This window comes from Stenotrophomonas sp. RG-453 (assembly GCF_033843685.1).
Classification (GTDB): Bacteria; Pseudomonadota; Gammaproteobacteria; order Xanthomonadales; family Xanthomonadaceae; genus Stenotrophomonas; species Stenotrophomonas bentonitica_A.
The window spans coordinates 228,347-286,017 of sequence record NZ_JAMYED010000002.1 but is presented as its reverse complement, the minus strand read 5'-3'; the positions used below and the strand labels follow the sequence as shown (position 1 = coordinate 286,017).

Genomic DNA, 57,671 nt, shown 5'->3' with positions numbered 1-57,671 from the left:
CTGCCGTCCACGCGCAGGGGCAGCGCCCCGGCGATGCCGTCCTGGACCAGCACGCCCTCGACCGGCGCGGCCACGCCCAGTTCCAGCACGGCATGGGCGGTGCCCACGCTGGGGTGGCCGGCGAACGGGACTTCCTTCTGCGGGCTGAACATGCGGATGCCGTAGCTGGCACCCGGGGCCTGCGGCGGGAACACGAAGGTGGTTTCCGGCAGCCGCGTCCAGCGGGCAATGGCCTGCATCGCCGCCGCGTCCAGCCCCTGTGCATCGAGCACGACGGCCAGCGGGTTGCCGGCGCCGGGGTAGGGCGAGAACACATCCAGCTGCAGGAAACGACGGGAGGTCATGGCAGATCGCTCAACGAAAAACGGGCGGGCAGCTTACCAATCGGGGCTGCGTTCCGGGCCGTGACCGGCGCCCCGCGCACCGGCGACCGGCCAAATCCGCCCGGCCTGGGCCGCCCGGGCCCTGCAACGGCCAGGCTTGGCATAGAATCGGGGGTTCGGCCCGGCGTGCCGGGCGATTCCCCTCACTACCCAAACCTCCACCTCCATGTCAGCTTCCCCCCTTGTCGATCGCTGGATCGTACTGAAGTTCGGCGGCACCTCCGTGTCGCGTCGTCACCGCTGGGACACCATCGGCAAACTGGCGAAAAAACGGGCGGAAGAAACGGGCTCGCGCGTGCTGGTGGTGGTGTCGGCGCTGTCCGGGGTGACCAATGAACTGACCGCCATTGCCGACGGCGCCGCCGACAGCCGCGACCGCGTCGCGGCGCTGGTCGCGCGCCACCGCGCGTTCCTGACCGAGCTGGAGCTGGATGCCACCGCGCTGGACGTCCGTCTGGACGCGCTGGCCGGGCTGCTCGATGATCCGCGCGCCGCCGGGCGGCCGCTGGAATGGCAGGCCGAGGTGCTGGGCCAGGGCGAACTGCTGTCCTCGACCGTCGGTGCGGCCTATCTGCGCGCCAGCGGTCTGGATTTCGGCTGGATGGACGCGCGCGAGTGGCTCGATGCGCTGCCGCCGCAGCCCAGCCAGAGCGAGTGGTCGCAGCGCCTGTCGGTGAACTGCCAGTGGCGTGCCGAGGCCGATTGGGCCGCGCGTTTCCGCGCCCAGCCGACCCGCATGCTGATCACCCAGGGCTTCATCTCCCGCCACGCCGATGGCGGCACCGCCATCCTCGGCCGTGGCGGTTCGGATACCTCGGCGGCGTACTTCGGTGCGCTGCTCGGCGCCAGCCGCGTGGAGATCTGGACCGACGTGCCGGGCATGTTCAGTGCCAACCCGAAGGACGTGCCGGACGCGCGCCTGCTGACCCGCTTGGACTATTACGAGGCGCAGGAAATCGCGACGACCGGCGCCAAGGTGCTGCACCCGCGCTCGATCAAGCCGTGCCGCGACGCCGGGGTGCCGATGGCGATCCTGGACACCGAACGCCCCGAGCTGCCGGGCACCAGCATCGATGGCAACGCCGCGGCGGTGCCGGGCGTGAAGGCGATCAGCCGCCGCAACGGGATCGTGCTGGTCTCGATGGAGGGCATCGGCATGTGGCAGCAGGTCGGCTTCCTGGCCGACGTGTTCGGGCTGTTCAAGAAGCATGGCCTGTCCGTTGACCTGATCGGTTCGGCCGAGACCAACGTGACCGTTTCGCTGGATCCCTCCGAGAACCTGGTCAGCACCGACGTGCTGGCCGCGCTGTCGGCCGACCTCTCGCAGATCTGCAAGGTCAAGATCATCGTGCCGTGCGCGGCGATCACCCTGGTCGGCCGCGGCATGCGCTCGCTGCTGCACAAGCTCTCGGACGTGTGGGCCACCTTCGGCCGCGAACGCGTGCACATGATTTCGCAGTCGTCCAACGACTTGAACCTGACCTTCGTGATCGACGAGGCGGATGCGGACGGGCTGCTGCCGATCCTGCACGCCGAGCTGATCGACAGCGGCGCGATGCCGGTGGAAGAGGGCGAAGTATTCGGCCCGCGCTGGCGCGAGATCGCCGGCACCATCCGCCCGCGCGAAACCGCCTGGTGGCGGGGCCAGCGCGAGCACCTGCTGACGCTCGCCCAGGCCGGTACGCCGCGTTACGTCTACAACCTGCCGACGGTGCGGGCGCGTGCGCGCGCGCTGAACGCGATCAAGGCGATCGACCAGCGTTACTACGCGATCAAGGCCAACTCGCACCCGGCCATCCTGGAAGTGCTGGAGCAGGAAGGCTTCGGCCTGGAGTGCGTCTCGCACGGCGAGCTCAAGCACGTGTTCAACACGCTGCCGACGCTGTCGCCCAAGCGCGTGCTGTTCACCCCGAGCTTTGCGCCGCACGCCGAATACGATGCCGCGTTCGCGCTGGGCGTCACCGTCACCCTGGATAACGTGGAAGCGCTGCAGCGCTGGCCGGAATTGTTCAGCAACCGCGAGCTGTGGCTGCGCGTGGACCTGGGCCGTGGCGAAGGTCACCATGCCAAGGTCCGCACCGGCGGCAAGGACTCCAAGTTCGGCCTGCCGATCGCGCGCGTGGATGAGTTCGTGCGCATCGCCGGCGAGCTGGGCACCCGCGTGGTCGGCCTGCATGCCCACCTGGGCAGCGGCGTGGAAACCGCGCAGCACTGGCGCCTGATGTGCGATGAGCTGGCCGGGTTCGCCCGCCGCATCGGCAGCGTCGAGACCATCGATATCGGCGGTGGCCTGCCGATCCCGTACAGCGCCGACGACGAGCCCTTCGATCTGGACGCGTGGGCCGCCGGCCTTGCCGAAGTGAAGGCCGTGCACCCGGCGTTCCGCCTGGCGATCGAGCCGGGCCGCTATCTGGTGGCCGAGTCCGGCGTGCTGCTGGCCCGGGCCACCCAGGTGGTGGAGAAGGACGGCATCCGCCGCGTCGGTCTGGATGCGGGCATGAATACGCTGATGCGTCCGGCCCTGTACGACGCCTGGCATGACATCGAGAACCTCAGCCGCCTGAGTGGCTATTCCGAAGCGATGTTCGATGTGGTCGGGCCGATCTGCGAATCCAGCGATGTGTTCGGCAAGCGTCGCCGCCTGCCGGCCTCGACCGCGCCGGACGATGTGATGCTGATCGCCGACGCCGGCGCGTATGGCTACGTCATGGCCAACACTTACAACCAGCGCGAGCTGCCGCGCGAGGACGTCATCGATGATGGCCCGTGACCGCTGCCTGCCGTCTTTCAAACCGGATACACCATGACTGCTTTTGATAAACACCAGGTTGCCGTTTTCCGCTTCGTCCGCTGCGCGTTCGCCGCGGACACCGGCGTGGCGCAGCTGGTCTACGCCTTCGATGACGGCCCGGAACTGATCGAGACGGTCACCATCCCCGGTGCGCCGTTCGTGCTCGAGGGCGACCGCGCCGAAGCGGTGCAGCGCGCCCTGCGCCTGCTGCACCTGATCGCCGGTGTGAGCTATTACAAGGCGGGCGTTCCCGAGCAGGTGCGCATCGACAGCTACACCATCGATGCGGCCACCGCCGCGCTGGTGGAGACGGTCTACCTCAACGGCCTGGGCGAGTTCGCCTACCGCAATGGGCTGAACCTGCGTGGCCGGTTCCGCCTGCCGGTGGAGGGCGAGGCCTTCGCCGCGCCGGCACTGGGCCTGCGCGAACACGCGCTGGTCGCCATCGGCGGCGGCAAGGATTCGCTGGTCAGCATCGAAGCGCTGCGCCACCTGGGCATCGCCGAGACCGTCACCTGGATCGGTGGCTCGCAGCTGATCCGCGCCTGCGCCGAGCGCGCCGGCCTGCCGATCCTCAACATCGGCCGAACGCTGGCGCCGGAGCTGTTCGAGCTCAATCGCCAGGGCGCCTGGAACGGGCATATCCCGGTCACCGCGGTGAACTCGGCGATCATGGTGCTGGCCGCGCTGCTGCAGGGCGTGGACCAGGTGGTGTTCTCCAACGAACGCTCGGCCAGCTATGGCAGCCAGATTCCCGGCACCGGCGAGGTCAACCACCAGTGGTCGAAGGGCTGGGCGTTCGAGCAGGCCTTCGGCGAGCACCTGGAGCGGCACGTTGCGGCGGACCTGCACTATTACTCGCTGCTGCGCCCGCTGTCGGAGCTGGCGGTGGCGCGTCAGTTCGCCAAGAGCGATTTCTACGACGCGCATTTCTCCAGCTGCAACCGCAATTTCCACATCCTGGGCGAGCGCCCGGTGAACCGCTGGTGCGGTGTCTGCCCGAAGTGCCACTTCGTGTTCCTGGCGCTGGCCCCGTTCATGCCGAAGATGCGCCTGGTCGGGATCTTCGGCCGCAATCTGCTCGACGATATCGAGCAGGCCCCCGGCTTCGATGCGCTGCTGGAATTCCAGGACCACAAGCCGTTCGAGTGCGTCGGCGAAGGCCGCGAATCGCGTGCGGCGATGGCGACCCTGGCCGCGCGCCCGGAGTGGAATGAAGACGCGCTGGTGAAGCGTTTCGTCCACGAGATCCGCCCGCAGCTGGAGGCCGCCGAACTGCAGATCGAACCGCTGCTGGTACTGGAAGGCGAGCACCGCATTCCGCCGGCGATCTGGGAGCGTCTGCGTGCGAATTTCGCAGCTTGATGGCAAACGCGTTGCATTGTGGGGATGGGGACGTGAGGGACGCGCCGCGTTTCGCGTCCTGCAGCAGCGGCTGCCGTCGCTGCCGCTGACCCTGTTCTGCCCGGAGGCCGAGGCCACCGGTGCGCGCGAGGAAACCCACGGCGCGCTGACGGTCCGTTCGGATGTCACCGGCGAGGCGCTGGCCGCGTTCGAGGTGGTGATCAAGTCGCCGGGCATCAGCCCGTATGGCGACGCTGCGTTGCACGCCACGGCGCAGGGCACGCAGTTCATCGGCGGTACCTCGCTGTGGTTCGCCGAACAGGCCGCCGCCGACGGCATCGTGCACGATACCGTGTGCGTGACCGGCACCAAGGGCAAGAGCACCACCACCGCGCTGCTGGCGCATCTGCTGCGCGCCTCGGGCGCGCGCACCGGGCTGATCGGCAACATCGGCCTGCCGCTGCTGGAAGTGCTCGACCCGCAGCCGGTGCCGCAGTACTGGGCGGTGGAGCTCTCCAGCTACCAGACCGGCGAGGTCGCGCGCAGTGGCGCGCACCCACAGGTCGCCATCGTGCTGAACCTGTTCCCCGAACACCTGGACTGGCACGGCAGCGAAGCGCGCTACATCGAAGACAAGCTGCAGCTGGTCACCGGGGCCGCGCCGCGGATCGCGGTGCTCAACGCAGCCGATCCGCACCTGGCCGGGCTGTCGCTGCCCCGCAGCGAGATCATCTGGTTCAACCAGCCGCTGGGTTGGCACATGCGCGGCGATGTCGTGCATCGCGGCGAGCAGCCGGTGTTCGATACCTCGCATACCCCGCTGCCCGGCCGGCACAACCGCGGCAACCTGTGCGCGGTGCTGGCGGCGATCGAAGCGCTGGGCCTGGACGCTGTGGCGCTCGCGCCGAGGGTGCAGGACTTCCGCCCGCTTCCCAACCGCCTGCAGACCATCGGGACGCGCGAGGGGATTATCTACGTCAACGATTCGATCAGCACCACGCCGCACGCGAGCCTGGCGGCGCTGGAATGTTTCGCCGGGCACCGCATCGCGCTGCTGGTGGGCGGGCATGATCGTGGACTGGACTGGCACGACTTCGTCGCGCACATGGCGCACGACGTACCGCCGGTGGAGATCGTCACGATGGGCGCCAACGGCCCGCGCATCCACGCACTGCTGCAGCCGCTGGCCGATGCCGGCCGTTTCAGTCTGCATGCGGCCGCCGATCTGCCCGAGGCCATGCAGCTGGCGCAGGCCGCGCTCGGCGGGCAGGGCGGGGTGGTGCTGTTGTCGCCGGGTGCGCCCAGCTATGGCGTGTACCGCGACTACGTCGCCCGTGGCCGCCACTTCGCCGAACTGGCCGGCTTCGATCCCGATGCGATCACGGCGATCCCGGGCATCGGGATCGCCTGATAGGTCGCTGTAGAGCCACGCCATGCGTGGCTGCCGTTGGTGTGGATCGCGCAGCCACGCATGGCGTGGCTCTACCGTGGTGTGGATGGCGCAGCCACGCATGGCGTGGCTCTACCGTGGTGTGGATGGCGCAGCCACGCATGGCGTGGCTCTGCCCCTGGGATGTGCGGCATCGTTCATCCGCGCGGGGCACGTCGGTGATCTACGCGTCAGACCTCTTCCTCATCGATGAAGGCGTAGTCGTTTTCGATGAGCTGCTGCAGGTATGCATCGAAACCCGGCGCGATCACCCGGTAGCTGTCCGGGTCGTGCAGGTAGCGCACCACCTGGCCGACGGTGCCGCCCGGCGCGGGATCGAAATCCAGGTACAGCACCGAAGTGCCACCGTTGTTCATGCAGTGCGAGAAGCACAGGCGCTTGCCCATCGGCAGGTCCGCATCGATGCCCTCGCCGAGAATCCCGGGGTCTTCTTCCAGCCATTCCTCGTAGATCGAGCGGATGCTGTCATCCCACTGCGCGCTGTCTTCGAACACCTGGTCCACCGAACGCAGGTAGTAGGGGTAGTGTCCCTCTTCGACATCCGAGCCCAGCATCAGCACCGTCACTTTGCCACCGGGGTAGGCACGGAGATGCGTGCCATCGACCCGCGCCAACAAGGCGAGCAGGCTCTCGGGCGCCTGTGGCCAGCGCTCGCGCAGGCGCTGCAGATCGGCCGTGCTGGCGCCCTCGACCCAGGCCCACATCCTCGCATCGTCGTCGGGCAGGCGCGGCACCAGGCCGGAGAGGAAGCGGTCGACAAGGCTCATGGGGTATTCCGTACACGGGGCCGGCCAGCCTGCCATAACAGGGACGGAGGGAGTTAATCCAATAACTGGGACGGCGGTGATCAATCCAGATGAGGTCGGGCGTGGCCGGCCTGCCGGATCACGGGGGGGAGGTGCCCAGGCGCTTCTACACGGTGCCGTCAACCGGCCGTCATACACTCGGGGCTCTTTCTGTCGGGAGCAGACGCATGAACAGGCAATGGCGGTGGGGTGCGGCGGTGCTGTTGGGCATGACGGCGTTGCCCGCGCTGGCGGCGATGCAGGCCAAGCCGGTGGAGTGGACCCAGGACGGCACCACGTTCAGTGGGGTGCTGGTCTACGACGACAGTGACAATGACAAGCGCCCCGGTCTGGTGATGGTGCCGAACTGGAAGGGCGTGAACGACTCGGCCATCGCCAAGGCCAAGCAGCTCGCCGGCGATGACTACGTGGTGCTGGTCGCCGATGTGTACGGCAAGGGCGTGCGACCGAAGACCGACGCCGAGGCCGGTCCGGTGGCGACCAAGCTGCGCAACGACCGCCCCGTGCTGCGCGCCCGTGCGCTCAAGGCGATCGAGGTGCTCAAGGCCCAGGCCGGGAAGGCGCCGCTGGATGCCAGCCGGATCGGCGCGGTAGGGTTCTGCTTCGGCGGGACTACGGTGCTGGAGATGGCGCGCGCCGGCGCACCGCTGGCTGGCGTGGTCAGCCTGCACGGTGGCCTGGGCTCACCGCTCCCGGCCAAGGCCGGCGGGACGCATCCCTCCGTGCTGGTGCTCAATGGCGCCGACGACAAGGGCGTGAGCAAAGCGGACATCGCCAGCTTCGAGCAGGAAATGAACGCGGCCAAGGTGGACTGGGAGTTCACCAACTACAGCGGCGCGGTGCACTGCTTCGCCGAGTCCGATGCCAACAGCCCGCCAGGCTGCCTGTACAACGAACGGGCGGCCAAGCGTGCCTGGAAGGCGCTGGATGAATTCTTCGAGGAGCGGTTCGAGACCAGAGCCCGGTAGAGCCGACCGTTGGTCGGCTGCAACGCGCATGGCGTGGTGCGTTCATCGGGGATCGCGGCGCCGGGAGGACGAGAAGCCGACCAACGGTCGGCTCTACCTCTGAGGGTTACAACCGTCGGGCGGAACGCCCTCCCTCAATGCGAACGCTGCACCGCGTAGCGGGCCAGCCCGCGCAGGGCGGCCACGGCATCGTTGTCGGCCAGGCCGTCGAGCGCACGCTCGGCGGCGTCGGCATACTCCTCGGCGCGCGCGCGGCTGTAGTCCAGGCCGCCGGTGGCGTGGATGGCCGCCAACACTTCCGGCATCGCCTCGGCGTCACCGTTCTGCACGATCTCGCGCAGGCGCTCGCGGGTGGTGGCATCCGAATGCGCCATCGCGTGGATCAGCGGCAGGGTGGCCTTGCCCTCGGCGAGGTCGTCGCCCAGGTTCTTGCCCAGCTCATCGGCGTTGGCCGAGTAGTCCAGCACATCGTCGGCAATCTGGAAGGCGTAGCCCAGGTGCATGCCGTAGTCGTACAGCGCCTGCTGGGTGGCCTCATCGACACCACTGGCCAGCGCGCCCAGACGGGTGCCGGCGGCGAACAGCACCGCGGTCTTGCGCTCGATCACACGCAGGTAGGCGGCCTCGTCGGTATCCGGGTTATGCACGTGCAGCAGCTGCAGCACTTCCCCCTCGGCGATGCGGTTGGTGGTGTCGGCCAGGATCCGCATGACCGGCATGCGGTCCAGTTCGACCATCAGCTGGAAGCTGCGCGAGTACAGGAAATCGCCGACCAGCACGCTCGGGGCGTTGCCCCACAGTGCATTGGCGGTGCTGCGGCCACGCCGCAGGCTGGATTCGTCCACCACGTCGTCGTGCAGCAGGGTCGAGGTATGGATGAACTCGATGATCGCGGCCAGCTGGTGGTGTTCCGGACCGGCCTGGCCGACCGCGCGGCCAGCCAGCATCACCAGCATCGGGCGCAGGCGCTTGCCGCCGGCCGAGATGATGTGGTCGGCGATCTGGTTGATCAGCACGACATCCGAGGACAGTCGGCGACGAATCAGCGCATCGACGGCGTCCATGTCGGGCGCAGCGAGCGACTGGATCTGGGGCAGGCCCAGCGCGGGGCGGGTGTCTTCGGTGATGGTCATGCGGTCTGACTTTCAGGCTTGGCCGGAATTATAGGCGGTGCCGTCGTATTCCGCCTGCGAAGACGCGCCTGTGGCCCGGCCAAGGTGCGCGGCAGACGCGGGGGGGAGGGGCGGGCCCTGCCGATCCTGGGCGCCGCCACCGATGCGCCGTGCCCGGTTGGCTGCCGCCCGGCCGGGCGCTGGGAATGCGCCCCGCGCCGCCATCTGGCGTGAATACGTATGCATGCGACCCCACCGCTGGAGGCGCCCCGCTAAGCTTGTCGGGTTCGTTTCTGGCCCCCTCGCGGGTGCCGTGGAAGCCCGAAGGGGGGCCTCAATGTCGCAGTCTCCATGGTGGCGCGGTGCCGTCATCTATCAGATCTACCCGCGCAGTTTCCTGGATGCCAATGGCGATGGCGTGGGCGACCTGCCCGGCATCATCGAACGCCTGGACTACGTGGCCGCGCTGGGCGTCGACGCGATCTGGGTCTCGCCGTTCTTCAAATCGCCGATGGCCGACTTCGGCTATGACATCGCCGACCACCGCGATGTCGATCCGATGTTCGGCACGCTGGCCGACTTCGACCAGCTGCTGGCCAAGGCGCATGCGCTGGGCCTGAAGGTGATGATCGACCAGGTGTTCAGCCATACTTCGATCGAGCATGCCTGGTTCCAGGAGAGCCGCCAGGACCGCACCAATCCCAAGGCGGACTGGTACGTATGGGCCGACCCGCGCGAGGACGGCACCCCGCCCAACAACTGGATGTCGATCTTCGGCGGCGTGGCCTGGCAGTGGGAGCCGCGCCGCGAGCAGTACTTCCTGCACAACTTCCTGGCCGACCAGCCCGACCTGAACTTCCACAACCCGGCGGTGCAGCAGGCCACGCTGGATTACGTGCGGTTCTGGCTGGATCGCGGCGTGGACGGCTTCCGCCTGGATTCGATCAACTTCTGCTTCCACGATGCACAGCTGCGCGACAACCCGGCCAAGCCGCTGGAGAAGCGTCTGGGCCGTGGCTTCAGCGCGGACAACCCGTACGCCTACCAGTACCACTACTACAACAACACCCAGCCGGAGAACATCGGGTTCATCGAGCGGCTGCGCGTGCTGCTGGACGAGTATCCCGGCTCGGTCAGCCTGGGCGAGATCTCCGCGGAAGATTCGCTGGCCACCACGGCCGAGTACACCGCGCCGGGCCGGCTGCACATGGGCTACAGCTTCGAGCTGCTGGTGAAGGATTTCAGCGCCGGTTACATCCGCGATACGGTGTCGCGGCTGGAAGCGACGATGACCGAAGGCTGGCCGTGCTGGGCGATCTCCAACCACGACGTGGAGCGCGCAGTGACGCGCTGGGGCGGCCATCCGGCCCAACCGCGGTTGGCGCGGATGCTGGTAGCGATGCTGTGTTCGCTGCGCGGTTCGATCTGCCTGTACCAGGGCGAGGAACTGGGGTTGGGCGAGGCGGACGTGCCGTTCGAGGCGCTGCAGGACCCGTACGGCATTACCTTCTGGCCGAACTTCAAGGGGCGCGACGGCTGCCGCACGCCGATGCCGTGGCTGGATGCCCCGAAGGCGGGCTTCACGACGGGCGAGCCGTGGCTGCCGATTCCGGCGGAGCATCAGGCCGCGTCGGTGGCGACGCAGGAACAGGATCCGCATTCGGTGTTGAACTCGTTCCGTCAGTTCCTGGCATGGCGGCGGACGATGCCGACGCTGTTGGTGGGGGATATTCGTTTCCTCGAGTGCGCCGAGCCGGTGTTGATGTTCGAGCGGGTGCACGGGGAGGAGACGTTGCTGTTGGCGTTCAATCTGTCGGCCGGGACGGCTCGGGTTGCGCTGCCGGTGGGTGATTGGCAGGCGATGCATGTGCCGGGTCCGGATGTCGGCGAGGTGGTCGGTGGTGAGCTGGTGTTGCCGGCGCAGTCGATGTATTGCGCGCGACGCAGCTGAGTGGGTTTCCGGTGGTGTTGAGAGGGCGGGGCCGGGTGCCTCGCCCTTTTTTTGTCTTGCGTTCGTGCGTTGGGCCACAGCAACGGCAACGGCGCGTTGGGCTGCGCTTGTGCCCGCCCTTTGACAATGGGCTGGTGCGCAAGGGAAAAGCGACGCGGGGCCAGCGCGTCCTGGCAACCGCAATGCTGATGTCGACCGTAAATCGACAGGCTTGAGCTGTCGCGCTGGTCTCAGGTGTTGAAACAGTTGAAGCAGCTGAAGCAGCTGAAGCATGCGCAATGGTCGGATCGGCCACACACCCCCCGACCAGACCAAGGACAGCCGGCGCTGACGCTCTTCAGGGGCAGAGAAAATCCAACAAAAAACCCGCTGCACAAGCAGCGGGTTCTTCGATGTTGCCATTACGTCGCTGACGCCACCTCAATCAGAACTTGTAGTTCACGCCCAGCATGTAGGTGCGGCCCCACTCCACGTACTCCAGCGGGCGATCCTTGGTGCCGGCATAGGTCCGATACGGCTCGTTGGTCAGGTTGCTTCCCTGCAGCAGCAGCGTCAGCCCATGCAGGCTGCTGCTGTCGGCGAAGGTGTAGCTGACCTGCGCATCCGTCACGTTCTCGCCGACCACGTATCGCAGGGTGCGGTTGCCGTTGAAATTGCCGATCTCGCCGATGAAGTCCGAGCGACGGCGCTGGCTCACGCGTGCCTCGAATCCACTGCGCTCGTAGTACGCGGTGAAGTTGTACACGCGCTCGGACAGGCCCGGCAGGCTGATCGGATCGCTGCCCACGCTGGAGGCGCTTTCCGGGTCCAGGATCTTGATGTCGCTGTCGTTGAACGTCGCACTGGCCTGCACGCCGAAGCCGCGCAGGCTCTCGGTCAGCATCTCCAGCGGGAAGGAGGCGGTCAGCTCCAGCCCCTTCAGCTTGCCACCTTGGCCGTTCTGCGGGGCCGAGAAGGTGCCGGTCGGCAGCACCGGCACGATCATGCCCGGCGGCGGCACGTAGCTGGCCAGCAGGTCACTGAAGTCGTAGTCATCGCGCGACTGCGTGTAGACGTAGGACTTCAGGTCCTTGAAGAACACCGCGGCGGCCACGTAGGCCTTCTCGCCGAAGTACTTTTCGTACGAGAGGTCGATGGCGTTGGCGCGCCACGGATCCAGCAGCGGGTTGCCACCGCTGCCGCCGGGCTTGCCGGTGGCGGTGTCCACGCCGAACTCCAGGCCGGCCCGCATCTGGTCCACGCGCGGGCGTGCCACCTGCTTGGCCACGGCGAAGCGCAGTGTCTGCTGGTGCGGGAACATGAAGGCCAGGTTCAAACTCGGCAGCCAGTCGGTATAGGTCTTGCCGTCATCGATCGGCAGGATGTTCTGGCCGTCCGGACGTGAGCGGTCGAAGTAGTTGGACTGCGAGCTCTGGTCGGTACGCACCATCTGTACGCCGATGTTGCCGCGCAGGCCGACCTCGCCCAGGTCGGTGTTGATGTTGGCGCGGATCCAGGCGGTGCTTGTCTTTTCCTGCACCGTCCAGGCCTTGGGAATCAGGTAGTCCAGGTTGGTGACCGGGTTGAACACCATGTAGCGGTCCACCGCGGCCGGGACGTTCCAGGCGGGGATGTAGCCGATACCGGCGAAGCCCAGATTGACCGGCGCGTACTGCAGGTCACTGGCGATGTTGGCATCGCCCTGGTCGCCCAGCAGGATGTTGCCCTCGGCCTGGGTCTTGTCCTTGCGGCGGTCGGCGTAGTTCACGCCCACGTCCACATCGGAGAACCACGGCAGCGAATCGGGCATCGCGAAGGTGGCCTGCAGGCGGGCGCCCTTCAGGCGGTCTTCGACCATCGGCACCTTGCCGTAGCCGGAGCCGTAGATGGTGTTGGTCAGGAACAGCGCGTTCGGGTTGGAATAGTCCAGGCCCGGGCTGATCTGTGAGAAACCATCCGGTTTGACCACCACGCCGACCGAATCCAGCTGCGGCATCGGGGTGAGCTGCAGGTTGTTCTCCAGGTTCAGCTCATTGCGCGTGGCCTTGGAGTAGTTCACGTCCGCAACGACCTTGACCCGTTCGAAATTGAACTCGTTGTTCCAGCCGAACGCGTCGATCTTGTCCTTGCGCTTGTTGTACATGCCGCGCACCAGCGGGTACACGCCGGTCGCCACGCCACCGGCGAAGGTGCCGTCGGCGTTGATCTGCGGGTTGGTGATCAGCAGGCCCGGGGTATAGCCGCCGTTGTAGTTGCTGAGGTTGACCTCGAACTGGTTGGCAGTGTCGATCTGCTCGGCTTCGGTGTGGAAGGCATCCAGCGTGCTGGTCCACACGTTCGACGGACGGAACTGCACGGTGGCCATCACGCCGTCGCGCTCGTTGTTGCCGGTGCGGCGCAGGGCCTTGATGCCATCGGAGAACACGGTGCCCGGAGCCAGGCCGGGGCGGTTGCCCTGGTCGGTCTGCTCGGTGGTCCATGGCTCGTACAGGCCGACCTGGTTTTCCTGGATGGGCATGTCGCTGTGCGCGTAGCCGATCGAGATGCCCAGGGTGTTGTCCAGGAACTGATCGATGTAGCTGGCGCTGAAACGATTGCCGTACGGGTCGACGTTGGCGGCCTTGCCCAGCGAGCTCTTCTGGTAGCGGCCGCTGATCGCGATCACGCGCTCAGCGAAGCTCAACGGACGCACGGTCTGCATGTCGATGGTGCCCGACAGGCCCTGGCCGACGAGGGCGGCGTCCGGGGTCTTGTAGACGGTCACGCCGTTGACCAGTTCCGAGGGGTACTGGTCGAACTCGACGCTGCGGTTGTCACCGGTGCTGACCACTTCGCGGCCGTTGAGCAGGGTGGTGGCGAAATCCGGCGACAGGCCGCGCACGCTGATGACCTGGGCGCGGCCGGCCACGCGCTGGGCGGCCAGGCCGGGCAGGCGGCCCAGCGATTCGGCGATGCTCACGTCAGGCAGTTTGCCGATGTCCTCGGCCGAGATCGCTTCGACCACCGAGGTGGCGTCCTGCTTGATCGCGATCGCGTTCTCGATGCCACGGCGGATGCCGGTGACCTGGACGGTGTCCAGGTTGGTTGCCGTATTTCCGGTCGGTGGGGTGGTGGTACTGGATTCGGCGGTCTGCGCCGACGCCATCAACGGCGTCAGGGCGACGGCCAGCGCGAGACTCAGCGCGCTGCGCTTGCGGTTCAACATTTTCCCCTCCCAGGCAATGTTGCCAATCGATTTTGTGGTTGCCCGGAGGACCCGGGAGCGTCACGGCGCGGTGGCCGTTGACTGCGTGGCTATGGTAGGCAGCGCGCCTGCCGCGGGAATCACCCTGCATACGTATTCAATGACGTTGGCTGCATTGGAATCGATTACAGCTGCGTTGGCGCATGCGCGCCACCGCGCCACCGCGCCACGGTTTGCCATGCAAACGTCGACGGGTAGTGCCGGCCGCTGGCCGGCTCCTCCATCTGCCTGGCATCCCGAGGAGCCGGCCAGCGGCCCGCACTACCCGTCATGGGCCTGCGTCGAGATCTCTGATCAGGTCTACAGCGGGGTAAAGCGGATCGCCTGGCCGCCGCCCGGCGCAAGCACCAGCGTCAGCGCGTCGACGCTGGTGACCTCGCGGGTCTCGCGCACGAAGGCGAAGGGGTTGCTGCGGAAATCGGCGCCGTCCCCATCGCGATAGATTTCCGCCCGGTAACGTACGCCCGGCTCCAGGAAGCCCAGCGGGATGGGCAGCACGCGGCCATGCTCGTCGGTGATGCTGCCCAGGAACCAGTCGCGGCTGTGGCGGTCCCTGCGTACGATGGTCACGAAGTCGCCCACCTCGCCGTTGAGCACGCGGGTGTCCTCCCAGTCCACCGCCACATCTTCGATGAAGCGGAAGGCCTCACGGTGCTGCTCATAGTGCTCGGGCAGGTCGGCGGCCATCTGGATCGGGCTGTAGATCGTCACGTACAGGGCGAGCTGGCGCGCCAGCGTGCTGGGGATCGCCTGGCCGCCACGGCCCTTCAGGCTGAGGATGCCGGGGGTGTAATCCATCGGCCCGGACAGCATCCGGGTGAACACCAGGTTGACCTCGTGCTCAGGCGGATTCGGCGGCTGTCCCCAGGCGTTGTACTCCATCCCACGTGCACCTTCGCGGGTGATCCAGTTCGGGTAGGTGCGGCGCAGGCCGGTGTCCTTGATCGGCTCGTGCGGGTTCACCGCGATATGCCGTCTGGCCGCCTCCTGCACCACTTTAAGGTGATGGCGGGCCATGAACTGGCCATCGTGCCACTCGCGCCACAGTGGCCCACCCGCCGGGTTGCGCCGATCCACCTGGCCGTCATCGCACACGTATCCGCTCTTGAACGAGTCCACGCCCAGCCGCGCGTAGAGATCCAGCGCCGCGCCGAGCTGATCCTCGTAGTGTTCGATGGCGCAGCCGGTTTCATGGTGGCCGATCAGGTGTACGCCCTTCGTCGCGCCGTAGGCCGACAGCGCCTCGATGTCGAAGTCCGCAGTGGGCCGGGTGAAATCGAACGCGTAGCCGTTGCCGACCCAGTCGCCGTTCCAGCCGGGGTTCCAGCCTTCCACCAGCACGCCGCGGAAGCCATGCCGGGCAGCGAAGTCGATCACGCGTTGGGTCTTGGCGGTGGTCGCGGCGTGTCGCGGGCCGGTGGCCCAGCTTTCCTTGTCCAGATGCATCGACCACCACACACCCAGGTACTTGGAGGGCTTCACCCAGCTCACGTCACCCAGCACATTGGGTTCGTTGAGGTTGAGGATCAGGCTGGATTCGACCAGCCCGCCGGCGGTGTCGCTGATCTGCAGCGTGCGCCACGGCGTATCGAAGGGCAGGCTGCGCCGCACTTTCCAGCCTTCGGCCGAGGGTGACAGTTGCGCGCGCAGGCGCTGGCCTTCGGTGCGGCGCAGCCACATGCCGGCGTAGTCCACCAGGGCCGCCTCATGGATGGAGACATGCAGTCCATCGCGGCTGCGCAGCGTCATCGGCGTATGCGCAAGCGGCACCTGGTCCAGCGGCGTACGCTGGTAAAGATATTCGTAGTGGATCGGCTCGCCGGCCGGAATCCACCAGGCTGTGGCGGTCGGTGCGATCGCGAACTCGGTCAGCTCATCATCGATGATCGCCTCGCGCATCCCCGGCTGCTGCGGGAAGTGATAGCGAAAGCCCAGGCCGTCGTCGTAGACCCGGAACACCACATCGATGCGCCGCTTGGTGCCGCTGCGCTCGACCAGCTGCACCACCACTTCGTTGAAGTGGTTGCGGGTCAGCCGGCGCTCGCCCCAGGGCTGCTCCCAGGTCTCATCGACGCTGCGCGACTGCTGGCCGACCACGGCAAGGTCGCGGTCCAGGCGGCCATCGCGCAATTGGAAGCCGAGCTTGGAGTTGTCCACCACCGTCTCGCCGAAACGGTCCACCCGGTAGCTGGGGTTGCCACCATCCAGTTGCAGCGACACGCGCAGTACCTTGCCGGGCGACTCGACACTGGCGACAGTGACCGGCTGGGCGAAGGCGGTGGCGCTGAATGCGCAGAGGATCCAGCCCAGCAGGGGCAGGCGACGACGTGCGAAATGCCCGTTTGTTCGATGCGACAGTGACGGCATTTCCCCTCCCAAGGCGGCCGAAAACACCCCCGGACTATAGCGAGGCGGTCACGATTGCCGACCGCCCTGGCCATGAATACGTATGCAGCTCGATGCAGGCTGCGGCGTGCCGTCTACCATGGGCCCAAGGCACCCTGGGAGGGGGCCGCGAGCGCATCGCCGCGAGGCGGTGCGGACCTACAACGCGAGCAAAGGGGAGGGAGGCAACAGGCGCGAGCCGGTTCGCCACTTCGATGCTGAAGATGATCTGCCTGACCGTTGCCCTCGGGGCAGCGATGGGGTCCACCGCACGTGCGGCCGACCTGGACTTCGATGGCCGCCATGCGCGTGCCGAGACCGCCGCTGAAGGTGGCTACCGTCTGCACGCACCGCAGGGCGAGGTGCGCGTCAACGCGCAGCCGATGCGCAGCGAAACCGGCAGTGTGCTGTTCGATGCGCTGTTCGGGCTGGCCCAGCAGGAGATGGATGCCGACCGCGTGGAGGCGATCCGCGACCCGGCCTTCAATCACGGCAAGCCGGTTCCCTGCGCATGCTTCCAGACCGGTGAGCGCTGGCCGTATGTGTGGACGCGTGATGTCAGCTTCGCTGCCGATCTGGCGCTGTCGCGTCTGGATCCGGTACGCACACGCCAGTCGCTGCAGTTCAAGCTTTCCACCGCGCGCGATGGACAAACGCCGGGCCTGTTCGTCGCCCAGGACACCGGCTCCGGGGGCAGCTGGCCGATCAGCAGCGACCGCGTGGTGTGGTTCCTGGCCGCACGCGGGCTGCTGGATGACGCGGCCTTCGCCGACCAGGTCTGGCAGGCACTGCAGGCGACCCTGGCGCAGGATCGCGGGGCGGTGTTCGATGCACGGATCGGCCTGTATCGCGGCGAAACCTCCTTCCTGGATTGGCGCGAGCAGACCTATCCGGACTGGACGCGCGAGGACGTGCGCTTCATCGGCGAGTCCTTCGCGCTCTCCACCAACGTGCTGCATTACCAGGCGCTGCGGCTGGCCGAGCAACTGGCCCGCCAGCACGGCGATGCGCGTGCTGCCACCTACGGCCAGTGGGCGGATGCACTGGCTGGCCAGATCGATACACGCTTCTGGCGCGAGGAGGCCGGTCAGTACATGAGCTACATCGGCGAGGCGGCGCACCCGGTGCCGTACGCCAAGTACGACCTGCTCGCGCTCTCGCTGGGCGTGCTGGCCGATGTGTTCCCGGCCGACCGCGCACGGCGCGCGCTGGCGAACTACCCCGCCGTGGCCGGTGGCAGTCCGGTCGTCTGGCCGCAGGAAGCGCAGCAGCCGATCTATCACAACCGCGGCATCTGGCCCTTCGTCAGCGCGTATTCGTTGCGCGCCGCGCGCCGGCTGGACGATGCCCCGCGCATCGCCCTGGAGATCGAGTCGCTGATGCGCGGCACCGCGCTGGCCGGTTCGAACATGGAAAACTACGAGATGCGCACGCTGGCCGTGCATGTCGATGATGGCGCCCTCAGCGGCCCGGTGGTCAATTCGCCGCGGCAGCTGTGGTCGGTGGCCGGGTACCTCTCGATGGTGCTGGAAGGGGTGTTCGGCGTGGAAGACAATGGCCGCATCGCGCCGAAGCTGCCGGTGTCGCTGGTGCCGACGCTGTTCGGTGCGCATGACCGCATCCGCCTGGACGATGGCAAACAGCGGTATGTGCTGGTGCGACCGAAGAAGCTTGCCGGCGAGCTGCTGGTGGCGGGTGATATCCAGCGCGATGGCAGCACCACCACGGTGCAGCTGGTGCCGTTGCATGCGACGGGGGCGACACCATCACCGGCCATCCTGCGTCCCTCGGCGGTGTTCGCCCCGGCCACCCCAGCCACCCCGGTGCCTCGCGAAACGACGGCGGGCTGGCAGATCACGGTGCCTGCCGGGCACGTGCTGTGGCGCGACGGCCAGACGCTGGCGCCCACACGGGGTGTCGCCACGATTGCCCGGGACGGTGCCAGTCACTGCCTGAGCCTGACCCGCCGGGAGGGCGCGCTGGAATCGCTGCACAGCCCGATGACCTGCATCGGCCCGCAGCAGGTGCTGGCCGGCGACACGCACTGGCAGTGGATCGCACCGACCGCCGGCCGCTGGCGTGCACGCCTGCGCTACGACAACCCCAACGGCCCGATCAACACCGGCGTGACTGCAGCGGTGAAGACGCTGGTGCTGCAATGCGAGGGTCAGTCAGATCAGCGCCGCCCCATCGTGATGCCGCACAGCGTGGGCGAACAGGATTCGACAGCCGTAGAGTTCGAGACGACGGCAGGGGCCTGCCGCATCTCGCTGGAGGAGGGCTTCAACATGAGCGCGCTGACCCACTTCGCGCAGTACAACGGCGGCAAGGGCGGCAGCGCGGGCGTGCTCAACCAGGCGCGCGTATCCGCACTGACCCTGATGCCGATGGCGGCCTCGACGGAGCCGCGCCGATGAGCCGTTCGCCCAAGCCGACGCTGTCGTTCTGGCAGATCTGGAACATGTGCTTCGGCTTCCTCGGCATCCAGTTCGGCTTCGCGCTGCAGAACGCCAATGCCAGCCGCATCTTCGAGACGCTCGGCGCCCCGATGGATGCGGTGCCCGGGCTGTGGATCGCCGCGCCACTGACCGGCCTGCTGGTGCAGCCGGTGATCGGCTACCTGTCCGACCGCACCTGGACGCGCTGGGGCCGCCGCCGCCCGTTCTTCATGATCGGTGCGGTACTGACCACGCTGGCCCTGCTGGTGATGCCGAATTCGCCGACGCTGTGGATCGCGGCCGGCACGCTCTGGGTGCTGGATGCTTCGATCAACGTATCGATGGAGCCGTTCCGCGCGTTCGTCGGCGATCAGCTGGCCCCGCGGCAGCGGCCGACCGGCTTTGCGATGCAGAGCTTCTTCATCGGCATCGGCGCCATCGTCGCCAGCTTCCTGCCTTTCATCCTGGCCCACTTCGGCGTGGCCAATACGGCCGCAGCGGGGCAGGTACCCGATACCGTGCGCTACGCGTTCTACTTCGGCGCGGCGGTGTTGCTGGCGGCGATCACCTGGACGGTGGTCAGCACCCGGGAGTATTCGCCTGCCGAACTGGCCCGCTTCGACGATGCCGAGCCGGCCGCGGTGCACCAGAGTGCGCGCGTGGCAGGACCGCCGCCGTGGGCGCAGATTGGCGGCTGGGTGGCGGTGGGCATCGTGCTGGCCGCCGCCATCGCGGCGCGGCAGGGTGACCGCATGCTGTATGTGCTGGCTGGCCTGTGCATCGCCTATGGCGTGCTGCTGGGTGTGGCGCGCTGTGTGCCGGGGGCGAACATGCTGGCCACCATCGTCGACGACCTGCGTGCGATGCCGCGCACCATGCGTCGCCTGGCGTGGGTGCAGTTCTTCTCGTGGTTCGCGCTGTTCGCGATGTGGATCTACACCACCGCCGCCGTCGCCGGTACGCACTTTGGCTCGACCGATACCGCCTCGGCCGCCTACAACGACGGCGCCAATTGGGTCGGTGTGCTGTTCGGTGCCTACAACGGCTTCGCCGCACTGGCGGCCTTGCTGATCCCGTTGATGGTGCGTGCACTCGGCCTGCGCTGGAGTCACCTGGTCAACCTGTGGCTGGGCGGCCTGGGGCTGATCTCGATGCTGTTCATCCGAGATCCGCACTGGCTGCTGCTGTCCATGGTCGGCGTCGGCTTCGCCTGGGCCTCGATCCTGTCGCTGCCGTATGCGCTGCTGTCCGACAGCGTGCCGGCGGCCAAGATGGGGATCTACATGGGCCTGTTCAATTTCTTCATCGTGATCCCGCAGCTGGTCGCGGCCAGTGCGCTCGGCTTCCTGCTGCGCACGTGGCTGGGCGGTGACCCGATGCACGTGCTCGCACTTGGGGGCGGCAGCCTGCTGCTGGCCGGCCTGTGCGTGCTGTATGTGCCATCCCAACAGGAGGTTGTCTGATGTCCCGGTATTCGTCGTTGTCGCTGGCCCTGTCATTCGTACTGTCCGCCAGTCCCGCCCTGGCCGTCGAGCGCCCGGACTATGTCGGCACGCGTGAGCCGTTCGCCAGCCAGGCGGTCTACTTCGTGGTCACCGACCGCTTCGTCAATGGCGACGCGTCCAACGATCACCGCGATCAGGGCGGTGCACACCCCACCTTCGACATCCCGGTGCCGTGCCCGGACAAGGTGGACGGCAACATCGGCTATCTCGGCGGTGACTTCAAGGGTGTGCTCGACAACGCCGCGTACATCCGCAATCTGGGCTTCGGCGCGGTGTGGATCACCCCGATCATCGACAACCCGGACCAGGCCTTCACCGGCAGCAAGCCGATCAGCTGCACCAGCACGCTGACCGACCGCGGCAAGACCGGCTACCACGGCTACTGGGGCGTCAACTTCTACACGCTCGACGAACATCTGCCGAGCAAGGACCTGGACTTCGCCGATTTCACCCGTGGCCTGCACGCGGCCGATCTGAAGGTGGTGCTGGATATCGTGGGCAACCATGGCTCGCCCGCGTGGACGATGCCGGTGGCGCAGCCGCAGTTCGGGCAGATCTTCGACAAGGACGGCCGGCTGATCGCCGACCATCAGAACCTCCCGCCGCAGCAGCTGGACCCGGTCCACAACCCATTGCACGCGTTCTACAACAACATCGGCCCGGTGGACGGGAAGAGCGGCTTGATCTTCGATGGCAACCTGGCCGAACTCTCCGATTTCAACGAGCACAATCCGGCGGTGATGGACTACCTGGTCGGCGCGTACCTGCAGTGGACCGCGCAGGGCGTGGATGCGTTGCGCATCGACACCATCGGCTGGCTGCCACACCCGTGGTGGCATGCCTTCGTCAACCGCATCCGCGCGGAGCATCCGGGCATGTTCATGTTCGGCGAAGCGTTCGACTACGACGCCCGCAAGATCGCCGAGCACACCTGGCCGGCCAACGCGAACGTTTCCGTGCTCGACTTCCCGCTGCGCGGCGCCTTGTCGTCGGTCTTTGGCAGGGAGCAGAAAGGCTTTGAGGCCCTGGCCGAGCCGCTGCACCTGCTGGATGGGCCGTATGCCAATCCGTACGAGCTGATGAGTTTCTACGACAACCACGACATGGCGCGGCTGGATGCCAGCGATGCCGGGTTCATCGACGCCCACAACTGGCTGTTCACCGCGCGCGGCATCCCGGTGATCTACTACGGCTCGGAAACCGGCTTCATGCGCAGCCGCGCCGAGCATGCCGGCAACCGTGCCTACTTCGGCCAGGCGCGCGTCGATGAGGCGCCGAAGAGCCCGATCTTTGCGCCGTTGCAGCGCATCGCCAAGCTGCGCGAGGCCACCCCCGCCCTGCAGCGCGGCCTGCAGGTCAACGAGCGCCTGCACGGCGATGAAGCGGTGTTCTTCCGTGTGCTGCAGCAGGGCGATACCGCACAGACCGCACTGGTGCTGCTCAACAAGGGTGACACGGCGCGCACCTTCGAGGTCAGCCGCTACCTGCAGGCCGGGACCTGGCGCGACGCGCTGGGCGGTGCCAGCCAGACGGTGAAGGGATCGCTGACCGCCGAGGTACCTGCACACGGCGTGCGCGTGTTCGTGCTGGATGCACAGGTCGACCAGACGGCGCTGCAGCAGCAGTTGAAGGCAGCGGTCGACGACCAGCGTGCGCGCACGAAGCGCCTGGCGAAGTAGCCGGGCGATGCCCGGTCTGCCGTTCGCGGTGGGCCGGGCCTTACAATCGGGCTCGCGACCGCGCAGTGCGGTCCTCCCGAGTAAGCTGTCCATGTCACGCCTGTCCCTGCGCCACGCAACGCCCGGCGACGCCGAACGCCTGTTCCATCTGATGCAGTTCTACTACTTCGAGGCGTCGGCCTGGAGCGGAGAAGAAGTACGCTCCGACGGCCTGTTCGACTGTGATCGGAGCGATGTCGAGGCCTCCCTGCGCAACGCGCCGCAGTGGGCGCGGTTGTTGTTCGTCGACGAAGCACTCACCGGCTTCGTGCTGGTGGACCGGGTGGAACGGGACGGCCACCACTATCCCGAACTGGCCGACCTCTTCGTGCTCCCCAAGTACCGGCGGCAAGGCCTGGCCGCTTATGTGGTCAGCACACTGCTGCGCCCCGGCGAGGGGCAATGGCTGCTCGCGGTGTTCCGCGGCGATCTGGCGGCGCATGCCTACTGGCTGCGGACCCTGCCGCGGCTCGGTCTCCTGCATGTCGCGCTGACCGAGGAGGACCCGACGTTCCACCTCTACCTCGTCGGCGATCCGGCCAGCCCGTAGTGCCGGCCGCTGGCCGGCTCCTGGCACCCCCGGCGGTACACTAGCGAACCCCACCCATACCCCTGCATTCCATGACCGACGCTGCTGCCCCCCAGACCCCGATCGAAACGCTGCTCAAGACGGCAATGGACGGCCAGCTGCCGATCGGCCTGTTCATGAAGGCCTTCGTGGCGTCCGAGGTGGTGCTGCTCACCGGCAGCCTGGTGACACCGGACGGCAGCGGTTTCGATCCGCTGCTGTTCGACAAGCAGGGCGTGCTGCACGTGTCGGTGTTCACCGATATGAGCCGGGTCGGTTTCCACAGCCAGCAGGCCCCGCACACCCTCCGCATGCTGATGCTGGACGTGCTCAAGCGCGTTCCCGGCGGCTACGGCGTGGTGATCAACCCCGGCACGCCGCTGGGGTTTGAGATCTCGCCATCGGGCGTCGGCGAAATCCTGAAGGACTTCGCCGACGGCCCGCGCTGACGCTGCGTTCTACTGCAGCGTCACCTTGCGCCGGTTGTCCGAGGAGACCCGATCGATCAGTTTGTTGTAGGGATCGAAGCCCGCTTCATCCGGCTTGCCGTCCACCGTCACGGTGATCGACGGGTTGGCCTCGGTGACGTGGTGGCGCTGCAGGTACAGCACCTTCTGGTCGCGCTCCTTGCCCGAGGGGGCGTTGGCAAACACGCCGAGCTCGATCCAGTCGTCCATGGCGCCAGCGGTCTCCTTGCCGTCACCGTCGGCATAGCGCTTTTCGGCATGCAGCTTCAGCGTGACGTCGTACTTGCCGTCCGCCCGCTTGCGCGCGGTCGCGGCCAGCACGCGGTTGTCGTAGAAGCTGATCTTCTCGAACAGATCGGTCACCAGTTGCTGGCGGTCGGCCGGCGTCTCCGCCCGGATGTAGCCCAGCAGTTCGGTCGAGGTGGTGTAGGGCGGTTGCTGGAAGCCCTTGTCCTGCAGGAAACGCTTGAGCGCACGGTTGAGTGCGGCCTCGCCGATCTCTTCGCGCAGGCGGTAGAACGCCAGTGAGCCCTTTTCGTAGTGGATGTACTGCTGGTTCTCCACCCGTGCCAACGGCAGCTCCTCGATACCCTCGCTGCCACGCCCGGACAGGTAGCCATCCAGTTCCGTCTTCAGGAACTGACGCATCTGCTGCCGGCCGTACTCCTTCTCCATCACCATCAGCGCCGAGTACTGGGACAGCGATTCAGACAACATCGTCGCGCCCTGCACGTTGGCACCGATCACCTGGTGTGCCCACCACTGGTGCGCGACCTCGTGGGCGGTCACGTAGAACACATAGTCCACCTTGTCACGGTTGCGCAGATCGGCGATGAAGCCGATCGATTCGGAGTAGGGGATGGTGTTGGCGAACGACTGGGCGAAACGTGCGTAGCCCGGGAACTCGATGATGCGCACCTGCCGGTGCTGGTACGGCGTGAAGTTGGCCTCGTAATACGCCAGCGACTTCCGTACCGCCTCGATCATGCGGTCCACGTTGTAGCCGTGGCGGGCATCGTAGTACACCTCGATCGGGATGCCCTTGTATGCGGCGCGCTTCACTTCCCAACGCGCCGAGAGGTAGGCATAGAAGTTGAGCATCGGCCGGTCCATGGCGTAGCTGAAGCAGCGCCGCCCGTTGATGGTCGCTTCGTGCTGCAGGTAGCCCGGCGCCAGCGCGATCTGGTCCGGCGCGGTGCAGATGGTGCTGCGGAAGGCCAGCCAGTCGGCATCGTCGGTCACGTAATTGTTCGCGCGGGCGGCCTGGTCCTCCAGCTTGGGCATGCGGCTCGGTTCGCCGAGGCCGCGCTTGCGGCGTTCGTTGCGGTCGGTGATCTGCACGCCCTGGTCGTACCCGAACGAGGGCAGCAGCCGGCTGTTGAAGAAACTGCCGTTCTCCACCAGGTCGGTGGGCGCCTGATCGGAGGTGATGCCGGTCGGATGCTGGTTGACGCGGAAGTGGATGCGGCGTTCCTCCCCTGGCTGCAGCGGGGCGGTCAGCTGGTAGATGCGATAGCCCAGGTCGGCGTCATGCATCGCCAGCGTCTGGCCGCCCAGGTCGACCGCGGTCAGCTGCTTGTCGTCGTTCATCGCCACGTGCAGCTGCGCGATGGGGGTGGTGTGGGTGTTGCGCACCGTCCAGTACGCATCGATCACCACCGACTGGGTTTCCGGGTGCAGGTCGATCCGGTTGTCCACCGCGACGATGCGCGGCTGCGGCAGGTCGCGGTAGCGCGACAGTTCACGCTCGTAGCGGGCCTGCAGGTCCAGCTGCTGGTCCGGTGAGAGGAATTCGTTGCGGATGTTGGTGCTCCAGTACAGCCAGCCGCCCAGCCCGATGAAGGCCAGCGTTGCGACGGCGGCGCCCAGCCCGGCCGGGCCGCGCAGGCGACGGCCCGCCAGCACCAGGCGCTGGCGCAGGCTGGTGCCGACACCACGGACCCAGAACGCCGAGGCGACACACAGCAGCGCCAGCAGGAACAGCGCCCAGTAGCCCTGGAAAGCCAGTTGCCCCGGCAGGAAATGGCCGTAGCCGTTCATGTCCGAGTACGGCGCGATCGGCCAGCTGCCGAAGTTGTACAGGTTCTGGGTGTAGTCGAGCATGCCCAGCACCGCCTGGCCGATCATCACCACGATCAGCAGCGCGTAGCCGATGAACTTGTTGTTGGTCAGCACCTGCAGCACCAGCGCCAGGCCGCCCATCAACAGGTAGACGGCCGAGTCCAGTGCCAGGGTCTTGAGATACACCAGTGGCTCGATCTGCGTGTAGCCCTTGCTCAGCTGCACCGCGATCGCGGCCAGCGCACCGATCGCCTGGAAGCAGGCGATCACCGCCACCAGCGTGGCGAACTTGGCCAGCAGCGGGACCCAGTTGGGGACGGGCATCGCATCGGTGACTTCATTGATCCGGGCCGCGCGCTCTTTCCAGACCAGTTCGCCGGCGAAGAACAGCACGATGATGATCAGCAGCCAGCTGTAGGCGCCCTGCAGGGCGGTCAGCATCTCCGAGGTGACCGGCCAGATCGGCGTGCCGTACAGGGTCTGGCGGAACAGCGCGCCGGGCAGGAAGTTGCACAGCCCCAGTACCAGCAGCACCAGGAACGGCACGCTGCGCAGCACGCCGCTGGTGTCGAAGCGGACCTGGTGCAGGAACTGCCTCCAGGCGGTGCCGGCGCCGTGGCCCGGCACCACGCGGGGCACTACGACCTGGCTCGGCCGCTGTGCGGGCGCGGTCGTCACGAGGGCGGTCCTGCGTCCCCAGCGACGTCCGGCGCTGCCGCTGCGTTCGGTGCGGAACAAGGCGAACGTGGCGGCGTACAGTACGGCCGCCACGCCCAGCCACAGCGCGCGGTTGGCCAGCAGCTGACCGGCCACGGCGGGCAGGCCGCTGTTGCGCTCGGCCACCGACCAGTAGCGGATGGTCCGTGACAGCGCGCGCAGGCCGAGCGGCTCGCTCAACACGGCCACCCAGGTGTTGTCTATGTCGCTGAGCAGGGCGGCGCTGACGCCGTACAGCACGAAGTAACCGATCACGCCGATGTAGACCCACAGGATCGAGCGCGTGGTGGCCGCGAGCAACGCCAGCAGCGCCGTGGTGAAGACCAGGTTCGGGATCACGATCACCCCGAAGGCCCACACGTAGCTGTACAGCGAGACCGGGCCCATGCGGGCCGGATCCACCCAGGGCATGAACGGCCCCAGCGCCAGGCCCAGGGCGATGATCATGTAGACCAGCAGCCCGCTGACCAGGGCCGCACCGATGCGCCCTGCCAGATAGTCGCGGCGTTTGATCGGGCTGGCGAAGATCAGCTCGGCGGTGCCCAGGTCGAAGTCGCGCAGCAACGCGTTGCTGACGAACAGCGTGGACACCAGCATGCCGAGCAGGGTGAAGATGCCCAGCATCGAGGCGATCACGGTTGGCGCATTGCTGTGCACATTGCCGGCGCCGCCGCCGATCTGTACGGCGTCGGAGGAGGCCGCACCGAAGGCCATCAGCGCGAACAGGCCCGCCAGCAGCCACAGCAGCGGGGAACGGAGCTGCTCGCGCAGCTCGAAGCGGAAGAAGGCAGCGATCATCGGCGGGCTCCGGTCAGGCGGCCCGCGACTGCAGGCGCAGTCGCTGGAAATAGACGTCTTCCAGATCGGGAGCAACGGCGGCGAAGCCGTCGCCGGGGTCGGTCGCGCTGTGCACGTGGATCACCGGCCGGCCACCGACCAGGCGGGTGGACAGCACCACATGGTTGGCTTCGTAGGCGGGCAGTTCGGCAACGTCCACCTGCTTGCGCCAGACCTGGTGCTGCAGCGCGTCGATCGCATCGCTGGGCTTGCCGGTCAGCAGCACCTGCCCCTTGTTCATGATGGCCATGCTCGGGCACAGGTCGGTGACATCCTCGACGATGTGCGTGGACAGGATCACCGCTACGTTCTCGCCGATCGCGGCAAGCAGGTTGAGGAAGCGGTTTCGCTCTTCCGGGTCGAGCCCGGCGGTAGGTTCATCGACGATCACCAGGCGTGGGTCGCCGAGCAGCGCCTGCGCGATGCCGAAGCGCTGGCGCATGCCGCCGGAGTACGTGCCCAGCTTGCGCTTGCGCGCGTCCCACAGATTGACCTGCTGCAGCAGGGCATCCACCACCTCGCGGCGCTGGCCCTTGTGGGTGAGGCCTTTGAGCACCGCGAAATGCTCAAGCAGATCCAGTGCACTGACCTTGGGATACACGCCGAAGTCCTGCGGTAGATACCCCAGCCGCCGGCGCACCGCATCCTTGTCACGCAGCACATCAATGCTCGCCTCGCCCGGAATCGACAACGTGGCGGTGCCGCTGTCCGCTTCCTGCAGCGTGGCCAGGGTGCGCATCAGCGAGGACTTGCCGGCGCCGTTCGGGCCGAGCAGCCCGAACATGCCGCGGGGAATATCGAGGGTGACACCGGCAAGGGCGTGGACCCCATTGGCGTACGTCTTGGACAGCGCGCGGATCTCAAGCATGCGGACAGCTTCCCATGGGCGATGGATCGGTTATCCGCCCTATTCAGATAGCCTGCATCCGCCGTAAGTCATGGGTGCTTCCGGCCGGACGCCCGCCAACGAGCCGCCAGCCACGACAGCGCCACGCAGGCTGCGCCAGCCAGCAGCCACCCGGTCGCCGCGCTGCCCGCGGCGTGCTCGATCGCGCGCCACCATGCCGGGCCGAACAGCGAAACCAACGCCAGCACCGCGACCGCCAGCACCGCCAGCAGGGTCCGGGAGACCCAGCGTTCGATCCCGGCGTCATGCCGGGCGATGTGCACGGCGACATCGCGGGCGAAGCGCATCGGCGGCCCGCTCTGCGGCGCAGAGGCGATCGCCTGGGCAATACGCAGGTAATCGGTGGCGTCCGGTCCAGCGCGTTGGCCGCTCAGCGCCGCGCGCAGCCCGCGTTCCTGGGCCTGCCATTCGTCGGGGTCGATCCGGAAATCGTCTGCGCTGCTCATGCGGGCACTCCAATGCGGGATTCGAGCAGTTCGCGCAGCCGCTTGCGGCTGCGGAACAGGTGGCTCTTGATGGTGCCTTCGGCCAGGTCGGTAAGGGTGGCGATCTCGGCGATGGAGATCTCTTCCAGATGATAGAGCGTGAGCAGGGTGCGCTGCAGCGGGGGCAGGGCGTCGATGGCCGCATGCAGGTGGGCGTTGATGTCCTGCTCGCTGGTCAGGGCTTCCAGATCGATGCCATCGCCGACCCGATCGATCAAGGCGGTGCCGTCGTCGCTTACGGTGTTCTCCACCAGTGGGATGCGTCGCCGTTCCAGGTGCCGCTTGGCGATCGAATAGGCAACCTGCGCGACCCAGGATTTCAGTGCGCTCTCGCCGCGGTATTGATGCAACGTCTGATGGATGCGCAGGAAGGCTTCCTGGCACAGCTCGCGGGTGTCCTCGGGGTGGCGGACCATGCGATCGACCACGCGCCAGCACAGGCCTTGATACTCGCGCACCAGCTGCTCGAACGCGCCGGGCTGCCGCGACAGAATGGCGGCGACCAGTAGCCGGTCGGCATCGAGACAGTCGGCAGGAGGGGGCGGCGACGTGCGCATGTTCCATAGAGATACGGCGAGTGCCCCATCGGTTGCAACCGTGTGCCGTGCAACCGATCCCGCCGTGGCCGTATCTCAGTGGACAAGCCCCTCCTCAACGGAACGAACGCACCATGGATTACAACCTGATTCTGCCCGTCGTCCTGATCCTCGGCATCGTGTATGCCATCAAGAGCGTGGTCGATGGCCACACGCGCCGCCGTATCGTCGAAGCCCGCGGCTCGGAAGAGCTGGTGCGTTCGCTGCTGGCCGGCGATACCACCAAGCGCCGGCTGGCCGCGCTGCATTGGGGCTGCGTGATGTTGACCCTGGCCCTGGCCTTCGGGCTGGTCGATCTGCTCGGCATCGACCGGGTCACGCCGGGTGCGATCGCGCTGCTGCTCGGGGCGACCGGTCTGGGCAACGTGGTGTACTTCGTGCTGGATCGCCGCTTGAAATAAGCCAACAGCGGTGGACGGTCAGCGGCGCAGCGAGGATTCCCGCAGCACCTGCTTCACCGCGATGCTCTGGCCTTCCACCGGCTGGCCGTCGATCAGCGCCAACAGCTTCTCCACCAGCAGGTGCCCGGCCTGCTTGGTGTCCTGCTGCACCGTGGACAGCGGCGGGGACACCGAGGCGGCCAGCGGGATGTCATCGAAGCCGGTGACCGCCACGTCCTCAGGCACGCGCAGGCCATGCTCGCGCAGGGCGCGCATCGCACCGATCGCGATCAGGTCGCTGGCCGCGCACAGCCCATCGATACGCTCACCGCGTGCCAGCAGCGCCTGGCAGGCATCGAAGCCGGACTGCTCGGTGGTGATCGCATCGTGTTGCAGCGAGGGCTCGGCGGTGAGGCCTCGCGCCCGCATTGCGTCGACGTGGCCGCGATAGCGCTGCTCGAACTCGGGATAGTGGCTGGAAGCGTGGCCGACGAACGCGATCCGGCGGCAGCCCTGGTCGAGCAGGTGGGCGGTGATGTCGAAACCGCCCTGGAAGTTGTCGCTGCCGATCGAGACACCGGGCTGGTCGGGCAGGGAAGCGCCCCAGCGCACGAAGTGGGTGCCTTGCTCGACCAGCCGCTGCAGGCGCTCGCGCGACTCGTGGTAGTCGCCATAGCCGAGCAGGATGATGCCGTCGGCCTTGTTGCTGTCCTCGTAATCGGCCTGCCAGTCAGTGGACAGCTGCTGGAAGGAGACCAGCAGGTCATAACCGCGCAGCGCGCAGGCCCGCGTGATCGAGCCGAGCATCGCGTGGAAGAACGGGTTGATCAGCGAATCGTCATTGGTCGGGTCCTCGAAGAACAGCAGGGCCAGTGTGCCGGCATTGCGCAGGCGCAGGCTGGAGGCGTTCTTGTCGACCTTGTAGTTCAGCTCCCGGGCGATGGCCAGGATCCGCTGCCGGGTTTCGGCGTTGACCATCGGGCTGCCGCGCAGCGCCCGCGACACCGTGGGCTGGGAGACGCCGGCCAGGTGGGCAATATCGAGGGAGGTGGCTTTACCGCGGATGGTCATTTCAGCAGGCGGGGAGACAGTGAAGAGACATCATGCCATGCGCCGTGATGGCGGGGCCGGGAGGTCCCTCGGGCTGGCGGCCAGCGGCCTGCGGCGCGGGGACTGAACCGCCGTCACCGTTGCGGCATATGGCTCGAGCAGGTTTCCGGTCGTTCCCGGCCGGAATTCCGACAGGGTCGGGGACGGCGGCGATGATAAGATGGTGCAATCTGGATCCCCCCAATTCTCCCAAGGGCGGCCCGGCAGATCTGCACCCCGCCCGGGGCTGTGATATGACTGCGGCCTGCCCTCGGACAACGGAAGAGCAACCCTATGGCGCGCGGCATCAATAAAGTCATCCTGGTCGGCAACCTCGGCAACGACCCGGACGTGAAGTACACCCAGGGCGGTATGGCGATCACCCGGATCAGCCTGGCCACCACCAGCGTCCGCAAGGACAAGGATGGCAACCAGCAGGAGCGTACCGAATGGCACCGCGTGGTGTTCTTCGGGAAGCTCGGCGAGATCGCTGGTGAGTACCTGCGCAAGGGCAGCTCGGTCTACGTCGAAGGCAGCCTGCGTTACGACAAGTACACCGGCCAGGATGGCGTGGAGAAGTACTCCACCGACATCATCGCCGATGAAATGCAGATGCTCGGTGGCCGTGAAGGCGGTGGTGGCGGTGGCGGCGAACGTCCGCAGCGCCAGCAGGCCCCGCGCCAGGAGTACGGCGGTGGTGGCGGCGGCGGTGGTGGTCAGCGTGGCGGTGGTGGTGGTGGCTACGGCCAGCAGCGCCCGCAGCAGCAGGCTCCGCAGCAGTCGGCGCCGCCGATGGACGACTTCGCTGATGACGATATTCCGTTCTAGGTTGTACCACGGTCTTAAACGTTAGTTTTAGAGGAAAAGCCCGCTTCGCGCGGGCTTTTCTGTACCTGGGCGCCGTTGCGTATAGGCCATTCCGGAGTAGAGTTCTCGCTACCACCTGCCGCTTTGGTACATAGCCGTGAGCATAAGGACTGGCCCCGTTGTTTCGACCATCGTTTTCAGGGATGGGGAGCGGTTCCCGATACTGATGGACGAGCAGGGAACTCCTCTGTGGAATCCAACGCTGTATATGACTACCCAGCTCAGAAACGCGAGCTTGGCGCCCTCGACGACGAAAGCAGCTCTGGAGGCAATCAAGCTCTTGAATGCGTGGGCCGACTCAGAACGCATCAACCTTGAAGCAAGGCTAGCTCACCGTCAGTTTCTTTCAGACATTGAGATACAGCTGCTTGCTACGTTCCTCAGAACGCGGGCAGCCAAGGCAGCGCTCAGTAGTCGGCCTTTATCGTTGGTGAGATATGCCAGTCGCGTCCGCGCCGCGCCCGGTGCGGCGCGTAGGCAGGTAGACCCGCACACGGCCTATAACCGAATCACGGCGGTTGCATCCTATCTGGACTGGCTCGCTAAGTACCTCTTAGAGCGTGAAGCAAAAGGCATGGATCAGGCTGCAGCGCTGACTATCGCGCTGATGGGAGAACGCCTGAAATGCAAGCGAGGCCGGAAGCGTAAGTCCAGCATCAATGCGCGAATGGGTCTGGATGAACCGCAGAAATCGTTGCTCGATGAAATGATGGGCACCGGCAGCGCCCTCAACCCGTTTCCACTTGAAGTCCAGATCCGGAACGCTGTCATCCTCGACCTACTGGATCTGGGGCTCCGGGCGGGTGAACTGCTTTCCCTGAAGGTCTCGGACTTCGACTTTCAGGCCAACACCTTCACGGTCGCGCGGCGGCACGGTGATAGCTCCGACCCGCGCAGGAGCCAGCCGGTCGTAAAGACAAGGGACAGGGTCCTGCCGATCACGGACGAACTCGCGCGGCGGATTTTAGGCTACGTATCGAGTGAACGAAAAAGCTGCGCCGCGTCGCGACGGCATTCATTCCTGCTGGTGACGCACAAGTTGGGCCCGCATCACGGACAGCCCATGTCCTACCAGGCGCTGTCCAAGGCATTCGCCAAGCTACGCGAAGCTGCGCATGGAAGACTCGACGGATTATCGCCGCACGTGATTCGGCACACCGCGAACGATCGTTTCTCCCGGCAGATGGATTCGCTGGGTACACCGCCTGCCCAGGAGGAGAAGATGCGGTCTTACATCATGGGCTGGCGGGAAGGTTCGGGCTCGGCAGCCACCTACACGCGACGTCACACCCAGCGCAAAGCCATGGAAGCGACCTTGATGCTTCAAAAGTCCAGGCGCGACAAGGGACGGGCATGAAGATCCTGAGCCGAGAGGGATACGAGCTGGATGTAGAAGAAGCCGTATGGGTTTTGTCCCGGGATGTGACCATCCATTTGGAGTGGGTTCGGGAGTCACTTGATGGAGAACTGCGCGACGGATTCCTAAGTGTTGCATCTTGGTATGCATCAAAATTCGCTCCTGGCACGGTGATGGCGGCCCTTGGTGGGTTCAGGAAATTCATCACGTTCCTGACGCATCGTGCCGATCGTGTGTTGTGCGTGGACTCTATAGACCTGATCAACTATCGAAACACCCTAAGTGAGCGGGAACGGTGTCACCTGCCAGGGTTTGTGACGTTGCTCCGGCACTGGGTCCGGCTTAAAGCGCCGGGAATCGACAGAGATGTGTTGAACACGATTTGCGCATGGAAGGACAAGAGCTCGCCAAAAGGCGTGGCGGTCAGGACGCGATGCTCGAAGAAGGGTCCGCTCTCGCAGTTGGAGTACGAGGGTTTGACAGATCGCTTGGTACAGGCTTTCTCCGATCGATCTGTAAGTCTGGGAAGTTATGTCCTGGCGGATTTCTTGGTCAGCACGGGCCGAAGGCCGAGTCAGCTGGGAGACCTCAAGTTGGCCGACATAAAACGCCCAGACGGGAGCGTTCAAGAGGAGTGTGGCCTGGTCGTGCTGGTTCCGCGGAGAAAGCAGGCCTGCACTTGGAGATCGGAGTTCAAGCCCGCCTACCTCACCCATGAGAAGGCGGCGCCGATGTTGGAGCTGGTGGAACACACCACCCGGCGCATGAGGCGCTTCTGGCCGGCACTGTCAAAAGACGATATCGACCAGGCGCCGCTGTTCCCCTCTTGGCGCACAGTGCGGCGTGCGCGTGGTCTCCCTCTCGCCGAGGTGAGGCAAAGGCTAAGGTCGGAGGCGTTCCATATACGGACTGCAACCATCACCGCTCGTCTAGAGCGGACGGTGGCGCGTCTAGAGGTCCCGTCCGAGCGCACACGCAAGAGTCTGCATGTCTTTCCGCTAAGGTTGAGGAGGACGGTTGCCACCCGCGCCGCTAGGGAGGGGCTCGGGACGGTCGTGATAGCAGAGCTACTTGATCATACCGACGATCAAAACGCACGTGTGTACACCGAGAATGTGCCGGAACACGTGGCGGCCATTGATGCGGCGGTTGCTGCGCAGCTGGCGCCCATCGTTCAGGCATTTTCCGGCATGTTGGTGGACAAGGAAGCCGAGGCGCTGCGCGGGAATGACATCGCCAGCCGGATTCGGTGTGACAGCGGGTCCAATGTGGGCACTTGCGGCTCGTTTGGCTTTTGCGGCGCCATTGCACCTCTGGCTTGCTACACCTGCAAGGCCTTCCAGCCTTGGCTTGACGCGCCGCACCGCGAAGTCATGGATCGACTCGTCCAGGAGCGTGGGCGCATCCGCACCATCACGATGGACGACTCGATTGCGGCGATCAATGACCGGACCATCATTGCGGTTTCGCAGGTCATTTGCCTGTGTGAGCAACGTAAGACGGAGTTGCGCGACCATGACTAGGCCGCTGCCGTTTAGTTCGAGAAGACAGCAGAGTGCCGCGCAGAATCGTGCATCGTTCATTGAGACATGCAGACACAAGCTCACGGTATTCGGCATGGACCTGAGCTGGGATGAGAACCAATGGCCAAATCCTGGCGTCTCGTTTGGAAACCTGGATCAGACGAGCCGCGTGCTGAAACCTGAGAATGTCCTGCAAGAGCCTTTCTTGACTTTTGCCAAGGCCTACTTTCGCTACATGCAGCGCGCCGGCAAGCGCAAGGCCTTCACGGAGATGCGGGCATTGCGAGTGCTGGAACGGGCGCTCGTTAATCGAACCGGCGGCGCCAGCATCGCCGACGTCGATGGGTGCATCCTGGATGCGGCGGCGATGCTGGCACGCGAAGCATACTCTGCGGGGGTGGCGTATCAGGCGGGAAGGGAGTTGGCCAAGCTCGCCACGTTCCTTTCGGACGAGCGTCTGGTGCCTAGGTGCCTGCAATGGGCGAGCCCGATAGCACGTCCAGCGGATACAGTCAGAACCGGACGGCAGGCGAGGGAGGAACGGGTGCGCAAGTTGCCTGATGCGGCCGCCGTGGAAGCGATGGCGGAGCTATTCGCCTCCCATCCTTCCGAGCCACGTGACGTCTTTACAACCTCGTTGTCGGCGATGCTGCTTTGCGCGCCTTCACGCATCGCCGAAGTGCTCGCATTGGAAAGTGAGTGTGAGGTGCGAGAGACCTGCAAAGACGGATCGATCTCATATGGCTGGCGACTCTGGCCCGGAAAAGGCGCAGCGCCTTATGTAAAGTGGATTCCCGGCGTCATGGCCCCGCTCGCGGAGGAGGCCATCGGTCGCGTAAGGCACATGACGCAGGATGCACGCTGGTTGGCTTCCTGGCTTGAGCGCAATCCCGACCAGTTTCCCAGACACGCGCAATGCCCTAGGGTCGCAGAAGATGATGCGCTGAGCCTAGATCAGATCGGGGCGGCGCTGGGATGCCTGGATGTGGATTCCAACTACATCAGGGGCGAAATCAACCGTCTAGGGTTTTTTCTGAGGCAGGGGCCCATCACACTGAGAATGCTCAACGAATGGGTCCGGTCAAAGTTGCCCAAGGAGTTCCCTTGGTATGACAAGGATCGTGGCCTGCGTTTCGCCGACGCCCTGTTTAGTTGCCTGTCAAACTTGCTCGATACAGAGCGACGGGTCATGCCCCTTGTCTTGAAGAAGCCAACGTCCAACACCTTCAATGACGACGTGGGAAGCCGGGAGAACTCCGCGTCGATCTTCGAAAGGCATGGGATGTCGGTCGACAAGAGCTCAAAGAAGTTGACGTCTCACCAATTCCGTCACCTGCTCAACACCATGGCGCAGCGAGGGGGGATGAGCCAAGCAGACATCGCACACTGGTCCGGCCGAACCAGTATTGAGCAGAACCGGGTCTATGATCACCTGTCGGAGTTTGAGGTCGTGGAGATGATCAAACGCCACGACCCTGTACTAAAGACAGATTCGGTCGTGGATAGCAACCTGAAGCTGCTGGCGGACAAGGTTCCAATGACCCGGCAGGAATTTGACCTCTTGCTGGTCCCGACTGCGCACGTCACCGAATACGGCTATTGCGTCCACGATTTCGTCATGGCGCCGTGCCAGCGCTTCCGGGACTGCCTGAACTGCAGTGAGCAGATCTGCGTGAAGGGCGATCGGCGGTTGGCGAGAATGCAAGAGCGGCTGATGCAGGTGAACGCGCTGGTGGAGCGCGCTTCGTCCGAGATCGCCAATGGCACCGCGGGAGCGGATCGCTGGTTCGAGACGCACCAAATGACGCAGCAAAGGCTCGCGCAACTGATCGAGGTTATGCAGTCCGCGCAGGTTCCAGATGGCACCTTGATCAGGCTCAGGGCCAACCAGGAGTTCAGTCCTGTGCGCAGGGCGCTTCGAAAGCGCTCCCTCGCACTGCCTCCTGCAGACGGACAGACCGGGATGCTTGACAATGGGTAGACATCTGCGAGATCGCGATGTCCAGCGCGTTGTCGAGATTCTCGATGGGTGGAAATCGGGCCTGACCTGGGAGGCGTTGGTCGAGGCCTGCCAAAAGCGCCTAGGCCTTCAGCCGGTGCGCCAGACACTCTATCGTTCGATGAGAATCCGGGAAGCGTTTGAACTGGCCAAGGCGCGGGTGCGGTCAGATGCGTTGCCAGTGCCTTTGCCATCCTCGTTGCGCGCAGCAGGCGAACGGATTGTTCGCTTGGAGGCGGAAAACGGCCGCCTAAGGCGAGAGAATGAAGGACTGATGGGTCAGTTCGTCATCTGGCAGTACAACGCGCATCTGAAAGGAATGTCCGAGGCCGAACTGAATTGTCCGCTCCCGGAGGTTGACTTGGGGCTGACGCAGAAAAAGAAGAGTCCACACAAGGGCATCTAGAGTGGCCGGTGCAACCGCCGGAACTAGTGCGGGGCACGCTTCTAGATGACTGGCAACTGCCGGCACAGCAATCAGGATGATCCGACTGGCGGGCAGCCTTCACAGGCTGAAGCCCAAATCCTCGACTGAATGGCCGGAGAACCAATGCTGCAGCGTGGCGACTGCCGCCGGATCGAGCTTATGAGTGAAGAGAAGCGCAAGGCGCTTCCGCGGCCTTGAAACCGCCACGTAGAACAGATTCCTATAGCGCTCGTAGGCGACTTGGCGCGATGCGATCAAGCTCTCGTTGGTCGCCATCTGCAGATAGAGATTGAAGTCGTAGTCGTTCCATCCGCGCCCAAAGACCACCAGAACATTCTCGAACTGATCGCCCTTGACACCGTGCTTAGTCTCAAACGGGGAATGAATCGCCCAGGGTTCCGTAGACACCTCGCAGCCATAAACTATGGCTTAGGCGGAGGTGGTTATGAGCACGAAGCGGTACACCGATGAGTTCAAGATCGAGGCGGTCCGGCAGATCGTTGAGTACGGCCGTCCGGTAGCGGAGGTTGCCGAGCGATTGGGCGTCTCGATCCACAGCCTTTACGGCTGGAAGCGGCAACAAGGCAAAGGCGAGGTTGGCCGGCGCGTGGAGCAGGACCAGAACGCGGAAGTGCGCCGCCTCAAGGCTGAGCTACGCAGGGTCACTGAAGAGCGAGACATCCTAAAAAAAGCCGCCGCGTACTTTGCAAAGGGGTAAGAGCAAAGTACGCCTTCATGAAGCAACACGCAGATGAGTTCGGCCTCGCGGCGATGTGTCGGATGCTTGGCGTCCATCGCAGTGGCTACTACGCCTGGCTAAAAGAGCCGGCAAGCGCTCGCGACAAGGACGATCAGCGGTTGCTCGGCCTAATCAAGCACAGCTGGCTGGAAAGCGGCTCTGTGTATGGCCACCGCAAAGTGACCACAGATCTGCGCGAGCTTGGCGAGACGTGTAGTCGTCATCGCGTGGCACGCTTGATGAAGAGCGAGGGGCTGCGGGCAATGGTCGGCTACGGTCGGCGACCACGCCCATTGAGCGGCCCTGTTGGATCAGTCGCCAAGAACGTTCTGGCTCGCGGCTTCAAAGTCAGTGAGCCAAATCGCGCGTGGGTCACGGACATCACCTACATCCGCACGTACGACGGCTTCCTGTACTTGGCGGTAGTGTTTGATCTGTTTTCGCGTCAGGTCGTTGGATGGGCAACCCGACCAACTCAACATACGGACCTGGTTTTGCAGGCGCTATTGGCCGCAGTGTGGCGGCGCAAGCCAAGCCCCGGGCTTCTGCTTCACTCCGACCAGGGAACCCAGTTCACCAGCGAAGACTGGCAGAGCTTCCTGCGCGAGCACGACATCGTGTGCAGCATGAGTCGACGAGGCAATTGCCATGACAACGCAGCGATGGAGAGCTTCTTCCAGCTACTGAAGCGGGAGCGTATTAAGCGGAGGATCTACAGCAATCACGACGAGGCACGGGCCGACGTCTTCCAGTACATCGAGATGTTCTACAACCCAAAACGGCGGCACAGTTCCAACGACGGGCTGTCCCCGGTAGAGTTCGAGAAGCAGTACGCACTAAACGGCTGACGACTGTCTAGAAAACCCTGGGCGATTCAAACATTGCCAGGCAGTTGCAATAGCCGCCCTGAGAAATAAGCCTCCAGTGCCCGGGTCGGAGGAAGTGGGCTCTTACGAATGTGGACTTGCCTGTCGATATGACGTCGACGTGGACATGTACGTGTGCGATCAAACTCGCAAGTAAGCAGCGCGCCCGTGCTGTCCGCCTGCCGGCGCCCTGGTCAGCCTGGCCAGCGCGTGTGAAGCTGATCGATGACAAACCGGTGGCGGTGCATGCCATCCGTGTCGCGGTGTGCCAACAGGTGCGGGTCGTCCTCAGCAAGATGCTCGTGCTGATGCGCTATCTCCTCAGGATCGTGCGCCGGCCACCTGCGCCACGCGGCGACCAAACCGAGTGCGGCCAGAGTCACCAGGGCGGCCAAGGCAACATGCAGGCCGTAGCGGGCACCGACCCAGCCGGCCAGCGGATAGGCAATCAGCCAGCAAACGTGCGATAGGGAAAACTGGGCGGCGAAGAGGAATGGCAGATCGGCGGACTCAGCCGAACGTCGCAGCAGCCGTCCGCCGGGGGTAACCAGACCGGCATATGCCATGCCCAACAGCGTCCAGGTCGGGATGACCGCCGCCCATCCAAGATTTCCCTTCAGGAAAAACCAAATGCCGAGGAAGGTGACCAGGACAGCTGCCATGAACAGTCCTGCAGTCAGCATCACTGTGCGGTCCGAAATGCGGTCAAGAACCTTTGGAAGAACAAGCGCTACCAGCATGGAGCCGCCGCCGAAAGCCGCCAACGCCCACGCAACCTGTTCCTCAGCCCCGCCCAGAACGGTGCGGACCATGACCACCGTATTGACGAACACCATCGCGCCGCCGGCTGCGGCACAGAGGTTCAATGCAAGCAGGCCCTGCAATCGCGGGGTGCGAAGGTAAATTCGCATTCCACGGATGGCTCGCGCATAGGGACCATCCTTGGAAGCGACCGCAGCGAGGGCGGGGAACGTGGTGGACGCGACTAGCACCGCCGAGAGGATGAAACCTACCGAGGTACCAGCGAACAGCCCGTGGAAGCTGATGATCGCCAGCAGCGCGGCAGCAAGCGCCGGGCTCAGCAGGCTCTCAAGGTCATATGCCAATCGGGAAAGCGAGAGCGCGCGTGTGTAATCGCGCTCTTCCTTAAGAATTTCGGGGATTGTGGACTGAAACAGCGGCGTGAAGCATGCCGACGCCGACTGCAGCACAGCGATAAGGACATACACCTGCCAGATCTCGGTGACGAAGGGCAGACAGATCGCCACAGCGGCGCGAATCAGGTCGAGTGCGATCAGCACCCGCTTGCGCAGCCGTGCTGGGACCAACGCTCCTGAAACGGGAGCCAAGGTTACGTACACGACCATCTTGATGGCCAGTGCGGTGCCCAGCACCGCGCCCGCTTGGGCGCCCGCCAGGTCGTAGGCCAGGAGGGCAAGGGCGACAGTTGCCAAGCCGGTTCCGACCAGGGCGACTATCTGTGCACCAAATAGGCGGCGAAACGTCGGGTGACTCAGTACTTCGAGCATGGAATTGTCCTGGTAGCAACGTTTTGACGGCCCCAACTCGTGGACACCATCTGCCTGGCTTCAGGGCAGAGGCGGCAGACGGGCGGAGTGTACGCCCACCACTGTTTGGGTCGGGGTGACGACCCCGCCGGCATGGCGGGGTCGTTCGCTAAACGCGAGTGGATTTACTTCTTCTTCGGCGCTGCCTTCGCTTCGCAACGTTCCTTTAGCACCTTGGTCTGGGCATCATTTAGGTCCACCTTGAACTTCGAACGGTCCGCAAGCTGCTCGCAGGTTGTCGGCTTGGCCTTGGGGGCAGCCGAGGGGGCTGGATCGGCATGAAGGGCCGGATCATGGGCGGACGCCGTGGTGAAAAGGGACATGCTGAGAAGCAGGCCGGCAACTACCGCGCTATGAGCTTTCATGTTGTTTCTCCTCGGTTTGGATCGGCAAAGTGCCGGGGTGTTACGGCTGATAGATGTCGGCTTGGTAGCCAATAAGTTCGATGCTCACGGTCACCGGCTTGTCGCTTCGGTTCTGCCAGTACCACCCATGAGTTCCCTCAAATGGCGCGATGAAGGTGCCGTGAGACTCCCGCTGCGCACCTTCGACGGCGTAGCTGGTCCATGCGCCCTTCACGTCGGGGCGCTCGCCGTGCATATCGACTGCCACTTCACCAGTTGCCTTCCAGCGGAACAGCATTCCCGCGCCAGCAACCATGTGGGACTTGACCTCTTTTCCCTTGCCCGGCTCCAGCGTGATCGTCATCGCGTCCTGGCGAAGCTCACCGTTGGTGAGCGATATCGCGCCTGGATCAAGCGATTGCCCTTTGTTCGCCCCGAATGCGGCCGCGGCCTTCTCCGCCAAGGCGGCCTCTGCCCCCGATGCTGTTGAGGACGTCGGCGTGGACGGGTCGATGACGGTGCTTCCGCCGTCCGCCAGGGCGGTCAAGCCCAGCGCCCGGCCGATCCCTGTGGGATCAAGGCCGTACTCCGCCGGCAGAACGGCCGTGACGAGAAGCGCGCCGGCAATGGCAGCGGCAAGAAGGGTCGACTTCAGCAGGCGGCCAGTGGTGGGAAGTGGTTGATTGGTGGTGATCGACATAATGGGTCTCGGTCAGAAATCAGGAAACGAAGTAGCCGGTGAGCTGCATGCCGATGAGCACGAAGCCGGCCATCATCAAGATGGTGTTAACGCCGTAGGCCTGACGGTTGAAGGACGGCAGTCGACGCCAGAAGCCCATCACAATCAGGATGCCGGCAAGCGCTAGCAGTTGGCCGAGCTCAACGCCCACGTTGAACGCAAGCATGTTGGGGACCAGCCCGTCCGGCGATATCGAGAAGTCCTGAAGCTTCGTGGCCAGGCCGAAGCCGTGGAAGAAGCCGAAGACAAGGACCGCAATCTTGGTGTTGGGTTGCACGCCGAACCAGCGCTTGAACGCGCCCATGTTGTCCAAGGCCTTGTAGACCACCGACAGGCCGATGATCGCGTCGACCAGATAGGCGTTGACGTGAAAGCCGCCGAGCACACCGAGCAGCAGCGTCGTGCTGTGACCAATGGCGAACAAAGTGACGTAGATGCTCACGTCCCGCATGCGGTAAAGGAAGAAAATCACCCCGAACAGGAACAGAAGGTGGTCGTATCCAGTCACCATGTGCTTGGCGCCGAGGTAGGTGAACGCGATCAGTTGCCTACCGGTGCTTTCTTCAAGGAAGGCCTGGTCGCCCTCGCTGACACCGTGCGCGAACGCCGCAAACGGCAGGAGGACTGCGGCAAGCATCGAAAGCCATGCAAAGAGCTTGGTGGGGGAAGTCAAAGACGAGTTCCTTGTGCGGAAAGGAGATGGATGATTCATGGGGAGCGACTTTCCAGATCAGGTTTTTCGCGGTGGATCAGTCGATACAGCGCCGGCAGCACGAGCAGTGTCAGCAGCGTTGAAGAGATGATTCCGCCGATCACCACGGTTGCGAGCGGGCGCTGAACTTCCGCGCCAGCACCGACGTTCAGGGCCATGGGAAGGAAGCCCAGGCTCGCCACAAGTGCCGTCATCAGGACTGGCCGGAGGCGAGTAAGAGCACCTTCGGTGACTGCCCTATGCAGGGGCATGCCTTCTTCCCGCAGGTTCTTGATGAAGCTGATCATTACCAAGCCGTTGAGCACGGCAACGCCCGAAAGCGCGATGAACCCCACGCCTGCGGAGATGGACAAGGGAATGTCGCGCAGCCATAGCGCCACCACGCCCCCGGTCAGTGCGAGCGGCACGCCACTGAACACGATCGCAGCATCCTTTCCTGAGCCGAATGCCATGAACAGCAATCCGAAGATCATTACCAGAACCACTGGCACGACGATGGACAGGCGCTTGCTTGCCGAGATCAACTGCTCAAATGTGCCGCCGTACTCGATCCAGTAGCCTTCGGGCAGCTGGACTTCTTTTCCGACTTTGCTGCGCAGCTCCTCGACAAAGGACCCCAGATCGCGTCCGCGCACATTGCTGGTGATTACCACCCTGCGTTTGCCATTCTCGCGGCTGATCTGGTTAGGACCGGGCGCAATCTCGACCTTGGCCAACTGACCCAAAGGCACGAAGCTACGCTCTTGGCCTGTGCTCGCCCCTGGCGCGACGGCTACAGGTAGTGACGCCAGTGTTCCGATGTCCTGGCGCAGGTTCTCCGGCAGACGAACCACGATGTCGAAGCGGCGATCGCCTTCGAACACCTGGCCGACCGATTCACCTCCCAGCGCCACCGAGATGGTCTTTTGCACGTCGTCGATGGCTACACCGTATCGTGCAAGTGCATCCAGGTCCGGCGTGATCGTCATCAAGGGCAGACCGGTGATCTGCTCAATTTTCACGTCGGCCGCTCCCTGGATTCCGCTGGCAACGTCCTCCACCTGAGCGCCGATGGCTGCTAGCTGCTCCAGGTCGTCGCCGTACAGCTTGACGGCAACCTCAGCCCGAACGCCTGCAATGAGCTCGTTCATCCGCATCTGCACCGGCTGCGTAAACTCGTAGTTGTTGCCGGGAATGGCGCGAACCACTTTCTCAAGCTCGGCAACAAGCTGCGCCTTCGGCTTGCGCGGATCGGGCCATTGGTCCCGATCTTTGAGCATGATGAAGGTGTCGGCTACGGAGGGGGGCATGGGATCGTTAGCCACCTCGGCAGTGCCGATTTTGGCGACGACTTCATCCACCTCGGGGAACTGCTTGATCGCCGCTTCCAGCTGACGTTGCATGCCGATGGCCTGAGTCAAGCTGGTCCCAGGAATTCGGAGCGCATGCAGTGCGATATCGCCCTCATCCAGGTTCGGAATGAACTCAGTGCCGAGGCGGCTTGCAAGCAGACCCGCCAGGACGGTGAGCACTGCGGCCGAGGCGACCACCACCTTGCGTGCGTTGACAGCTCGCTCAAGCATCGGGCCATACAGCTTGGTGACACCGCGCATGGCCTTGGTTTCCTTCTCCGAAACCTTCCCCGTTACGAACTGAGCCACAGCGGCCGGCACGAATGTCAGAGACAGCGCCATGGCACCGGTAAGCGCGATCACCACGGTAAGCGCCATCGGGTGGAACATCTTCCCTTCCACGCCGGAGAGGGCAAAGATCGGGATGTAGACCGCCGCGATGATGAAAAGGCCGAACAGGCTTGGCTTGATCACTTCTGCACTGGCGCTTGCCGCCAAGGAGAATCGTTCTTCGCGGGTTAACAGACGGCCCAGAAGGTGTTGCCGTTCGCCAAAGCGGCGCAGGCAGTTCTCCACGATGATGACCGCCCCATCCACGATCAGGCCAAAATCCAGTGCGCCCAGGCTCATCAGATTCGCGGAGACACGATTCTGGACCATGCCTGTGATCGTCAGCAGCATCGTCAATGGAATGACCGCCGCAGTGATCAGCGCCGCGCGAAGATTGCCCAGAAGCAGGAAGAGGACCGCGATGACGAGCAAGGCGCCTTCGAGAAGGTTCTTCTTCACCGTCTCGATGGTCCGGTCCACCAGTTCGGTTCTGTCGTAGACGGGATGCGCCCGCACGCCGTCAGGCAAGGTGGCATCGATGTCCTTGAGCTTGGCGGCGGTTCGCTGAGCCACGTCCCGGCTGTTTTCACCGATGAGCATGAAGGCCGTACCAAGGACTACTTCCTTGCCATCCTTGGTTGCCGCGCCTGTGCGAAGTTCGGTGCCTTCAACAACGTCCGCCAGATCGCCAACGCGCAATGGCATGCCATCACGGTTGGCCACAACGATCTTGCGCAAACCCGCCATGTCGGCCACCTGCCCCGGCACGCGGACCAGGTACTGCTCACCGCTCTTCTCGATGTAGCCGGCGCCCACGTTGGCGTTGCTGCGTGCCACGGCTTCCAGCACGTCCTGCAACGTCAGTCCGTAGGCTTGGAGCTTCTTCGGGTCCGGCGTGATGTGGAACTGGCGGACATAGCCCCCGACGGTGTTGACCTCCGTTACGCCCTTCAAGTGGCGCATCTGCGGTCGGACCACCCAGTCCTGCAGCGTACGAAGCGCCATCGGCGTCCACGTCTCCTCAGCACCCGGCTCAGCTTCCACGGTGTACATGAAGATCTCGCCCAGGCCGGTCGCTACCGGTCCAAGGCTGGGCTTGAGTCCCTCGGGCAATTGGGATGCCGCTTGCTGAAGCCGCTCTGCGACCTGCTGACGGGCGAAGTAGATGTCCGTGCCATCTTCAAACACCACCGTGACCTGAGACAGTCCGTAGCGTGAGATGGAACGGGTGTATTCCAGCTTTGCCAACCCGGCTAACGCTGTTTCGACGGGGAATGTGACCCGTTGCTCGGCCTCCAGCGGTGAGTAGCCGGGAGCTTCGGTGTTGATCTGAACCTGGACATTGGTGATGTCAGGAACGGCGTCGATGGGAAGCTTGCTGTAGTTCCAGATCCCAAGGCCTGAGAAGGCCAGGACCAGAAGGAGCACAAGCCATCTGTGCGCGATGGACGCGCGAATGATTCGCTCTAGCATGGGGCGTCCTTAGTGGTCGTGGCTTGCGCCGGACTTTTCGATGTCGGCACGAATCAGATAGCTCTGCTCGGAGACGTACCGGGTTCCCGGCTTGAGCCCATTCAGAACCTCCACGCGCTCGCCATCGCGCCTACCCAGTTCAAGCATCCGCACCTCATAGCTGTCGCCCACTTGGGCGAACACCACGGTGAAGTCCCGGAAACGCTGAAGGCCCGATTCTTTTACCGTTAAAGGAACCTCCGTTTCCGCGATGACGACCTCGGCGGATACGGCCATTCCCGGTCGCCACTTGCCTTCGCTGTTGGCAAGGGCCACGCGTGCCACCACGGTCTGGCTCGCGCTGGCCAGCGGCAGGAGGCCCTGCAGCTTTCCCGTTGCTTCCAAACCACCTGTTGCCGAACGGATGGTTACCGCTTGGCCCGGGGACAGGCGCTCGGCGTCGCTTCCCAGCGCACGCAGATCCACCCAGACCTCAGAAAGGTCAGCAATCTCGAACAACGTGTTGTCGGCAGCGACATCTCCTACCGCCGTGTTGCGTGCGAGCACGACACCACTGAAAGGCGCCGTGACGGAGTAGGTCCGCATGCTGTCATTGCCCTCCACCGTGGCCAGCGTCTGACCGGCCGAGACGCGTTGTCCCATCTCGACCGCCACACTGCGGACCACGCCCGGGAAGCGTCCCTTCACCGCAGCGAATCGACCGGTGTCGACTGCGACGTTCCCCATAAGGGCGACAGTGTCCCGGATGACCCCTGGTTCAGCGGACTCAACCACGACACCTGCGTCGGCAGCCGCTTTCGGATCTATGGTGGTGCGCCCTTCGTACGAGGCGTATGCCCAGTTGTAGTTCTTCCCACCCACCACCGCGTCGGCTTTGACGTCAAAGGAGTGCGGTTCAACCACCTCCCCGTTGCCCATCAGGTAATCATTCTCTGGAACAAAGCTGAAGTTGTTGATTTCGCCGTCTAGTCGCTTGAGTTGCATCGTCGCTTTGACTTCGCCAGGTGCCAGCGGCTTGTCGTTGCGATAGGCATACAGCCGGAACTGCGGCGGGGTATTGGTTTCGTAAACAGTTACTTCAAGGGCGAAGTCGCCGTCGCGAAGCATGCGCCCGCGATGCGGCCCTCGTTCGTAATCGCCTGCGGCCGCAGCAGTGGCTTCAGGCTTGTCTCCCTGCGACGGTTCGTTGCCGCCACATGCAGCCAAGGCGAAGGGGAGCAGGATCAAGAATACGTATCGGTTCATGGGCGGATGTCCAGGGCAGAAGCAGTGAGGCGGTCGGCCTCGACCAGGAGACGGAGATAGCGGGCGGCGGATTCGACTTCCCGTTCGCGAAGGTCGAAGAGCCTCTGCTGCGCCTGGCTTAGTACCAGGAAGGAGAAGCGTCCTTCCTCAAAGCCTCTGCGGCTCTGATCAAAGGCCTGCTTGGCCTTTGGCAACTGGCGCTGGCGCACTGACTCCACTTCGGACTGCGCTTGCTTGAGCTGCTGGTAGATGCCAAACAGCTCCTGACGCACCTCCAGCATTTGCGCCTCGCGCCTGTATTTGAGCGAGGTCAGCTCGTAGTCTGCTTCGGCGACGGAGAAGTCCGATCGCCGCCGGCTCCCCAACGGGACAGCGATGGACATCACCAGGCCGCTGTCTTTGGTGGCTTCCAGTCGGCGAATGCCGAGGCCAACGCTGACATCCGGCTTGGCGCTGGCCCGGGCGATCTCCCTTCTTGCACCCAGAACCCCGGCCTGGGCCTCCATGGCCCGCTGCTGTGGTGTCGTGGCGAGGCGTAGGCTCAGATCATCAAAATCGTCCAGAGGGGGAAGGACCCCGGTATCCCCTGCAACCGAGCCGAAATCCGGGCTGGGCGCCCTCCACATGGCCGCCAGCGACATCCGCGCGCCTTCCAGGGCCTGCAACGCCTGCTCCCGCTTCAACTCGGCATCAAGCAGGGCGATCTCGGCGGATCTCAGGTCCGAGTCCGGATTGCGGGCGGCCGCTACCCAGCGGGCCACTTCACGACGCATGGCTTGGGCCATTTTGATGCGCTCTTCGGCGTGCTCGACATGCTCCTGAGCGGCCAGCACGTCGACGAAGCGCCCCGCGGCCAAGGTGGCGATAGCGATACGGGTGACGTCCGCTTCGCTTCGGGCGGCGTCCACCTCGGCGCCGCCGAGCGCTTGGCGCGCTGCCCGCTTCCCACCTAGTTCCAGAACCTTGGAGACGCGAAAGGTGGATTCCGCGGCGTCCAAGCCGCTCAGGCCACCTGAGCCAGCCACGTTCTCAAGCTCGCCGCCAAGGACGAGCGGCGTAGGCAATGCCTCCCGGCCCGCACGGCTTCTGACAGCTTCCAGTTGAGCGGCGTCTGCCTGGACGCGGGGATGAGTGCCCAGGGCACGGGCAACCGCATCCTCCAGGCGCAGCACTTCAGCGGCGTGGCCAGGCACGGCCACACCGCAGGCGCCGGCTAAGGCCAGCGCCCACAAACTACGTAATTTCACGGAAAATCTCCGACAAATGGTCATGACGACGCGCTGCCGGCCACCATTTGGTGGACAGCGCTCTCAGGCCGCTACAGCGCGGCAGGAGTCGTTAGACGATCGGAGGTCTGAAAGGTGAGCCGCGATGGCCGGAGGGCTCATCAACGGAGTGCAGGCCGGGCAACAAAGATGCCGGCGGAACCGTAGCCAGGTTCAGATTCGAGGACACCAGCATGCCGGCAAAGCTCACATCAGCCTGGTGAAGGACGCTGTGGACGCCTGATGCATGCTTCGGATCTACGTTGTCGCCATGTCCAGGGGCGTGTGAGTGCCCATGCTCCGCCGTTGCAGCGATGTCGTGCTCGGCAGTGTGGAGCTCGCCCTGCTGGATCACAATCGGCCGAACAACAACGCTCAACAGCATCAGCACAAAAATGCTGAACCGGATGAGTCGACGGTGGCGGGCCGAGAAGGCGGACATGAAATGAAGAATAGTCGTACCGAACCTGGGTTGTCGAGAGCGTTGAGTTGGGGGGGAGCGCGGCCTGCTCCAATATAGACTCGCCTCTCGAGGAACGCGTCGCTCAAGCCCGCTCCGATCGACCCTGCCTCAGGCGTGGTCGCCCAAGGTGTCCGGTTCTGGCCGATAGCCGGCCCCGAGGGTGGGCGGTGTCTACCCTCGGCCCCTTGGGCGATTCAGTCACGCTCGCCTAAACTAAGTGCGCTATTTCCCTCTAACAAGTCCAGCTACTTCTAGTGCCTTAACCCTCTCGCGATAGGACGCACGGAACTCTGTGAAGGAATGGCTCATTGTATGTCCTGCTCTAGACCACCTCTCGACATCCCAGCCGCATTCTACTAGCTCAGATACAGAGAATGTAAATTCCAGTGTCTCAGTGAAGAAAGGGAGGAAGGGATAAACTTTTTCATAGTCGAGATCGCCGGAAGGGCCGTGCACGAAGTAGTTCCTGCACTTCACTGCCAGTCCCAGAACTTGCAGAAGTTCCGGAAACCACGGTTCCAGACTGTTTAGTAAGATCTCGCCCCGATGTTTAACTTTTGATGTAAGTGTCGAGCTGCCGAGCCTTGAGAGGGCCTGGAGCATTGAGTCGCGTTGTGGTGAGACGGGGAGATCCCGGAATAGCAGCCTTGTCTGACTGGCAGCCGCCAGTAGACGGTCAGGCAACTCTGGCGGTTGTGGGCAGTCTTCTTTGGGAAGAAGATCGAACATGTTGGCCGCTGCTACGAGGCGATTGGTGGTGTAACGGTTTCCGTACTCTATGCCGTTAGCGTGCTGTACCCGTGCGGCGAGCCTCTTGGGATCCCTTGCGATCCAGGATGACATGACGTTGCAGAACTCTACTGTTCGCGTTGCCGCGTCTAGTGGAAGGTCAAATCGAAGCGATGTGGGAAGCTTCTCGACGGAAGACGCGCGTGCCATGCATACGTGAACCGTGTCCGGCAAAGAAAGCTCGTCCTGCGAGAACCTTCGTGCAGTGAACTGGTGTGCTGTCTGGTGTCGACCACTTAGCATTGTTAGGAATCTTAGGATCACGAGTATGCGGGTAGCTGCTTCGTTGAGCGTAATTGGTTCGCTCATATCCACGCTGATGCGTACAACGTTCGTGATTCCTACACCGTGAGCTGTACCAGATTCTCCACTGGGACTGTTAAAAATGCTGATACGGCCTAGATTGGTTTCTAGCTCTGCAATCGTTGTCTTTCCACTAAAGTACGCCACCTGCGCACCATCGAATACCTCTTCCCTGGAATCTCCTATCAGCGCCTTTAGGTCTTCAGGTTTAGGGAATATCCAGCCAAACGCAAGACGGTCGCCGACGAGTGCTCCCAGCTCCTCTGTGGTGAAGGAGATTGAGTCGATCTCTGCGGCACTCTGATCTAACCACTCTCTCCCTATTACCACGTAGTGAGGAAATAAGGTGGATGACGTGTAGCTGTTCTCTTCGCCGTGGATCGTGTTGGTCTGGCCGCGTGGGATGCAGTCTATGCAGCTGATCGCCTCGCCCTTTGTCGACCTTCCATATATTTCGTGGGGAAGTGACTCCATATCTACCGCAAAGCTAGTGCTAAGCACCAACTCGGATCTACTTCCGGCGATGGATAGTTGGCCTATAGCTTCTCCCGCCTCATCCAGCTTGAAATTTCCAACATAGATTTCTGAGGGGGCGCGCATAACGTCGTCCGATTGTTGTCTTTGCAGTTGTTGCCGTAGGCAGGACTCTTGCTACTGGTTGCCGTGGCGCATTGCGGATTTTGAGCGCAATCATTGCACAGTCAGTACTCAGTGTATGCTCTCGGTGTTTGAGTTGCTTGTCTGCTTGTCTGAACCGCCCGAGCCGCGGTAGGCAGGCGCTGTCCGTCTGAGTGCCCGATTTTGGCTGAAGGCCGATATCGGCGGTCAGTGGCTCTGATTGCCAAGCGCCGCGGGATAATGGACAGCCCTCCCAGAAAGGGGGCGTTGAGCCGGGGCCACAGGATGCGGCCTCAGATGGCCGCGCGGCGTGGATCGCGCAGGGCAATATCAATCGAGTAGCACATTCTTCCAAGCGTTTTAAAACAGGTGCCCTGCTCATGTCTACGCACGCTGACTCCTGGGATTTGGCAACTGCATTACGAGATATGTCCGCCGATCTTGCGAAACACGTACACGCTTCAACTCTCCCGGCGTCCAAGGAGCTGGACAGCTGGCTGGACTACATCAACAAGGCGGCCCGCGTGTATTGGGCGCTTGAGAGCGCCTGCGAAGATCTGATTGAAGACGGCGCTACGGAGGCTAGAGTTCAGGCGCTCAAAGAGGCCTTGACCCGCGCTCAGGGGCAAAGTGAGTATTGGCCTAGAAAGGATCGATGGTAGATCGCGCTGGGCTGTGGATGTCTCTAGACAGCATCTGAGAGTTGATCAGGTAGCGGGTGCTCGGAGTTTTTCCAGCTGCCGCGGCAGCGGAAAGCGCACTGCATGGCTCCTCCGTCTGCCGCACTCCGTTTAGTAGCAGGCCCTCATACACAAATGGACCTGCACCGGCATAGTGTCAGCGTTGTAATTGGAACTAGGCCAATCGTTGCCGGCCAGTGGGTGGTCTACGAGTCGAGCAAGCACGGGGGGTGCCCGGTCACCAATTTTTCGAACCGCGCTAGCGAAGGTTCGAAGCATTGTCGTAACCCTGGGACCTGGTCAATTCGATCGCTTTCGGTGTACATGACCACATGCATAGCCTCCACCAGCCGGGCGATCCGAGCGAGCGGGTCGACAACCTTGCAGCTATTCTTCCCAAAATCTTCCAAATCCACCCTTGCTGCCAACAGACCCTTCTGGTGATTCAAGGTCAGCGCTAACACATCACTGGGAAGGTAGCAGGTGGTACAGACGATATCGTAGGCCGGCGACATTTTCACGGTGTCCTGTGCAGGATTCTCGTAGGTCACGCCGAAGTTCTTCAGGTGCGCATCACCGTTACCGACCAATACTGACAGTGCGACTTGGTCGAATAGCTGCGCCAACGCCGCCCGCCGATGCTCCACCGAGCAGTAGGCATTGAGTATCTGGGCAACCTGCTCATAGCTGAGGCTGTACTTCCAGCTTGCGTTGAGTCCCGCAAGGACCGCAATGTCCTCAAAGCCTATTGGTGCCCCTGCCTGCGTGCGATCAAATCGCCGCATGACAAATCGTTTATTGTCTGCTGAAAGGAAAAAATCCGGTACCGGAATACCAGCTTCCTTGGCGATGGACATGCATAGGTATTCGTTGATGGCCAAACCGGGGAAGTGGGCGCCTTCGGTCTTGACGATGAGTTCTCGTGTGGGCAGAAGTGCCTTTCCGAATACTGCCCCTGATTGCTCTGGGACCAGAAGCTTCGGCTGCATGCCAGAGACGCCTGACCGCATCAGGTAGGCGTCGGTCAGTTCTTGGAACAAATCGCCTGTTCCTTGGTCTGCCAGCAACTGAGAAAGTTCAATGCCCATCGCCGCACCGGGGGTGAACTCAGGGCTTGTGACAAAGACACGGCCAATGCCAGCTTCACCACCCGCCATCGCCAAAAGGAGCATGGGATCAAGCGTGGATGTCTTCCCAAACCGACGCTGAAGCATCTCCAGCATATGGCCCTCCGGAAGGTTCATTTGGAAGATGGACATGAGTTCGTTGTCTTCATACGGCTCCATGCGTACGGGCATACCCAACGAGACAGCGGAGGGGGGTAGGGCACTTGGCGCGTAGTTGAAGGCGTAGTAGCCCACGTAGTCCAACTGCCCCGATAGACCCTGGGGCGTGGACACCGTCATGCTTGTGCGCTTGACCATCATTTGCTCCCTATCGGCTGGCCCGGCTCGGTCTTGCCACTAGCGGTCACGCGCCGCCGACGGGGACCTTGCACGGCACTGTCTGCGGCCACCTTCTTCCCAGGCGCGTGATGTCCGTACATGGCATGAGGTGGCGCCAGCCCGAGCAGCGACCGCAGTTCTACCGTGGTGGGCTTGGAGGCAGGCACTACGCTTAGTTCGCCGCCCATGCTTTCCAACACCGCCACCACGGTACCGAGCGCGATCCCGGCTGCACCCTTCTCCAGCTCGATGATCGTTTTTCGGTTCACGCTGGCGGCGGCAGCTAAGGCCGATTGGCTTAGGCCACGCTGGACGCGCATGCTCCGGATCTGGTGAGCAAGGCGGAGGAGGATGACATCTTTCATGTCCGTTATTATACACATGATTGACCAGGTGTCCGTAAAAACGGTCAGGTCAAGGTCCGTAATACGTCACAACGAATACGAAATGTCCAATATAATGGACATTTCGTATCTTTGTGTGACAAGACGGGCTCAATGATGCCACGGCGGCAAGGTTCACCTCGCGCGATCTGAGCTCCCTGGAGCTCTAGCCCCAATTTGGCGCCGCGGGACGCCTCCTGCGTGTGCCTCTTCGGATCCAGTCAGCGATCCAGGGCGAGCTCCTCCAGTGTTCTGACATGAGTCTAGTTACATTCAACGCGCGGACATGCGGAGTCTGTTCCGGTAGCGACTGGCAGTCGAGGCACCAGCCCAACCTGCCGGACTATCGCGCGGGTGGTTGAGCGTTCAACAGCTCTGAGCGGCTCATACGCTTTGTATAGGTGGCTCCTAATGATTGGAGCAATTTTGTTGCGTTTGAAGCCGCGGTGGGGCCGCCAAGGGATGATTCGTGACAAAAGGGTATAGCCAGTTGTGGTGTTTATTTATCTAAGCCAATGATTTCAAAGGGGTAAATGGTGTCTTTCCGGAGCATTGGTGGATAGACCCCTTTTGATTTCTGATTTTTACGGATGCAAACAGAAACCCCGGTAAGCCGCTGTGCTTGCTGGGGTTTTTCTTTTTTGCACGGGAAGCTCTGCTTCCTGCCGGTTTGACGCCTGTCTTCTGCCCGTAGCCATGGCACGATGGGTCACAACTCAAGGGAGAAGTTGCGCCAAGCGATGACTCGCCGGCGATAAGCGGATCCTGCTGCGCGGCGGCACTGTCCTTCCGTAGCCCCGTGAACGCGATTGCGTGGCGCGCCGCTCTCCCATCGCACGCACACGGCGACCGGCATCACGCGCGTTGTGCCCTGCAGCATGCATTTTCGTGCACCGCGTCTTGCAAAAAAACGATGTCCTCCTCTATGGTGCAATCGATTGCATTGCAGCGGATCGCCAGCGTTTGACACCGGTTGGGAGGCCGGAAGACGGATGTCCATCCATTCGATCAGCCCGGCATCGGGGCCGGCCGGGGGTCTCACGCGACGCGATGCGCTGCGCATGGCGGCCGCAGCGAGCCTTGCCTTGGGCGCTGCGGCGGTGTTGCCTGCATCTGCCGGCACCGCGTCGCTCAAGGGCAACCTGAGGCATTCCGTCGCCCGCTGGACCTTCCCGCAGCAATCGGTGGCCCAGCTTTGCACGACGGTGAAGGACATCGGGTTCGCCGCCATCGATCTGGTCGGCCCGGAAGACTGGCCCACCCTGAAGGCCCATGGCGTATACAGCTCGATGTGCAACGGCGCGGAGCTGGGCCTTACCAAAGGCTTTGCCGGCCGTGCGTTCCACGACCAGCTGGTGGAGCGCTACACGCGGCATATCGACCTGGTGGCCGATGCCGGTTACCGCAACCTCATCTGCTTTTCCGGCAACCGCAACGGGATGGACCCGCAGGAGGGCATGGCCAATGCCGAGGCCGGCCTCAAGCGCATCCTCGGGCACGCCGAGAAACGTGGCGTGGTGCTGGTGATGGAGCTGCTGAACTCCAGGGTCGATCATCGCGACTACCTGTGCGACCACTCCGCCTGGGGCGTGGAGCTGTGCCAGCGGCTCGGCTCGGACAACTTCGGCCTGCTGTACGACATCTATCACATGCAGATCATGGAGGGCGACATCATCGCCACCATTGGCAGGCATCACGACTGCTTCAAGCATTACCACACCGCGGGGGTGCCTGGCCGACACGAGATCGGGGACCAGCAGGAACTCAACTACCCCGCCATCTGTCGCGCGATCCGCGACACCGGTTTCGATGGGTATCTGGCGCAGGAATTCATGCCTGCGGCACCAGATCCCGTCGGCTCGCTGCGCGAGGCCATCGGCCTCTGCGACGTCTGAAACGATATCCACCAGGTGAGAAATCCATGGCAGACAATCATTACGACGCGATCGTCGTTGGCTCGGGAATCAGTGGCGGTTGGGCGGCGAAGGAATTGACCGAGAAAGGCCTCAAGGTCCTGATGCTGGAACGCGGGCGCAACATCGAGCACGTCAAGGACTACGTCAACGCGATGAAGGAGCCGTGCGACTTCCCGCATCGCAACCGGCCTACACAGGCGATGAAGGCCGCCTTCCCCGTGCTGATGCGCGACTACGCGCTGGCCGAGAACCTGCAGGGCATGTGGGCCGACGAACAGGAATCGCCGTACATCGAGACCAAACGGTTCGACTGGTTCCGCGGCTACCATGTCGGCGGGCGTTCGCTGATGTGGGGCCGACAGAGCTATCGCTTCTCCGACCTGGATTTTGAGGCGAACCTCAAGGACGGCATCGCCACCGACTGGCCCATCCGCTACGCCGACATCGCGCCGTGGTACGACCATGTGGAGAAATTCGCCGGCATCGCCGGTACGCGGGAAGGGCTGGACGTGTTGCCGGACGGCGAGTTCCTGCCGCCGATCCCGTTGAACATCGTCGAGAAGGACGTGGCCGCCCGGATCCGGAAGGCCTTCGGCGGCACCCGGCACATGATCCACTCGCGCACGGCGAACATCACCAAGCCGATGCCCGAGCAGGGCCGGGTCAACTGCCAGTACCGCAACAAGTGCATCCTCGGCTGTCCCTTCGGTGCCTATTTCTCCACCCAGGCGGCGACGCTGCCGGCGGCGATGAAGACCGGCAACCTGACCCTGCGGCCGTTCTCCATCGTCAAGGAAGTGCTCTACGACAAGGACCGCAAGCGTGCACGCGGTGTGGAGGTCGTCGATGCGGAGACCGGCCAGACCTACCAGTACACGGCCAAGGTGATCTTCCTCAACGCCTCCTCCTTCAACTCGACCTGGCTGCTGATGAACTCGGCCACCGATGTGTGGGAGGGTGGGCTGGGCTCTTCGTCCGGTGAGCTGGGGCACAACGTGATGGACCATCACTTCGGCGCAGGGGCCTCCGGTCGGGTCGAGGGTTTTGAGGACAAGTACTACTTCGGCCGTCGTCCCTGCGGCTTCTACATTCCCCGCTTCCGCAACGTGGCCGCTGACAAGCGCGGCTACCTGCGCGGCTTCGGCTACCAGGGTGGTGCCAGCCGCACGGGGTGGTCGCGCGAGATCGCCGAGCTGAACATCGGTGCCGACCTGAAGGAGGCGCTGACCGTGCCCGGTGACTGGCGCATCGGCATGACCGGCTTCGGCGAAATGCTGCCGCACCACGACAACACGATCCGCCTGGACCGGGACCGCAAGGACAAGTGGGGATTGCCGGTGCTGGCGATGGACGTCGCCATGCGCGCCAACGAACTGGCCATGCGCAAGGACATGGCCGCCGATGCCGCCGAGATGCTGGAGGCCGCCGGCGTCAAGGACGTGGAGATGCACGACAACGACTACGCCCCGGGCAAGGGCATCCATGAGATGGGCACCGCTCGCATGGGACGGGACCGCAGGTCCTCCGTGCTGAACCAGCACAACCAGGTCTGGGATGCGCCCAACGTCTATGTGACCGACGGTGCCTGCATGACCTCCAGCGCGTGCGTGAATCCATCATTGACCTACATGGCGCTGACCGCGCGGGCTGCCGACCATGCCGTGCGCGAACTGAAAGCGGGGAACCTGTGATGGACCGTCGCGAACTGCTGAAAATGATCGTCGCCGCCACCGGTGCGGCGATGGTCGGCCTGCCTGCGCTCGGTCAGGCACAGGCGCCTGCCGCAGGAGCGAAGGCGCGCTTCTCCGATGCGGATGTTGGCACGCTGGACGAGATTGCCGAGACCATCCTGCCACGGACGAAAACGCCGGGGGCGAAGGACGCGGGCGCCGGCGCGTTCATGGCGACGTTCGTCAGCGACTGCTACACCGCCCGGCAGCAGGCGACGTTCCGTGCCGGCCTGGCCGATATCGACAAACGCGCCGGCGGCCGCTTCGTTTCACTTGCGCCGCAGGCGCGCACCGAACTGCTGCGCGCGCTGGATGCAGAGGCCAGGAAGCACGCGGTCGAGGTGAACGAAACCGGCACCGCCGAAGCAGGAGAGCCGATGCCGCATTACTTCACGATGTTCAAGCAGCTGACCATCTTCGGTTTCTTCACCTCGAAGGTCGGCGCGACCGAAGTGCTGAAGTATGTCGCCGTGCCGGGTCGCTACGACGGCGACCTCGCCTATGTTCCCGGTACACCCGCCTGGGGGACCAGCTGATGGATCACGCCATGAAGATCACGCCGCTATTGATCGCCGCCGGTGTGCTGGCCGCTGCACCGGCGTTCGCGCAGGCCGGTGCCGATCCCGTTCGCGATCCAGCGAAGACCGAGGTGTGGACGCCCGTGCCCGCGAGCGTGGCCACGCCGCCGGGAGGTGCGCCCTCCGACGCGGTCGTGCTGTTCGATGGCAGGGATGTTTCCGCCTGGGAGTCGGAGCAGGGGGGGCGCGTGCCCTGGAGCGTCGCCGACGGTGCGCTGACCGTGGTTCCCGGAAGCAAGGGCATCCGGACCCGGCAGCGCTTCTGCGACATCCAGCTGCACGTCGAATGGCGCTCGCCCATCGCGACAAAGGGCTTCAACGGCCAGGATCGGGGCAACAGCGGCATCTTCCTGCAGGAACTGTATGAGCTGCAGGTGCTCGACAGTTACAACAATCCGACCTATGCCAACGGCCAGGCGGCCTCGCTCTACAAACAGGCCATGCCGCTGGTGAACGCCTCGCGTGCACCGGGCGAGTGGCAGGCCTACGACATCATCTGGAAGGCACCGCGCTTCTCGCCGGGCGGCGGGCTCACCTCGCCCGCCCGCATCACCGTGCTGCACAACGGCGTGCTGGTGCAGGACGACACCGTCCTGGCGGGAAAGACCGAGTACATCGGCGCGCCGTCGTACACGCCGCATGCGTGTGCGCCGATCTACCTGCAGGAGCACGATTCCAGGGTCAGCTACCGCAACATCTGGGTGCGCGAGCTGTAGCGCCGGCACGAAACGGCAGCCGGCGCCGGCGCGGGCAGCCTAGTGCGCCAGGTAACTGGCGATATCGTCGATCTCCTGGGGCGACAGCTGTGGAAACGGCGGCATCAATCCGCCGCCCTTGCTGATCTTCTCCTTGATCTGCGCCGGCTGCAGCCGCTTGGCGACGTCGGTGAGCGCGGGGAACGTTGGCGGAACACCGGCGCGCTCGGCACCGTGGCAGGCCGTGCAGTGGGTTGCGTAGAGGGTCGCGCCGGCCGCGGGGTCGTTCTTGGACCACGCCTCAGGCACAAGCAGCGCAATCGACGCCAGTACGGCGAGGATCGGGATCAATCTGAAACACGTATTCAAGCATTACTCCTTTGCTGGCTGGCGCGGTGCGCTGGCGGGCAGGCGGGCGGGCAGGTGTCTGCGCAGGTAGTCCGCCCCGGCCTGGATGACCTTGGCCGGATCACGCGGCTGGTCGTGTTCGATGATGTACCACCGCACCCCGGCATCGGCCGCGGCCGGCAGGATCGTGTTCCAGTCGAGGACACCCTGGCCGACGGCGGCAAAGCCGCCTTCGTCTTCGGCGTGGCCCTTCGGCGCATTGTCCTTGGCGTGTACCGCGAACAGGCGGCCGCGGAATGTCTCCAGCATGGCCGCCGGGTCATGGCCCGCACGCGCGACCCAGGCCAGGTCCAGCTCGGTCAGCAGATCGGGTCCGGCGGCCGCGAACAGCAGTTCCAACCCTGTGCTGCCGTCGAAGTCGACCAGCTCGAAGTCGTGGTTGTGGTAGGCCAGCTGCATGCCCTTGGCCCGTGCCTGCGTCGCGATTCCGCCGAGTTCCAGGCCCAGTGCGGTCCAGCCTGCGGCATCGGTCGGCCGATCCTTCGCATCCAGATAAGGCACCACCAGGGTGGTGTTGCCGATCGACCGGTTGAAGGCCACCACGCCGTCCAGGTCCTTGCGCAGTTCGGCCAGTGGCACGTGCGAGGAAATCGCCCTGATCGAATACCGGTCCAGCAACTGCTTGAGTTCGCTGGCGCTGACGCCCTGCGTGCCCACCGTTTCCACCGCATCCACGCCGGCGTCGTGGACGATCTTC

45 protein-coding genes (2 of these 45 running past the window's edge) are annotated in these 57,671 nt (G+C 64.2%); 21 read left to right on the top strand and 24 right to left on the bottom strand.

From position 1 onward, the window contains the following. A protein-coding gene (locus NJD74_RS03810) for a PhzF family phenazine biosynthesis protein (protein ID WP_070471088.1) crosses the window boundary here: on the bottom strand, nucleotides 1-344 show its 5' portion. Its footprint begins 532 nt before the window's first position; only the first 344 of its 876 coding nucleotides appear in the window; its start codon is at nucleotides 342-344; its stop codon lies beyond the left edge, outside the window. Nucleotides 345-549: 205 nt separating this feature from the next. Between NJD74_RS03810 and NJD74_RS03805 the strand changes: the two genes are divergently transcribed. The 3 genes from NJD74_RS03805 to murD are packed head-to-tail and all read left to right on the top strand — an operon-like array spanning nucleotide 550 to nucleotide 5,929. Beyond that, nucleotides 550-3,153, top strand: a complete 2,604-nt coding sequence (locus NJD74_RS03805; protein WP_019185681.1) for a bifunctional aspartate kinase/diaminopimelate decarboxylase — start codon at nucleotides 550-552, stop codon at nucleotides 3,151-3,153. 33 nt (nucleotides 3,154-3,186) lie between these two features. Beyond that, nucleotides 3,187-4,539, top strand: coding sequence for a UDP-N-acetyl-alpha-D-muramoyl-L-alanyl-L-glutamate epimerase (gene murL / locus NJD74_RS03800; protein ID WP_319623702.1), 1,353 nt, complete (start codon nucleotides 3,187-3,189; stop codon nucleotides 4,537-4,539). After that, nucleotides 4,520-5,929 (top strand): UDP-N-acetylmuramoyl-L-alanine--D-glutamate ligase, encoded by a 1,410-nt coding sequence (murD, locus tag NJD74_RS03795; protein WP_319623701.1) that lies wholly within the window; start codon nucleotides 4,520-4,522, stop codon nucleotides 5,927-5,929. The genes murL and murD overlap by 20 nt, the downstream gene beginning before the upstream one ends. Nucleotides 5,930-6,138: 209 nt before the next feature. Here murD and NJD74_RS03790 read toward each other — a convergent pair whose 3' ends face one another. Then, nucleotides 6,139-6,735 carry an SMI1/KNR4 family protein gene (locus tag NJD74_RS03790; protein WP_319623700.1) on the bottom strand — a complete coding sequence of 199 codons (597 nt, stop codon included), beginning with the start codon at nucleotides 6,733-6,735 and terminating at the stop codon, nucleotides 6,139-6,141. A gap of 206 nt (nucleotides 6,736-6,941) precedes the next feature. Here NJD74_RS03790 and NJD74_RS03785 point away from each other — a divergent pair, with 206 nt between their 5' ends. Beyond that, entirely contained in the window at nucleotides 6,942-7,742 is an 801-nt protein-coding gene (locus NJD74_RS03785; protein WP_046273015.1) for a dienelactone hydrolase family protein, read from the top strand. Nucleotides 7,743-7,876: 134 nt separating this feature from the next. On the opposite strand, the gene NJD74_RS03780 is transcribed toward NJD74_RS03785, so the two are convergent. Continuing rightward, nucleotides 7,877-8,875, bottom strand: a complete 999-nt coding sequence (locus NJD74_RS03780; RefSeq protein WP_070426810.1) for a polyprenyl synthetase family protein — start codon at nucleotides 8,873-8,875, stop codon at nucleotides 7,877-7,879. A gap of 316 nt (nucleotides 8,876-9,191) precedes the next feature. On the opposite strand from NJD74_RS03780, the gene NJD74_RS03775 reads away from it, so the two are divergent. Continuing rightward, complete coding sequence (locus NJD74_RS03775) at nucleotides 9,192-10,805, top strand: alpha-glucosidase (RefSeq protein WP_102789096.1); 1,614 nt, start codon at nucleotides 9,192-9,194, stop codon at nucleotides 10,803-10,805. A 424-nt stretch (nucleotides 10,806-11,229) separates the two neighbouring features. Here the strand turns inward: NJD74_RS03775 and NJD74_RS03770 are convergent, their stop codons facing one another. Both NJD74_RS03770 and NJD74_RS03765 read right to left on the bottom strand, forming a co-directional pair. Beyond that, a complete protein-coding gene (locus NJD74_RS03770) occupies nucleotides 11,230-13,989 on the bottom strand; it encodes a TonB-dependent receptor (RefSeq protein ID WP_167390375.1) in 2,760 nt (919 codons plus the stop codon). A 339-nt stretch (nucleotides 13,990-14,328) separates the two neighbouring features. Next, on the bottom strand, nucleotides 14,329-16,395 hold the full coding sequence (locus NJD74_RS03765; RefSeq protein ID WP_319623699.1) for a glycoside hydrolase family 97 protein: 2,067 nt from the start codon (nucleotides 16,393-16,395) through the stop codon (nucleotides 14,329-14,331). 233 nt (nucleotides 16,396-16,628) lie between these two features. Here NJD74_RS03765 and NJD74_RS03760 point away from each other — a divergent pair, with 233 nt between their 5' ends. From NJD74_RS03760 to NJD74_RS03740, 5 genes are all read left to right on the top strand, one after another. Then, on the top strand, nucleotides 16,629-18,830 hold the full coding sequence (locus NJD74_RS03760; RefSeq protein WP_319623698.1) for a Six-hairpin glycosidase-like protein: 2,202 nt from the start codon (nucleotides 16,629-16,631) through the stop codon (nucleotides 18,828-18,830). Next, complete coding sequence (locus NJD74_RS03755; RefSeq protein ID WP_319623697.1) at nucleotides 18,827-20,314, top strand: MFS transporter; 1,488 nt, start codon at nucleotides 18,827-18,829, stop codon at nucleotides 20,312-20,314. Before NJD74_RS03760 ends, NJD74_RS03755 begins: the two co-directional genes overlap by 4 nt. Then, nucleotides 20,314-22,035 (top strand): alpha-amylase family glycosyl hydrolase, encoded by a 1,722-nt coding sequence (locus tag NJD74_RS03750; RefSeq protein ID WP_319623696.1) that lies wholly within the window; start codon nucleotides 20,314-20,316, stop codon nucleotides 22,033-22,035. The genes NJD74_RS03755 and NJD74_RS03750 overlap by 1 nt, the downstream gene beginning before the upstream one ends. Nucleotides 22,036-22,126: 91 nt before the next feature. Further along, nucleotides 22,127-22,624 (top strand): GNAT family N-acetyltransferase, encoded by a 498-nt coding sequence (locus NJD74_RS03745; RefSeq protein WP_319623695.1) that lies wholly within the window; start codon nucleotides 22,127-22,129, stop codon nucleotides 22,622-22,624. Between the two features lie 71 nt (nucleotides 22,625-22,695). Beyond that, the gene (locus NJD74_RS03740) at nucleotides 22,696-23,091 is read left to right on the top strand and encodes an SseB family protein (protein ID WP_102789089.1); all 396 of its coding nucleotides are present in this window, start codon (nucleotides 22,696-22,698) and stop codon (nucleotides 23,089-23,091) included. Nucleotides 23,092-23,100: 9 nt separating this feature from the next. On the opposite strand, the gene NJD74_RS03735 is transcribed toward NJD74_RS03740, so the two are convergent. The 4 genes from NJD74_RS03735 to NJD74_RS03720 all read right to left on the bottom strand — a co-directional run bounded on the left by NJD74_RS03735 (nucleotide 23,101) and on the right by NJD74_RS03720 (nucleotide 28,673). Then, a complete protein-coding gene (locus tag NJD74_RS03735) occupies nucleotides 23,101-26,685 on the bottom strand; it encodes a M1 family aminopeptidase (protein WP_319623694.1) in 3,585 nt (1,194 codons plus the stop codon). A gap of 13 nt (nucleotides 26,686-26,698) precedes the next feature. Next, nucleotides 26,699-27,592, bottom strand: coding sequence for an ABC transporter ATP-binding protein (locus tag NJD74_RS03730; RefSeq protein WP_019185696.1), 894 nt, complete (start codon nucleotides 27,590-27,592; stop codon nucleotides 26,699-26,701). A gap of 68 nt (nucleotides 27,593-27,660) precedes the next feature. Beyond that, entirely contained in the window at nucleotides 27,661-28,077 is a 417-nt protein-coding gene (locus NJD74_RS03725) for a hypothetical protein (RefSeq protein WP_319623693.1), read from the bottom strand. Continuing rightward, nucleotides 28,074-28,673: a sigma-70 family RNA polymerase sigma factor gene (locus tag NJD74_RS03720; RefSeq protein WP_319623692.1), complete on the bottom strand. Its 600-nt coding sequence runs from the start codon at nucleotides 28,671-28,673 to the stop codon at nucleotides 28,074-28,076. Before NJD74_RS03720 ends, NJD74_RS03725 begins: the two co-directional genes overlap by 4 nt. Nucleotides 28,674-28,786: 113 nt before the next feature. Between NJD74_RS03720 and NJD74_RS03715 the strand changes: the two genes are divergently transcribed. Beyond that, on the top strand, nucleotides 28,787-29,113 hold the full coding sequence (locus NJD74_RS03715; RefSeq protein ID WP_019185699.1) for a hypothetical protein: 327 nt from the start codon (nucleotides 28,787-28,789) through the stop codon (nucleotides 29,111-29,113). A gap of 18 nt (nucleotides 29,114-29,131) precedes the next feature. On the opposite strand, the gene NJD74_RS03710 is transcribed toward NJD74_RS03715, so the two are convergent. Next, nucleotides 29,132-30,163, bottom strand: a complete 1,032-nt coding sequence (locus tag NJD74_RS03710) for a LacI family DNA-binding transcriptional regulator (RefSeq protein WP_102789085.1) — start codon at nucleotides 30,161-30,163, stop codon at nucleotides 29,132-29,134. A 312-nt stretch (nucleotides 30,164-30,475) separates the two neighbouring features. Here NJD74_RS03710 and NJD74_RS03705 point away from each other — a divergent pair, with 312 nt between their 5' ends. From NJD74_RS03705 to NJD74_RS03685, 5 genes are all read left to right on the top strand, one after another. Continuing rightward, nucleotides 30,476-31,009: a single-stranded DNA-binding protein gene (locus NJD74_RS03705; protein ID WP_319623691.1), complete on the top strand. Its 534-nt coding sequence runs from the start codon at nucleotides 30,476-30,478 to the stop codon at nucleotides 31,007-31,009. A gap of 205 nt (nucleotides 31,010-31,214) precedes the next feature. Continuing rightward, entirely contained in the window at nucleotides 31,215-32,405 is a 1,191-nt protein-coding gene (locus NJD74_RS03700; protein WP_088435226.1) for a site-specific integrase, read from the top strand. Beyond that, the gene (locus tag NJD74_RS03695) at nucleotides 32,402-33,928 is read left to right on the top strand and encodes a site-specific integrase (RefSeq protein ID WP_088435227.1); all 1,527 of its coding nucleotides are present in this window, start codon (nucleotides 32,402-32,404) and stop codon (nucleotides 33,926-33,928) included. Before NJD74_RS03700 ends, NJD74_RS03695 begins: the two co-directional genes overlap by 4 nt. A 94-nt stretch (nucleotides 33,929-34,022) precedes the next feature. Beyond that, a complete protein-coding gene (locus NJD74_RS03690) occupies nucleotides 34,023-35,909 on the top strand; it encodes a hypothetical protein (protein WP_319623690.1) in 1,887 nt (628 codons plus the stop codon). Next, on the top strand, nucleotides 35,902-36,333 hold the full coding sequence (locus tag NJD74_RS03685) for a hypothetical protein (RefSeq protein WP_088435229.1): 432 nt from the start codon (nucleotides 35,902-35,904) through the stop codon (nucleotides 36,331-36,333). The genes NJD74_RS03690 and NJD74_RS03685 overlap by 8 nt, the downstream gene beginning before the upstream one ends. A gap of 99 nt (nucleotides 36,334-36,432) precedes the next feature. On the opposite strand, the gene NJD74_RS03680 is transcribed toward NJD74_RS03685, so the two are convergent. Then, nucleotides 36,433-36,762: a hypothetical protein gene (locus NJD74_RS03680; protein ID WP_216359492.1), complete on the bottom strand. Its 330-nt coding sequence runs from the start codon at nucleotides 36,760-36,762 to the stop codon at nucleotides 36,433-36,435. A 37-nt stretch (nucleotides 36,763-36,799) separates the two neighbouring features. Between NJD74_RS03680 and NJD74_RS03675 the strand changes: the two genes are divergently transcribed. Then, nucleotides 36,800-37,941 (top strand): IS3-like element ISStma9 family transposase gene (locus tag NJD74_RS03675; RefSeq protein WP_319623689.1). Its coding sequence is split into 2 segments (ribosomal slippage): nucleotides 36,800-37,037 and nucleotides 37,037-37,941, totalling 1,143 coding nucleotides; the frame shifts between segments, so codons are not numbered across the junction. A 212-nt stretch (nucleotides 37,942-38,153) separates the two neighbouring features. Here the strand turns inward: NJD74_RS03675 and NJD74_RS03670 are convergent. From NJD74_RS03670 to NJD74_RS03620, 11 genes are all read right to left on the bottom strand, one after another. Beyond that, nucleotides 38,154-39,488, bottom strand: a complete 1,335-nt coding sequence (locus NJD74_RS03670) for an MFS transporter (protein ID WP_319623688.1) — start codon at nucleotides 39,486-39,488, stop codon at nucleotides 38,154-38,156. A 164-nt stretch (nucleotides 39,489-39,652) separates the two neighbouring features. After that, nucleotides 39,653-39,892 carry a hypothetical protein gene (locus tag NJD74_RS03665; protein WP_319623687.1) on the bottom strand — a complete coding sequence of 80 codons (240 nt, stop codon included), beginning with the start codon at nucleotides 39,890-39,892 and terminating at the stop codon, nucleotides 39,653-39,655. A 40-nt stretch (nucleotides 39,893-39,932) separates the two neighbouring features. Continuing rightward, nucleotides 39,933-40,571 carry a hypothetical protein gene (locus NJD74_RS03660; protein ID WP_319623686.1) on the bottom strand — a complete coding sequence of 213 codons (639 nt, stop codon included), beginning with the start codon at nucleotides 40,569-40,571 and terminating at the stop codon, nucleotides 39,933-39,935. A 19-nt stretch (nucleotides 40,572-40,590) separates the two neighbouring features. Further along, nucleotides 40,591-41,322, bottom strand: coding sequence for a HupE/UreJ family protein (locus NJD74_RS03655; RefSeq protein WP_345785049.1), 732 nt, complete (start codon nucleotides 41,320-41,322; stop codon nucleotides 40,591-40,593). Continuing rightward, a complete protein-coding gene (locus NJD74_RS03650) occupies nucleotides 41,319-44,456 on the bottom strand; it encodes a CusA/CzcA family heavy metal efflux RND transporter (RefSeq protein ID WP_319623685.1) in 3,138 nt (1,045 codons plus the stop codon). Before NJD74_RS03650 ends, NJD74_RS03655 begins: the two co-directional genes overlap by 4 nt. Before the next feature lie 9 nt (nucleotides 44,457-44,465). After that, the gene (locus NJD74_RS03645; protein ID WP_319623684.1) at nucleotides 44,466-45,701 is read right to left on the bottom strand and encodes an efflux RND transporter periplasmic adaptor subunit; all 1,236 of its coding nucleotides are present in this window, start codon (nucleotides 45,699-45,701) and stop codon (nucleotides 44,466-44,468) included. Then, nucleotides 45,698-46,948, bottom strand: coding sequence for a TolC family protein (locus NJD74_RS03640; protein ID WP_319623683.1), 1,251 nt, complete (start codon nucleotides 46,946-46,948; stop codon nucleotides 45,698-45,700). Before NJD74_RS03640 ends, NJD74_RS03645 begins: the two co-directional genes overlap by 4 nt. A 91-nt stretch (nucleotides 46,949-47,039) precedes the next feature. After that, nucleotides 47,040-47,408 carry a hypothetical protein gene (locus NJD74_RS03635; protein WP_319623682.1) on the bottom strand — a complete coding sequence of 123 codons (369 nt, stop codon included), beginning with the start codon at nucleotides 47,406-47,408 and terminating at the stop codon, nucleotides 47,040-47,042. Nucleotides 47,409-47,651: 243 nt separating this feature from the next. Further along, the gene (locus NJD74_RS03630) at nucleotides 47,652-49,121 is read right to left on the bottom strand and encodes a hypothetical protein (protein ID WP_319623681.1); all 1,470 of its coding nucleotides are present in this window, start codon (nucleotides 49,119-49,121) and stop codon (nucleotides 47,652-47,654) included. Nucleotides 49,122-50,025: 904 nt separating this feature from the next. Then, nucleotides 50,026-51,243, bottom strand: coding sequence for a type II toxin-antitoxin system HipA family toxin (locus tag NJD74_RS03625; RefSeq protein WP_172407554.1), 1,218 nt, complete (start codon nucleotides 51,241-51,243; stop codon nucleotides 50,026-50,028). Continuing rightward, on the bottom strand, nucleotides 51,243-51,629 hold the full coding sequence (locus NJD74_RS03620) for a helix-turn-helix domain-containing protein (RefSeq protein WP_172407555.1): 387 nt from the start codon (nucleotides 51,627-51,629) through the stop codon (nucleotides 51,243-51,245). The genes NJD74_RS03625 and NJD74_RS03620 overlap by 1 nt, the downstream gene beginning before the upstream one ends. A gap of 1,010 nt (nucleotides 51,630-52,639) precedes the next feature. On the opposite strand from NJD74_RS03620, the gene NJD74_RS03615 reads away from it, so the two are divergent. The 4 genes from NJD74_RS03615 to NJD74_RS03600 are packed head-to-tail and all read left to right on the top strand — an operon-like array spanning nucleotide 52,640 to nucleotide 56,587. Then, the gene (locus NJD74_RS03615; RefSeq protein WP_319623680.1) at nucleotides 52,640-53,542 is read left to right on the top strand and encodes a TIM barrel protein; all 903 of its coding nucleotides are present in this window, start codon (nucleotides 52,640-52,642) and stop codon (nucleotides 53,540-53,542) included. Between the two features lie 26 nt (nucleotides 53,543-53,568). Then, on the top strand, nucleotides 53,569-55,254 hold the full coding sequence (locus NJD74_RS03610; protein ID WP_319623679.1) for a GMC family oxidoreductase: 1,686 nt from the start codon (nucleotides 53,569-53,571) through the stop codon (nucleotides 55,252-55,254). Beyond that, the gene (locus tag NJD74_RS03605) at nucleotides 55,254-55,829 is read left to right on the top strand and encodes a gluconate 2-dehydrogenase subunit 3 family protein (protein ID WP_070473480.1); all 576 of its coding nucleotides are present in this window, start codon (nucleotides 55,254-55,256) and stop codon (nucleotides 55,827-55,829) included. Before NJD74_RS03610 ends, NJD74_RS03605 begins: the two co-directional genes overlap by 1 nt. Continuing rightward, nucleotides 55,829-56,587: a DUF1080 domain-containing protein gene (locus NJD74_RS03600; RefSeq protein ID WP_070473479.1), complete on the top strand. Its 759-nt coding sequence runs from the start codon at nucleotides 55,829-55,831 to the stop codon at nucleotides 56,585-56,587. Before NJD74_RS03605 ends, NJD74_RS03600 begins: the two co-directional genes overlap by 1 nt. Nucleotides 56,588-56,626: 39 nt before the next feature. Here NJD74_RS03600 and NJD74_RS03595 read toward each other — a convergent pair whose 3' ends face one another. Both NJD74_RS03595 and NJD74_RS03590 read right to left on the bottom strand, forming a co-directional pair. Further along, a complete protein-coding gene (locus NJD74_RS03595) occupies nucleotides 56,627-56,917 on the bottom strand; it encodes a cytochrome c (RefSeq protein ID WP_070473477.1) in 291 nt (96 codons plus the stop codon). Nucleotides 56,918-56,938: 21 nt separating this feature from the next. Next, nucleotides 56,939-57,671, bottom strand: partial view of a sugar phosphate isomerase/epimerase gene (locus NJD74_RS03590; RefSeq protein ID WP_319623678.1) — the 3' portion only. The gene runs 149 nt beyond the window's last position; only the last 733 of its 882 coding nucleotides appear in the window; the start codon falls outside the window, past its right edge; it ends in the stop codon at nucleotides 56,939-56,941.

Coding starts and splice junctions, on each gene's coding strand:
- NJD74_RS03805 (WP_019185681.1), top strand. CDS start 550: ATGTCAGCTTCCCCCCTTGTCGATCGCTGGATCGTACTGAAGTTCGGC.
- murL (WP_319623702.1), top strand. CDS start 3,187: ATGACTGCTTTTGATAAACACCAGGTTGCCGTTTTCCGCTTCGTCCGC.
- NJD74_RS03790 (WP_319623700.1), bottom strand. CDS start 6,735: ATGAGCCTTGTCGACCGCTTCCTCTCCGGCCTGGTGCCGCGCCTGCCC.
- NJD74_RS03785 (WP_046273015.1), top strand. CDS start 6,942: ATGAACAGGCAATGGCGGTGGGGTGCGGCGGTGCTGTTGGGCATGACG.
- NJD74_RS03780 (WP_070426810.1), bottom strand. CDS start 8,875: ATGACCATCACCGAAGACACCCGCCCCGCGCTGGGCCTGCCCCAGATC.
- NJD74_RS03775 (WP_102789096.1), top strand. CDS start 9,192: ATGTCGCAGTCTCCATGGTGGCGCGGTGCCGTCATCTATCAGATCTAC.
- NJD74_RS03770 (WP_167390375.1), bottom strand. CDS start 13,989: ATGTTGAACCGCAAGCGCAGCGCGCTGAGTCTCGCGCTGGCCGTCGCC.
- NJD74_RS03765 (WP_319623699.1), bottom strand. CDS start 16,395: ATGCCGTCACTGTCGCATCGAACAAACGGGCATTTCGCACGTCGTCGC.
- NJD74_RS03760 (WP_319623698.1), top strand. CDS start 16,629: ATGCTGAAGATGATCTGCCTGACCGTTGCCCTCGGGGCAGCGATGGGG.
- NJD74_RS03755 (WP_319623697.1), top strand. CDS start 18,827: ATGAGCCGTTCGCCCAAGCCGACGCTGTCGTTCTGGCAGATCTGGAAC.
- NJD74_RS03750 (WP_319623696.1), top strand. CDS start 20,314: ATGTCCCGGTATTCGTCGTTGTCGCTGGCCCTGTCATTCGTACTGTCC.
- NJD74_RS03745 (WP_319623695.1), top strand. CDS start 22,127: ATGTCACGCCTGTCCCTGCGCCACGCAACGCCCGGCGACGCCGAACGC.
- NJD74_RS03740 (WP_102789089.1), top strand. CDS start 22,696: ATGACCGACGCTGCTGCCCCCCAGACCCCGATCGAAACGCTGCTCAAG.
- NJD74_RS03735 (WP_319623694.1), bottom strand. CDS start 26,685: ATGATCGCTGCCTTCTTCCGCTTCGAGCTGCGCGAGCAGCTCCGTTCC.
- NJD74_RS03730 (WP_019185696.1), bottom strand. CDS start 27,592: ATGCTTGAGATCCGCGCGCTGTCCAAGACGTACGCCAATGGGGTCCAC.
- NJD74_RS03725 (WP_319623693.1), bottom strand. CDS start 28,077: ATGAGCAGCGCAGACGATTTCCGGATCGACCCCGACGAATGGCAGGCC.
- NJD74_RS03720 (WP_319623692.1), bottom strand. CDS start 28,673: ATGCGCACGTCGCCGCCCCCTCCTGCCGACTGTCTCGATGCCGACCGG.
- NJD74_RS03715 (WP_019185699.1), top strand. CDS start 28,787: ATGGATTACAACCTGATTCTGCCCGTCGTCCTGATCCTCGGCATCGTG.
- NJD74_RS03710 (WP_102789085.1), bottom strand. CDS start 30,163: ATGACCATCCGCGGTAAAGCCACCTCCCTCGATATTGCCCACCTGGCC.
- NJD74_RS03705 (WP_319623691.1), top strand. CDS start 30,476: ATGGCGCGCGGCATCAATAAAGTCATCCTGGTCGGCAACCTCGGCAAC.
- NJD74_RS03700 (WP_088435226.1), top strand. CDS start 31,215: ATGGACGAGCAGGGAACTCCTCTGTGGAATCCAACGCTGTATATGACT.
- NJD74_RS03695 (WP_088435227.1), top strand. CDS start 32,402: ATGAAGATCCTGAGCCGAGAGGGATACGAGCTGGATGTAGAAGAAGCC.
- NJD74_RS03690 (WP_319623690.1), top strand. CDS start 34,023: ATGGACCTGAGCTGGGATGAGAACCAATGGCCAAATCCTGGCGTCTCG.
- NJD74_RS03685 (WP_088435229.1), top strand. CDS start 35,902: ATGGGTAGACATCTGCGAGATCGCGATGTCCAGCGCGTTGTCGAGATT.
- NJD74_RS03670 (WP_319623688.1), bottom strand. CDS start 39,488: ATGCTCGAAGTACTGAGTCACCCGACGTTTCGCCGCCTATTTGGTGCA.
- NJD74_RS03665 (WP_319623687.1), bottom strand. CDS start 39,892: ATGAAAGCTCATAGCGCGGTAGTTGCCGGCCTGCTTCTCAGCATGTCC.
- NJD74_RS03660 (WP_319623686.1), bottom strand. CDS start 40,571: ATGTCGATCACCACCAATCAACCACTTCCCACCACTGGCCGCCTGCTG.
- NJD74_RS03655 (WP_345785049.1), bottom strand. CDS start 41,322: ATGAATCATCCATCTCCTTTCCGCACAAGGAACTCGTCTTTGACTTCC.
- NJD74_RS03650 (WP_319623685.1), bottom strand. CDS start 44,456: ATGCTAGAGCGAATCATTCGCGCGTCCATCGCGCACAGATGGCTTGTG.
- NJD74_RS03645 (WP_319623684.1), bottom strand. CDS start 45,701: ATGAACCGATACGTATTCTTGATCCTGCTCCCCTTCGCCTTGGCTGCA.
- NJD74_RS03635 (WP_319623682.1), bottom strand. CDS start 47,408: ATGTCCGCCTTCTCGGCCCGCCACCGTCGACTCATCCGGTTCAGCATT.
- NJD74_RS03630 (WP_319623681.1), bottom strand. CDS start 49,121: ATGCGCGCCCCCTCAGAAATCTATGTTGGAAATTTCAAGCTGGATGAG.
- NJD74_RS03625 (WP_172407554.1), bottom strand. CDS start 51,243: ATGGTCAAGCGCACAAGCATGACGGTGTCCACGCCCCAGGGTCTATCG.
- NJD74_RS03620 (WP_172407555.1), bottom strand. CDS start 51,629: ATGAAAGATGTCATCCTCCTCCGCCTTGCTCACCAGATCCGGAGCATG.
- NJD74_RS03615 (WP_319623680.1), top strand. CDS start 52,640: ATGTCCATCCATTCGATCAGCCCGGCATCGGGGCCGGCCGGGGGTCTC.
- NJD74_RS03610 (WP_319623679.1), top strand. CDS start 53,569: ATGGCAGACAATCATTACGACGCGATCGTCGTTGGCTCGGGAATCAGT.
- NJD74_RS03605 (WP_070473480.1), top strand. CDS start 55,254: ATGGACCGTCGCGAACTGCTGAAAATGATCGTCGCCGCCACCGGTGCG.
- NJD74_RS03600 (WP_070473479.1), top strand. CDS start 55,829: ATGGATCACGCCATGAAGATCACGCCGCTATTGATCGCCGCCGGTGTG.